This window comes from Bacillus sp. FJAT-27445 (genome assembly GCF_001510665.1).
Lineage (GTDB): Bacteria > Bacillota > Bacilli > Bacillales > Cytobacillaceae > Bacillus_D.
Genome location: NZ_LMTI01000002.1, coordinates 1 through 56,688 on the forward strand (window position 1 = coordinate 1; position 56,688 = coordinate 56,688).

The window sequence follows — 56,688 nt, forward strand, 5'->3', positions numbered from 1 at the left end:
CATTAGTTGTTGCGGTACCAAGCGCGGATGATACCGCATCTTTAGCTGCCTGGATATGCTGGTCTCCCCAGATCTTGAACTGAGGTCCAGCATTCGAATTTGCGAATGCCATCCCTGTAGTGGCTAACAAGCTAGCTGTGATTACTCCCGTTGCGATTTTTCCTTTTAATGATTTGATTTTCATTTCCTCACGTCTCCTCTTTTATATTGTATTTTATATATGTACATGTTCCCAATAGAGAACATAGTAATATACGAGATTAAGACTCAAGAATAATAATGAGATCTTTTAGTAACATGATTTTTTGTTCAATAAAGTTTTTTACTATTGGGTTACTTTCGGTAGATGCAGCGGATTCCAAGTTCATAATGGTTTCTTTGGTTCTATTAATTTCATCGTTTAATTGCTTGCTCGAGGCATTTTTCTTTTCTGATAGTATTTTAAGATCCGGTAAGTTCAAATTATGATTATCCAGTAAGGAACGGTCATTATATTCTTCAACAGACTTCATTACATCATCTGTCTTATGATTAATTTTGCTCATTATTTCATTAAAGTCATTACTGGTACTGGAACTGATGACCGTTGAAGCTTTATTTAACTCGATTTCATGTGTTTTTAACTGATTTATGATATTTCCTTCTATGTCAGCGTTCCGAGTATCACTGTAAGCTTTCAGGTCTTGTTGTAGTTTCCAAGTTCTTTTTTCAGAATCGCTTGATACTAAGTTTATTTGATCCCTCACCAACTCAATTAACGATTGATTTACATTTGTTCTAGTCTCAGTAATTTTATTTTCGAACCAACTTTTCAAACTGGGTCCCGCATTGGAGGTGGCGTATGTAGCACCGCCTGCTATAGTTAATGACAATAGAAGTACAATGGAGAATTTTTTAAGCAAGTTTTTCACCCTCAATCCAGCTCTAATGGTTTTGGTAATAGGCGAAATGGCAGCAGAGAAACTATTGCATATCCGTCAATTTCATCTATAGATATAGGCCCAACTGCTTGGTCGCGGCTATCAATGCTTTCGCCTGGTGTTCGATGATCCCCCATTACAAACACATGATTTGCCGGTATCGTGACTTCTTCCATATCGTCAGAGGTTCCTAATGTTGAAATCTCTGGCAATGCTTCCTCATTGATATAAATAATTCCATTTTCAATCTTTACCTTGTCATTGGGAGTTCCAATTACTCTTTTAACAATTTTGTATCCTTGTGCTGGCCGACTAATGATTACTATGTCACCCAACCCGGGATTCCGAAGATATTTGCTAACTTTTTCTTCAAAAATGATATTCCCCTCTTCCAACGTCGGAACCATGGATGAACCACTAACAGTAATAAAACCAATAGTGTTATGAATGATGAAGAATATAAAAATGAGAAAAACGATGAACTTACCCCATTCCAATATGGAACTTTTTTGTTTCATGACATTTGCATTTACTTCTTCATGAGATAATGTCTGTATTGTTTTTTCCAAATGACTCAACTCCATTTATTTATAAAGAAGATCAGTAATAAAGTTGGATATTGAAAAATTTTAGAATTAATTTACATTAGTTTCGATTTTAGCTTTTGGATCCTTCAATTGATTTTCCGCTTCTACTGTTTCCTCAGCCTCAATATCAGAAGGATTAACTTCATTTTTTGAACCATCTAACATTTCTTCAGTTTGCTTGTCGATTTGATTTTTTCTCAATTCCAAATCGATGTTATTTTGATTCTCCAGAGCTTTTGTAACTTCATCCGCCTTTTTCTTAATATTGTCGTTAATTAGTGTTTCCTTCTCTTTAGCGTATGTCTGAAGATCTTCAATTGAAGAAAGGGTCTGTTCTCTTACCTTTTGCAAGAGGATAGCTTTCTGGTTATTTGCTTCAGTAATGACTGAGTTTGTTAGGGATTCCTCAATATTTACCAGTTTGTTCAGATACCAACTTGTGAGATATTCTTTTAACCCAGAATCAGCAAAAGCGATTGATGTTGAGGTAACAATGGTGATTCCCAGACAAGGGATTAGAAGGGCTATTTTTAATGTGTTTGTTTTGAAAGCTTTCCGATTTTTATATACGGTGCTGTTTTTGTTTTTATAGAGTTCCATCCTGGATAACTGCATCCGCCCACTTCCTTCTCAACCATTTCGTTCTTTCTAAAGAACTTATAGGTTGACTATATACCAACTTAGCGAACAAATAAAACTCCAAAATTAACCAAATATTCCATATAACGAACGAAATCCTGATGTTTTCTTCGTTTTTCTCCAATTTCCTCATTATTTTGTATTTTATAAAGAAATAGTTGTTCTGTATAATGAATATTAAATCTGTTACAACAAGGTGATGAATATGGTTGGGGCAAGGATCAAGGAGCTTAGGATAAAAAAGGGGTACTCCATTAGTGAGTTGGCTAAGCGTTCCGTAGTTTCAAAATCTTATTTAAGCCAGATTGAAAGAGGGCTGCATAAGAACCCATCGCTACAGGTACTCAACAAATTAGCAAAAACTTTAGGCACAACAATTGAGGTACTGCTAAAAAATACTGTGGAATCTAGTGAGGGTAGATTACTCATTCTAGATAGCGAATGGAATGATTTGATAATAACAGCTATAAAAGAGGGAATGAAAAAGGAAGACTTCTCTGAGTTCCGGAAGTTTATGAAGTATGAATCCTGGAGGAAGGAACAGCAATGCATACAAGAACAATGGCATAAATAAAAATAAGTTTATCTTATATTGATTCTTTACTGTATATCGCCATCACTGAGTGCCACTTGTGGTAAAGTTGAAAGCCACTAGAATTTTTTGTATAGCAATTATTAAAAAGTGTTCTGTAAGTTGTCAGTAGTAGCAGGTTGTCACTTTATAATGAGCCTCTACTGGCATGGATTCCCATCTACAAATTCAGCAGCAACGAGGTTGGCTTGGCCCGCCTCACCAAGTAAAGTGAACGTCTCGTCCGTTTTTGTATTCCAAGTGGCTCTTCACATGGCAGAGCTGGCTCAAATTGTTGTCCGAAGTGGCTCTTAAATATGGCAAAGGTGGCTCTTTGGGCATGGCTGTAAACATTTACTCATTCAAGTATTCATTCAACTCACTGGGAAAAAAATTAAAGAGTCTCTCCCATAAATTTCTGATAGTTTTGAACATAGAGTAATAATCTTGTTAACGTCACTATTAAAAGGCGATTGGTATATTAGGTTGAAACCCATCCCCGTATTATTTACTTTTTACTTGTGCTTGATTTTTCAATAAAAAATCACAAAAATATTTATATCTACAATCAAAAAAGGCTAAAACACTTATCATGTTTTAGCCTTTTTCAATATATATTTTTGTAAGTAAAAGTAATTTCTTAACTTTGACTTACCAGGTTATATTAGAGCCGAACACTTTACATTTCACGTCCTCACCCGTCACACTGCTGCTAAAGATGGCTTACTGCACTCGGTACATACTTTTTTGTACATCCCCCAACTCTCCCTTATCCTTCAATAAAAAAATCGGCTACTTCAATACAAAGATTATTCATATTCATTTATTAATAAATACAGACCTTGATTTTTCCTACATCCAAATCAAGGTCTCTTTAAACATCTTTATTCAATTTTTTTCGTTTTTTGAAATAAATTTGCAATCCAATACCAGAACCAATAAGCCCCACGCCAACCATTAATAGGTTGTAAATTGAAGTGGCTGTATAAGGCAGGTGATCCCCTGGACCCATTGGTACAGTTTCTCCAGGAATATCAACCACTGGTGTACCGTTATCGGTTCCACCTGGAACATCAGTATCAGGCAATTCTACAATGGGCTTCTCTTCACTTTCAGAACTTCCATTATCTCCTGGGTCCTCTACCTCTTCCTGTTCATCGCTATCCCCTGGTTTTTCCTCATCACCGGGTTCGTTTCCTTGTCCTGGGTCTTTATCACCCGGAGGTTGGGTTGAAGTTGGATTTTCTTTTGGGGGGTCTTGTTTGGGTGGATCAGCTTCCGGTACCCAAATGGGTGGAATTGTTCCATCAATACTACCTTCCACAAAAAACTTAAATTGAAACTCACATCCAAGCCCCTGATACTCGTTCCCTAATTCATAAGGTATTTTAATACTAAAAACTAGATTTTCTGAGGTGTTGCTTTTTAAATACCTTGAATCTAATTTTTCAAAATCTTTTAATTTACCATTATAAAGTTCGCCAGATGTATCAGAAACGGTTAAAACCAATTCATTATAAATCTTTTTTGATCCAGTTAAAAAACGATTTGAAAAAAGATACTTAAAGTCTTTTGTTCCATTATTTTGGATATTTAATTCCTTTATATACGTATCCCCGGGTCGACCATTTTGAATATCAAAGAAAACTTTATGCGGGCTTGTTGAAATATCAATTTCCTTGATTTTTTCTTCAGCCTTTATATTTCCAATGGGGGAAACAAAGAAAAAAATTAACACTACCAAGGATAGAATTATTTTATTATACATAAAAGACCTCTATCTCCCCAAAGATTTCGGAAAAAGGGCAGGAAATATTCCCACCCTTTTTCAGCGATCTCAATTATTATCTTTGAAAACCATTGGGTCTAGTGACCGGATTAGTAATTGTTTTATTTCCATCTGTTTTAAAAACTCCAGCATTTTGCAGCTCACCGTTAAGGTTTTTTGTACCTTGTATTTGATTACCTGTAATTTTTCCGTTTGGTCCCCAAGATCCATGTACCTTATCACCCATAACTTGTCGAGCATCCAAATGGAAGTCAAATGTAGCCTTTAGACCTTGTAAATCGTTTTGTGCAACATTGGCTTCAGGAAAGTTGATCCTGATTACGTATCCATCATACTTCCCATTACCAGTACCATCCGAATCAATTCCATTTGGAGTTAAATTAATCTTCTGTTGGGTATTATCATAATAACCGTTTAAGATGTTACCACTTATATCACCATAAAGTGCATCCCATAATGTAATTGTGCCACTAGTAATATGGTATTGCGGTCCTTGGACATAACCACTTTCGTCATAATTTTGGATGAAAGCATTTAATGTTAATGATTTAAGAAACTTCTCAGTTAGTGCAGCGTCTGCAGCTGTATTATCAGCCTTTTTAACACTTGCATCTACAACTTTCATAAGGACTTTCTCAATTGCCAGGCTTCCAGTATTAGTTAATTTAAAAGCTCTCTGTACAGAATCGCCTGGTCGGAAGTTTGAAAGATCAAAGTTAAAATCATGGCCTGCAACTGTACCTACGTTAAATTTTAATGTACCCGCTGCGATAGAGTTATGTACAGTTGCTTCATCACTAAAGTAAGCGAATGTACCCCCACCGATTAATGATAGACCGAGAGCTGCTGAAGCCATGCCTAAACCTAATTTCTTTTTGATACTCATTTCTTCTCCTCCTCTTTCCCCTCAACTTTGTGAGGTATGTAAGTTTTATATTGAACCCCTATATTTTTATAAGGAGTTGCAACCAATTAAGCTGTTTCTTGCACATCTTTTCCTTTTTTCGGAACATCGATTTCTTTTAGAGCTCTAAAAATGGTAAATCCTGAATATAGCAATAGGAGTATGCCTGGTAAAATCAACAAAAACGCTGTTCCATTTTTTGATTTTGTATAATCTACTAAGTAACCTGCGTAAGGAATTGTAATTCCTGTATACTTGGCAACCACGTTCTGGCCTAACACCAAATCTGTATCAGCACTATTATTGTTATCTCCTTTAGTTTTGTACATTACCTGATTATCATTTTTGATGACTTCCATTATTCTGTGCGTTGCCAATTGATTTTCTTCAATCATAAAAGTGATTACATCACCTTTTTTCAAGCTGGTTTTATCTTCTACTGGATTAACCACTATGATTGAACCAGTTTTAAAAGTGGGTTCCATGGATCCTGAAAGCACTGTTTTCAGTTGATAGCCTAAGAAATTGGGTTCGCCACCCGAGGCTTTTGAAGAAATTACTACGAAAACCATAAACAATAGTGTTAAAGAAAGAACTACTGTAATCATTGTACTTACAATCTTTTTTAACTTTTTCATGATTACACCACCAAATTTAATTGAATTTTGTTATTAACCTATTTAGGATTTACGCTATCCGCTTCAATTTGAACTAGTTGTTACTTCAATAATTGTCCCACTAGATTCAATGCCCTTATTACCGACTGTTGTTATTTTGTAGCTATACTTTGTAGCCGCCACTAAGTTTTCATCATTAAATTTCCCGTTTTTTATGTTGATGCCAACCGGATTTTCACCGTCATTTCTGTACACATTTACATGGCTAAAATTTTTATTTGCTTGACTTGGATTTGACCATGTTAGACTTATTGAACTACTGGTATGTTTTTCTTTTAAGTCCCGTACTTCAGAACAAGGCGCATTTGTATGATCATCACAACCACCTTTATTTTGGCCAGGGTTATCTGGATCAGTGCCCTTTCCACCATTGTCTTTATCCGGGGGATCCGAACCATTTCCTGGACCCGCATTATCTTTGCAATATTTTTGCCAAAAGTCTGACCCGTTTTCTACATCTTTACAAAAATCTTCTGCAACACTAATTGTTCCACTAATTGACTTTACATCATTAAAGTAAGCACCTGTATCTGAAGTAAGATAAGATCCCGTTAGGATTATGAGATACCAGATGGCTACCAATTTAGCCGCAAAGTAGAGTTTTCTACCCTTTTTGTTGAATTTCCTCATGCGAGTAAATCGCACAGGCCCTCCTCCTTCGCTCGCTCTTTTTAATGGATGATTGATCATTTGTGGTTTATTAAGAACGAAGTTGGCGAATTTTTTTAACATTCTCATCAACTTCCTTATTGGTTGTTCTTTCCAAAGAACCTATAGGTTGAGTATATGTCAAAGTAGTAAACCTGAAAAACCCTAAATTCAGTCATATCTTCTTAATAAAGAACGAAAAAAGGTGGTTTTCTTTGATTTCCTCCTTTTTCCTTACATTTATGTACTTTATAAAGAATATTTAGTTCTGTATAATGTATCTAAAGATTTTTAAAAACGGCGGGGTAAAAAAGGAGAAATTTTATGCTGGGAGCGCGGATTAAGGAGCTTCGTTTACAAAGGGGGTACTCAATTTCGGAACTGGCTAAACTTGCGGATGTTTCGAAGTCATATTTGAGCCAGATTGAACGTGGGATACAGAAAAACCCATCACTGCAGTTTTTAAACAAAGTGGCCGCCACACTGGATACTTCGATTGAATTTTTGCTTGGAAGTCATGCTAAGGAGAACCAACCTAAAATTGTTCTTGATCATGAATGGGAACAATTGATCCAAGAGGCAATCAAGGATGGAATGAAAAAAGAGGATTTTACTGAATACCGGAAATATATAAAATATGAGACTTGGAGAAAGGAGAAACATTCTATAAATGACGGGATTCCTGAAAAATAACAGAAAAATAACCCTCGCTGCTTATTGACCAGCATTGTTCCGGTCAATCCGATTAATATCCTGGTGCGACCCTAGACTTGAAGTTTCTACTGAATTAGCCTTTGACCTGCTGACTACATCTAGCCAGTTTAAGGCATGAAGATGGGAAAAGTGGAATACATGGTCATGGACGAATTGTTCTTCGTTCATGGTATCCGGAACAGACGGGCATTCAGTGGGATTTTTATGTCCATTACGTCTTTGCAAGTAGTTACATTTTATTTTTTCTATTAAAATAAAAATAACCCCGGGCAAGTTACCCGGGGCAAAAACTTATTCAGAAGCAAACTCCGCTTCTTCCTTTGCCAATTTCTTAAGCCTTTTCTTATATACGAACTTGGAAAGATTAACAGAGATTTCATACAACAGGAGCAACGGAATGATTACAAGAAAATCCGATACAGGATCCGGTGGTGTAATCACAATTGCAATGATGATTAGGATGAAATATGCGTACTTCCGAATTTTTGTTAATACGTACGGGTTAAGAATTCCTAGTGATGTAAGGAACATGACAACGGCTGGAAGTTCAAAAAGGACCCCGAACGGAAGCGTCATGTTCATGACAAACCGGAAATACTTTTCAGCCGTAAAGTTGGTGACAAGCATATCCCCGCCAAGCTCCACGAGAAAGGAAAGGACATTCGGGAAAATGACGAAATAGCCGAATGCCAAGCCGGCAATGAACAGAAGAAATAATGCCGGTATATAGGAAAGGGAAATTTTCCTCTCAACGGGCTTTAATGCAGGTTTTACAAACAGCCAGATCTGAAAGGCCAGTATCGGTATTGTCCCAGCTATTGCGATTAAGGACGCGAGCGTGAAATAGATCCAGACAATATCACTTGGGCCAAGGACAATCAGCTTGACGTCTAGGTCGCGGACAAACCATTTATAAATATCCTCCACATAGGCAAAGCCTACGCCAAAAAATATTACGAATGAAATTGCGGAAATTATGATTCTTTTCCGAAGTTCATCAAGATGGTCAACTACATTTAATTCTTTATCCATATTATTCTCCCTGTCCTAAGTTGTAATCAACCAGGGGCTCTGCGCATGGCATCCAGCTGCCCTGCGAGGCACAAATGGCTATTAGAAAAGGGTCCCTTCCAATGCTCCATTTTCCCTTGAGCAAGGCCGTGAACCCTCGGTTGAATGATATTTAATGTCGGGGAATCCAGGTGCGAATGGTCGAAATCCTGTCCATTATTTTGTAGCTTTTTTCTTTTCTTCCTCAAGGTCTTCCATTACATCACTGGTCAGTTCACGGGTCGACTTTTTGAATTCACGAAGCGTTTGGCCAAATGCGCGTCCGATTTCAGGAAGCTTCTTAGGCCCGAATATGATCAAGGCAAGGACAAGAATAAGAATTAATCCAGGAACTCCAATATTATTCAACATGTAGTAACATCCCCTTCGGTATAGTGAATCTACTATGATTATAGTACTTTTAATAAGGCAGTGGGCTATTTTACGCTAAAATTCATCAGAATTTCACATTTCGAGAAAATGGCCTTTTTAGAGATGCCTTAATCCGCCTGTGTCTGTTCCAATTTAACAATAAGCGGAAAATTAGTCAATGGATTAACTCGATAACGATAGTTTGCGAAAAGTTGGAAATCTCATGTTCTTTTTTTAATTTAACAGGAAGCTTTTACATATACTAAATAAATGCTTGCGGCTAACAGCATTCATTTCATTAAACAAAGGGGGTGGCGGGGATGGAATTTTCGCTGGAAAACTACGAATGCGTCCTGCCGGTGGAAGTGACGATTGATGAAGATAATGGGCGTTATATGATTCGAAAAAGCGATACAAGCGGTGTCTTTTTCAACACCCCTTCAGAACTGATTAATTGGGTAAAGGCCCATTTTCAGGAGGAAGAATTTCTGAGCCCTGAGGCTTTCAGGAATATGATGGGAAAGCTTTCAGAATATGAGCAGACGGGCTTTCAGGGATAAAGAACAAAAAACATCAGCTGCGAGGCTGATGTTTTTTTGTTTGCAAGACCTATTTTACTGGTCCGTTTTTCTGGCATATATCCTAAATTCGTAATCGTAAGGATTTTTTTCGTTCCTGGGCCCTTTTTCAGAAGAAAGGAGTTCCCATTCTTCCAAATCGAACTCAGGGAAAAACGTGTCTCCCTCAAATTCTACATGGATTAGGGTGATATACAGCTTGTCCGCGTATGGGAACATTTCCTTGAAGATTTCCGCTCCGCCGATAACAAAGTACTCTTCTTCATTTTCCCTGCAGTATTCAACGAATTCCTCAATCGAATGCAGAACCGTACATCCATCATTTGAATACTCCTTGTTACGGGTAATAATGATATTTTCCCTTCCCGGAAGCGGACGCCCAATCGATACAAAGGTTTTTCTGCCCATCGCAATCGGATGGCCCATTGTTGAAGACTTGAAAAATTTCAGATCCTCTGGGATATGCCAAGGCAGTTTGTTCTCTTTGCCTATTACCCGATTTCTGTCCATTGCCCAAATAAACGAAATCATACGCTGACCGCTCCCTTGATGTGCGGATGTGGATCATATCCTTCTAGGGTGAAATCATCGAACTTGAATGAGAAGATATCCTTCACTTCAGGGTTGATGGCCATGGTCGGCAGTTTCCTTGGATCGCGGCCCATCTGTTCCTTAACCTGATCGATATGGTTTTTATAAATATGTACATCCCCGAACGTATGGACGAATTCGCCTGGCTTCAAATCGCAAACCTGGGCAACCATCAGCGTCAAAAGAGCGTAGGAGGCAATGTTGAACGGCACGCCAAGAAACAGGTCCGCTGAACGTTGGTACAGCTGGCACGACAATTTTCCGTCCGCGACATAAAACTGGAACATGCAGTGGCAAGGAGCAAGCGCCATGTTATCAATCTCGGCAACATTCCAGGCATTCACAATCATTCTTCTGGAATCGGGATTTGTTTTAATCTGTTCGATCAGTTCGCTAATCTGGTCGACAACCTTTCCGTCTGCACCTTCCCAAGAGCGCCATTGTTTCCCGTATACCGGTCCCAGGTTTCCATTTTCATCAGCCCATTCGTTCCAAATCCTAACCCCGTTATCCTGCAGATACTGGATATTTGTATCCCCGTTTAAAAACCAAAGAAGCTCATGAATGATTGATCGCAAATGAAGCTTTTTGGTTGTAATAAGCGGAAACCCTTCCTTTAAATCAAATCGCATCTGGTATCCAAATGTGCTAATTGTGCCAGTCCCTGTCCTGTCATCCTTTTCAGTTCCATTCTCAAGGACATGCCTGCACAGCTCTAAATATTGTTTCATATTACCCCTCCATCTTTACGCCATTGTATCAGAAAAGGCCCGGAATCATCAATCCAAGCCTTTCAGGATGGCGTATGTTGAAGGAGCGTTTTTCTCCAAATACGCATTGGTTTCAGCGCTGTAATAGTATACAGCAAAGGCTTCGGCAAAATATTCTTCCGGATAGTGGAGGAAATAATCCTGTCCGGGGAACAGGATTGAGCGCTCTTTTTCCCAGACGGCTTTAAATGAATCCTTTTGTGAAAAGCCACCATATATAAGCCTGTCAACAGAATGTGCAAGTTCATGAAGTTCCAAATTCACCGATCCATGCCCATTCCCCTTGCCACTTGAACCAATTTTAACAAGAACGATCTTCGAACCCCCGATTCCCGGGACATCATCCCAGGTGGTTCCATTGCTGTATCCTCTTGGGGTTACGCCCTTCAAGTGGCTCGCACTCGGATTGTCTGTCAGCTTTCCATCAAACAGCCTGACCACTATTCCAGCTTTGTGTATTTTTACGAGAAGCGGTTCCGGCAGTCTGGCCAGCGTGTTAATGATTCCGGCTGCCTGTTTTGCGTTAAAGGAGTCTCTTGGCAAAAGAATCGTTTCCCCCATCAGCCGGTTCGTCTCTCCATTTTTTATGGCTATCATAAGGCGGGCACTGTCCTGGTAATCCTTTAATTCAATTCCGTCAGGCGCCGCTTTCGTGGTTGAAATAAATGAAAGAAAAAAGAATACGGAAATTATCGCGTAAAGCCATTTTTTCACAAGCATCTTCCCCGTTTGGTTTCTAGTAGTCTAACAGGATTATAGCATGGCAGAGGGTTTTCTTAACTATGGGTTTTATTGGTAAATACTAGTTTTCTCGCAATTATGAATGATAAATCAAACAAATTTACAACATGAGTACGAAAAAAGCCCGACATTTCGCCAGGCTTTTGAACATATGGTAATAGACAGACTATGCCATCCACTTAGGAGGAGTATTTTTATCCCAGTATATGCTGCCAAGGTTATGGTGCTCCTGGAAATTGTCGTTGAACGTATGGTAGTGGAAATTGAACCAGTAGCCTGATTGCGGCGGATTGTCCCGTCGTACGTGGAAACGGATGACATCCTTGCCGGTTTGGCTGTGCTTAATGTTAAAAATCTTTTCAGACCGTCCGGCACCAGGCTGTTCTGAGATAGCGAGGTTCGCCAGGTCTTCGTCTGGAAATTGAATCGCGGTTTCAGCGATTGCCTTTTCAATGTTTGGCAAGACGATTTCCTTGAATTCATTTTCGATGACTGGCCTTATTTTCGTCCCGAATTTTTCATAGGAACGTTCTTCGGCAAGCCTGACCATGTCTTCAATGAATTTGTCCCTTCCAGGAATGGCATTAAATTGGTGGCCTTCTGGCAATAGTGGTGCCGTTTTTGCCGGTTCCCGTTCGGAGGATGCTTCGCTATCGGCTTTTACACGGTCGAGGAATCCCGGCTGGGCTGGCGTGATAAGTCCGAACGTCAGCAAAGAAACCATGACGACGAACGACTTCCTTAGCCACTTATTCATCTTCCCAACCCCTTTCGTAAAAACATAATTTATGTATTGATTCTATTATACTCTTTTTTGGGCAAGACTTGGCAATAGGGTTTTAAAGTTTTTTTTAGGGATAATAGAAGTATAGTTAAAAAAACAGATAGGGATGTGGTTGTATGGAATGGGTAGCTGGAGCTGGCTGCCTGGTTATGCTCGCATATTTCATTTATCTCGCGATCGCGGATTAAGGCTGGATGCCGGCAGATGCCGGCATTCAGCTTTTTTCAATATAGCCATAATGGAACTTCGCGGTTTTTCGTCTGGCCGTCTTGAAGCCAAAAGCCTCGAATCGCGGGCTTAAATAATGATCCTTCAAAACCACCCTTTTCCTGGCCACCCTTAGCGCCTCATTGAATTCCTCGCCGCCGATCCCTCCATGGAGCGCAAAGTGGCGAAGCGCATTGATTCCAACAGACTCATCAATGCTTATTTCAAACATCGGATCAAAATAGACGCAATCAACCGAATCGTCTGACTGGGACTTTAAATAGGGAAGCGCATCATTGTGGACTACTTGTACCCTTCTCATCGCGGCATCCAGCAGGTCCACTTCCGATTGCCAGGATTTAAGGCCTTTTTTAACAATGTAACCGAGAAATTTATTCCCTTCAACCCCGGTGACACTCCCTCCCTCTCCGACGAAATAGCTCGCAACGATGGAATCCGAGGCAAGCCCAAGCGTACAATCAAGGAAAGAGTCTCCTTCTTTCAGACCTGCCGCTTCTATCAATGGGTCACTTCCCCCTTCAATGAGCCGCTTTACCCGGAACATCGCTGAGGAGGGATGAAAAAAGAACGGATCGCTTTCTCCATACCCAAACAGCTTGATGCTGTCGTTCCCCGCGACGATACAGCCGCTGCCGACTTCCTTTTGCACTTGCAGTATTGACTTCTTTTTACGCGGAATAAAAGGAATATCCAAGTCCTCCGCAACGGACTTTGCTTTTTGAAGCATGCGTTCATTCACCCTGCCGGCAGTCGTTACAAACATATTCTGATTCCCTTCCTAAGAAAAACTTCACTCTGCAGTTTTATACACGCATTTTCGGAAAAATTCAAAACCTCTTTAAGCGAAAAAAAGACGCCCTAAGGCATCCTTTTAGCAGTTGGCTTCATAAGCGGACAAGAGGTTTTCCATTACGCCTTCCATTGTGTTTCCCTCAATGTCATGCCTTGGAATGAAGTGGACAACCTGTCCGTCCTTTAACAGGGCTACGGATGGCGAGGATGGCTCAATCCCTCCGAAATATTCACGCATCTTTGCTGTAGCTTCCTTATCCTGTCCGGCAAATACCGTTACTAGATGATCCGGCTTCTTTTCGCTATTCAATACTGACTGGGTTACTGCTGGACGAGCAAGGCCAGCCGCACAACCACAAACTGAATTGACAACCACAAGAGCGGTACCTTTTCCATCTTTCATGAACGCATCTACTTCTTCAGGGGTCTTAAGCTCCTCAAAACCAGCATTGGTCAATTCTTTGCGCATTGGCTTGACCATTTCCCTCATATATTCTTCATATGCCATAGACATACTAAATCCCTCCATTTCTATTCTTTAGCATACTATAATTTTCTACTGTTCCAAAATCTAACTTCCAATCCAACATTATAAATTTGCTTTCCTTGCCTCGGTCATTTGTTTCCAAACCGATCCTTTTGCTTCCTCTCCACCTTCAATTCTTGCAATCGCCATCTTCGCCTGCATGGCAACTTCGAATTCGGGGTCATTTGCTGCTTCTTTCAGGGCATCTAATGCAGACTCTTCTCCTTCTTCAAAAAGAAACATCGCCGCGCGCCAGCGAACGAGTTTGCTCGAGTCCTTAAGCGCTTCTGCCATAGCTGCCCCCGCTTCCGCAAAACCAAGGTCGGACAAGCAGTCTCCTGCAGTCCGTCTTACTGTAACAGTTTTGTCCTTTAATGCTTTATAAAGGTACGGAAGAACGGCCTTGTCTTCGATCATGCCGAGATATACTGTTGCAAGCCTCCGGATTGACGGCTTCTCATCATACAATGCTTTTTCAAGAAGCGGCAAATCCTCCAGTTCCGGATCAGGCATTTGCTCGAGCCTTTGGTAGCGGATCCTCCAGTCAGGATTATCCAAGTCTTCAGCTGTAATCTTAGTACGCTTTCTAGGTTGCCTGGCCTGCACTGCAGCTCCGCCGGTTTGGGCCGTTTTTACAAGTTCGGCAAGCCGAGACTCAGGATAGGCGGCAGTAAGTTCTTCAACAACCTCGTTGCCGATTTGGTCAAAGTCACCGTAGCGAATGCCAAAATCCTGCCATTTTCGAATCAGAATGTAATTTTCGCCTTCCAGCTGGGCCTTTTCCCTGGCAGTAAGGAATGCAGCCGGCATCCCGAAGCGCCTTTCCTCAGATCCATCCATCAATTTCACCTGTAGTGGAATGTCCTTGAACATTTGTACTTGAACCTGGATTTCGCCAAAATTGGAGGAAAGGGGGCTTCCGGCATTTTCGCTCTCGGCATCCTCGCCGAAAGCTTCCCGTACTTTTGCGAGCAGATCCTTCCAATCGTATTTCGCGTTCCTTTCCACAGCGATGAAGTCGGCAACGTGGTAAACACCTTTAACCCCTTCTATTTCTAAAACCTTTTTTATAACAGGAGGAGCTCCATCCAGGTTTTCTTTTTTATAATTATGGCTCTTCCCCATGGGCAGTTCCTGGTCAAGGTTAATCTTCATTGTATTCGAGCTCGGGGTCGGCTCAATTGATTTTATTTTCACTTTGTTCACCTCACATTCACTGTAACATAATGGATTTCCTATTTCATTTATTGAAATCTCATAGTGGGAAGAAAAACTGGCGGCACCCTTCTATAAGGGAGATCAGGTCTTGATGAAGACACTTTCAGACAGGAAAACTTCTCCAAACTGTCTTCATTACCTCGATGAAGACACTTTCAGCCATGATTTCCTATCAAAACTGTCTTCATAACATTGACTATAAATGTCCACCATGCAATCTAAGTTAAAACATTCTTGATAACCGAAATATTAACCTTCCGCGATTTCGGAAAGGTACGACCAGCGCTCAATTAGCCTTTCAAGCTCCTCATTAAGCTCTGTTTCTTCTTTCATCAGGTTATGGGCAAGCTCAAAATTGCTGCCTGTTGAACCAATTTCAGCGGCAATTTTCTCGAGACGGCTCTCTGCCGATGCAATTTTATCATCTATTGTTTCCCATTCCTTTTGTTCCTGATAGGACATCTTTTTCTTCTTTTCCTTTACTTTGGCAGGCTGTTCCACTGCAGGTTTTGCTGCAGAATCTACTTTTAACGCCTCTTCTTGCTCAAGATACTCTGAATAATTTCCGTAAAACGACCCGATTTTACCCCCGCCTTCTAAAATTAGCAGCTGCTCGGTAGTCTTATCCAGGAAATACCGGTCATGCGATACAGTGATAACAACGCCTGGAAAATCATCGAGATAGTCCTCGAGCACGGTCAGGGTCTGTGTGTCCAGGTCGTTCGTTGGTTCGTCAAGCAGGAGAACATTAGGAGCATCCATAAGGATTTTCAGCAGATACAACCGGCGCTTTTCCCCTCCCGAGAGCTTCCGGATTGGCGTACCGTGCGAAGATGGAGGAAATAGGAACCGTTCAAGCATCTGGGAAGCGGAAATCGTTTTCCCATCCGTCGTTTCAATGACCTGTGCCGTTTCCTTGATGTATTCAATCATCCTCAGGCTGTCATCCATATCTTCATTTTCCTGGGTATAGTAACCGATTTTCACCGTTTGGCCCATGTCGTATTCCCCGCTGTCCAGGGGGATTCTTTTAGCCAAAATATTCAAGAGAGTCGATTTTCCAGTCCCGTTCCGTCCGATGATACCGAGTCTGTCACCCGGTTTAACAAGCAGGTTGAACTGGTTAAGAATAACCGTACCGCCAAAAGACTTGCTAGCATCCTTCAGTTCGAACACCTGCTTACCCAGCCGGCTCCCACTTAAGGAGATATCGACTTTTTCGGTGCTTCTGGAACCTGAAACTTGCTCCTCCAATTTTTCAAAACGGCCGATACGGGCCTTTTGCTTAGTGGTCCTGGCCTTCGCGCCTCTGCGAATCCATTCGAGTTCGCGCCTGAATAGGTTTTTCTTCTTTTCATGCGTGGCAGCATCGTTTTCCTCTCGAATCGCTTTCGCTTCAAGGAAACTAGCATAGTTTCCTTTATAGGTATACAGGTTGCCCCCGTCCAGTTCAATGATTCGATTGGTGACGCGGTCAAGGAAATAGCGGTCGTGGGTTACGAGCAGAACTGAACCGCTGTAGCTTTTCAGGTAATCCTCAAGCCATTTGACGGAGTTGAAATCCAAATGGTTGGTAGGCTCGTCTAGGATGAGCAAATCCGGCGCCTCAATCAGGACTCCCGCTAGAGCGACCCGCTTTTTTTGCCCGCCCGACAGCTCGCCGATTTTTTTCGAAAACCATTCGACCCCAAGCTTTGTCAAAATCGTTTTTGCGTTTGTGCTGGCATCCCAGCCATTTACTGTATCCATTTCCTTCTGCAACGTAAACAGTTCTTCCTGAATTTGCGAATTTTCCGGAGATGCTTCAAGCCTTGCTAAGCATTCTTCGTATTTTCTCAACGTCCTCACGACCGGTGCATCCCCATGGAATACCTGGTCAAGCACCGTTAGTTCCGGATCCAAATCAGGCTGCTGGTCCAGATAGGCAATCGTGTAATCCTTGGCTGCGGTAATTTCTCCAGAGTCCGAGTCATCCAAACCGGCAATAATCTTCAATAAAGAAGATTTCCCAGTACCATTTATCCCAATTAGTCCAATTTTCTCCTTTTCCACTATGGTAAGAGAAATGCCTTTAAATAAATTCTTCTCACCATACGTTTTAGAGAGGTTTTCAATAGTAAGCATTTTCATAAAAAGCAATCCCACTCTCTGTAAAATTGTTCGAGGAAGGATTCCATAAATAGTTGGCGTTCCTCTGCCATATTCCTGGCTGAATCGGTGTTCAATAGGTCTTTTAATTTCAAGAGTTTCTCATAAAAATGGTTTATGCTTGAAGATTTTCCGTTCCTATATTCTTCAAGCGTCATTGTCTCGCGAATTCCAAGTTCCGGTGCATAAATCGGCTGGCCTTTCTTACCTCCAAAGGCAAAAACACGTGCAATCCCGATAGCGCCAATCGCATCAAGCCGGTCTGCGTCCTGCACTATTTTTGCTTCAATGGAAGGCAGCTCCCGGCTTTGCCCGCCTTTAAATGAAATCGAATAGACAATTTCGTTGATTTTTTGTTTGTCCGTTCCATCAAGTCCGAGCGACTCAAGAAAACAGTCTAGCTTTTTCCGGCCCGCTTCCGCGGATTCATTTAATTTCTCATCCGGGATGTCGTGAAGCAGTGCGGCCATTTCAATTATGTCCAGGTTGCCGGCGCATTCCCTTTTCGCGATTTGGAGGGCATTATTCCTAACCCGGTCGACATGGTGCCAATCGTGCCCGGTGGCATCATGGCCCATTTCTTTTTTTACATAATGCTCTATTTCGGCAATTACTCGTTCCAAAAAACCGCACTCCCTTTCATCCTGCTATTTTACCATGAAAAGAACTGCAGGGTGAATCTTTCCCGCTTATAGGAGGACCGCTGTTAGGACCGTTTCACCTTGTAAAGTTCTCTTAATCCGTCTTTAGAACCCTTATAAAGACAGATACGATTCGAAAAGGTACCTCATTCAGTCTTTAGAGCCCCTGTAAAGACCGTTTCACTTCGAAAAGGTACCTCAATCGGTCTTTAGAACCCCTGTAAAGACCGATTCATTTTGAAAAGGTACCTCAATCGGTCTTTAGAACCCCTGTAAAGACCGTTTCACTTCGAAAAGGTACCTCAATCGGTCTTTAGAACCCCTGTAAAGACCGTTTCACTTCGAAAAGATACCTCAATCGGTCTTTAGAACCCCTGTAATGACCGATTCGCCTTGTAAAGTTCTCTTAATCCGTCTTTAGAACCCTTGTAAAGACGGATTCACTTCGAAAAATCCCCCCTACTCGTCGATATCCTCCATATTTCCTCAACAGCTTCACGGAACCTGCATTTAAATCTATAAACAGAAAAAAGTGCCAAATCGGCACTTCAGTCAATGTTATGGTACCAGCTGATTCCAAGTGTATTTTCACCTGCATGAACTCCAATTGTGGCGCCTAGCGGGCAGCGGCGGAATGTTAGGTTTGGAAACTTTGGCTCCAATTCCTTTTGCCATTCAAGGGCTGCTTCTTCGTGAAGGCCGTACAAAATGTAAACTTCTTTGAAATTATGAGTTTCGTACGCTGCTTTCATATACCCTTCGATCTTTTCCTTCGCTTTTTTCGTATTCCTTACCTTTTCTTTTGTCTCTAATCCGCCATTTTCGATGGAGACGATTGGCGTGATGCTGAGCATGCTGCCGAGGAAGAATTGAAGCCCGCCCATTCGACCGCTCCTGTGCAGTTGTTCAAGGCTTCCAATTAGTACGTACGTTTCATTCTCATCGCGATGCTTTTCAAGCTCCTGCTTGATTTCCTCTACGGTTTTCCCCTCTTGGTCCAGCGCGATGCCTTTCTTGAGAAGAGCTGATAAAGGAAACGCGAGTACCTTCGAATCGATAGTTGTTACAGGTACATCAACAAGCTGGGCTGCCTGTTCACTGGAAGAAACCGTGCCGCTCAGCTTAGAAGAAAGCAGAACAGCGATAATTTGATCATAATCCTCCGCCAATTTGTCATAAAGCTCCTTGAAGGCTCCGACTGATGGCTGGGATGTTTTCGGCGGTGTTTTCAGCTCGCGCAGTTTTGCATACAGTTCTTCTGCAGTCAGGTCGATGCCATCCGCATACTCCTGGCCGTCGAGAATGACGGACAGCGGTATTGTGTAAAGATCCGGATTATTTTTTAATTCATCGTCCAAATAAGCTGTACTATCTGTAACCCAGGCTATTTTTTTCATAAAAAATTCCCCCTTTTTCCTTATAGGCAAGCAACATTTTTTATCTATGTAGTTTAACTCCTAATAAAACTATTATAATATTTATTTTCTGAAAAATCATAGTTTTCAGAGTAAATACTCAATGTCTTTTACCAAATCCACGGGTTTATCATTTGGCGCAAATCGTTTGACCGGTTTCCCATCCCGGCCAATTAAGAATTTTGTGAAATTCCACTTAATGCTTTTGCTCCCCATTATACCAGGCGCTTCCTTTGCGAGATAGGAAAAGAGCTGGTGGGCGTCTTCTCCATTCACCTCGACCTTGGCAAACATCGGGAAAGTCACCCCGTAATTCAGTCTGCAAAAGGACTCAATTTCCTCCTCGCTGCCCGGTTCCTGATTCATAAATTGATTACAAGGGAAACCAAGAATGACAAAACCAAGATCTTTGTATGTCTCATATAGCTCCTGGAGCTCGCCAAACTGTGGTGTGAAGCCGCATTTACTTGCGGTATTGACAATCAGGACTGTCTTGCCTTCATAGCTGCTTAATGGAATTTCTTCGCCCGCAATCGAGAGGGCATTGAATTGATATATGGACATTTACATTCCCCCAATCTAAATCATTGGCTCTCCAACAACAAAGTGTACAAGCCTTGAACCGTTTCTGCCATGTATTCAGGAATATCCTTGAGCTCCTCTAACTGCACTTCCGTTACAAGCCTATTGAAGTCAACTAAGATCTCATTTCTAACTTCTCCTTGATTAGCAAGTGGATCCCAGCTGACCGTCTGGCTGATTCTGCGCTCTGCACCCCAAATTGATCTTACAAAGGTATCAATCAATCGGTATAGGGAAGGAGAATTCTTATGTGTTGCCTTAAAAAACAGGTAAAGTTCACATCCTGCAAGGCCGCCGCCTGTTCCTGGCAATAGCTCCGAGGCAAGGTTATCAAGGCCGGCGCCCAGCCGGAGTTCAGCCTCAACCCCAGGACATTCCCTTGCTTGAAAGGACAAAGAGAACTCTCTTGAGAGCTTGGCCAGGTCAATGGTGTCCTTCCTGTCCACAATAAGGATGTCCCCTGCAAAATCAAGGTCATAGATAGCTCCTTCAATAATTACCTTCATGTTATCAAACGCTGTTGGATCAAACAATTGCCTCACCCTCTTTTCCGAAAAATTCCTACTGTTATATCTATTTTCAACTCGTAAAAATATTAAAAAGGAGGCCCTTAAACAGGAGCCTCCCCGTAATGATGTATTGTCATTCTACTTTAGAACAGACCTACTGCATTTCCTTTATCATCAACATCCATGTTCATGGCTGCCGGTTTTTTCGGTAATCCAGGCATTGTCATGACTTCCCCAGTCAAGGCAACGATGAAGCCAGCGCCAATGCTAGGCTTGAACTCCCGGACTGTAACTGTAAACCCGGAAGGTTTGCCGAGAAGAGTAGGATTATCAGATAGTGAGTATTGCGTTTTAGCCATGCAGACAGGCAGGTTGGACCAGCCCAGCTTTTCAAAATCCTCAAGCTGCTTTTTCGCTTTCGAAGAGAATTCGACATCTTCTCCGCCATAAACCTTTTGGACAATTGTCCTGACCTTTTCATCGATTGGGTCAGCTAGGTCGTAAAGCGGCTGGAAGTTGTTTTCGGTTTCTTCGATGGCCTTAAGCACCTTCTCCGCAAGGTCGATACCGCCTTCTCCGCCTTTTTCCCAAACCTCTGTCAGCGCGGCAGGTACATTTTCTTTTTCACACCATGCCAGTAATGCTTTCGCTTCTTCTTCGGTATCGGTAACAAAACGGTTGATGGCCACTACAGGAGGAAGCCCGAACTCTTTAATGGTGTCGATATGCTTTTTTAGATTGGCGAAACCAAGGGTAAGAGCGGCAATATTTTCTTTGCCAAGCTCCGTCTTAGGAACTCCGCCGTGCATCTTCAGCGCACGTATTGTCGCAACGATGACAACTGCTTCAGGGCGGATTCCTGCACTGCGTGACTTAATATGAAGGAATTTCTCCGCGCCAAGGTCCGCTCCGAACCCGGCCTCTGTAATGACATAATCAGCAAGCTTTGTCGCAGTTGTAGTCGCAATGACAGAGTTGCAGCCATGTGCGATATTCGCAAATGGGCCGCCATGGATCATCGCCGGTGTATGCTCGATTGTTTGGACGATGTTCGGCCTAATCGCATCCTTCAGCAGCAAGGCAAGCGCGCCTTCAACACCTAAGTCCCCTGCTGTAACAGGCTCTTTTTTATCATTGTAAGCGACAACCATACGAGAAAGCCTTCTTTTCAGGTCAGCCATATCTGTTGCCAGGCAGAGCACCGCCATGATTTCCGAAGCGACAGTAATATCAAAGCCATCTTCACGCGGCACACCCTGGATTGGGCCGCCGAGTCCAATGATGACCTTCCTTAACGACCGGTCATTCAAATCAACGGCACGTTTCCAGACAATCCTCCGTTGGTCAATCCGCAGCTCATTCCCCTGCTGCAGGTGGTTGTCTATCAAAGCCGCCAATGCATTATTTGCTGTCGTAATGGCATGAAGGTCGCCTGTAAAATGAAGATTGATGTCTTCCATAGGCAGCACCTGTGCATAACCGCCGCCAGCCGCACCGCCCTTAATGCCCATTGTAGGGCCAAGAGAAGGTTCGCGCATCGCAATCATTGCTTTTTTTCCGATTCGGTTGAAGGCATCGCCAAGGCCTACAGTTACCGTGGATTTTCCTTCACCCGCAGGCGTCGGATTGATAGCGGTTACAAGAATGATTTTACCGCTTTGCTTATTTTTCAGTTTGTTCAATGCGTCAGTGGAAAGCTTTGCTTTGTACTTACCGTACAATTCAAGGTCGTCCTCCGTTAGCCCGACTTTCGCGGCAATTTCTGTAATGGGCTGCATTTTTGATTCTTGAGCAATTTCAATATCGGATTTGTGCTTCGTTTTTTCCAAAAAAAATCCCCCGCATTCCCTGATTGAATTGTAGCAACTGCCATTCTATTGTAACAAATACTAAACAAGAAGTGAGTGATATTTATCCTATTTCAAATATTCTTTCCCAATTAAGGCAAAAAAGGACACGATTTCACGAATAAAATGCGCAAGCGCCTTGGTCAGCCCCGACCAGATTAAGACGGGGCCCGCAGGAAGGGCCTGCCCTCCGGAGGGAACCGGCTTAAGACCTCGAGGGGCTAGGCGCTGGAGCTGGATTACGATAACTTATTTCGAGTTCTCCACAATGTTCTATTTTATAGTTTTCAAAGGAACAAGAACCCCCTCCTTCAGATAATGATGATAGTAATGTCGAAACAAGCATGTATTTAGATATACCAATCTTTCAATTTTTTTATAGTTTTTATCCAACGCACCTTTTGTTTAAGGAACCTTCGTTCGATATAATAGGAATATAGGGTTATTTTTATGATAAAAGAGTTATTCCATTAGGAGTTGTTCGGCCAAGTTCCGTCACTGCGGATTCCTTTGGAAGTTTGTAATAAAGAATCCCAGTGCTTTATCTTTGGGAATGTTCAATATTTAGATAGAGGAGAACAATTTATGAAAATAGTAATTGCAGAAAAACCAGATCAGGCGGCTAAGCTGGCAGCTCCCTTTTCCTTTAGTAAAAAACCAGGTTATTTTGAAGTCAAACCCAATTCCTATTTTCCAAATGGGGCGTTAATTACTTGGGCTATAGGGCATCTTTGTGAATTAAAACCGCCGGAAGAATATAATCCAACTTGGAAAAAGTGGTCTTTAGATACATTGCCAATCATTCCGGAAAGATTTGAATATAAAGTTACAAAAACAAAATATAAACAGTTTACTATCATCAAGAATCTTTTAAAACGGGCAGATGTCACGGAGATTATCATCGGCGGGGACGCAGGGCGGGAAGGCGAATTAATCATACGGACGATAATTAGGGTTTGCGGAGTTACCAAACCTATGAAACGCCTTTGGATATCTTCCTTAACGGAGGGTGCAGTAAAGAAAGGGTTTTCAAATTTACTTTCTGAAGAGGAAACACGCGACATTTATTATGAAGCATTAAGCCGGTCTTGCGCGGATTGGTTAATAGGAATTAATTCATCGAGAATTTACACCATTTTACTAAAAGAAAAAGGATTAAACGCTGTGTTTTCTATTGGCCGGGTACAAACCCCCACCCTAGCATTAATAGTCAAAAGAGAGCATGAGATTGCTAATTTTAAGCCAGAACCCTTTTGGGAAGTGGAAGCAACCTTTGACTACGACGGAAAAACAATAAAAGGAAAATGGCATAAGAACAATGTGACTAGGGTTTTGGAGGAGAAGCAGGCAATTGCAATTGCTGCTTTTTGTAAAAATAAAGATGCAAAAATAACGAACGTAAAAAAAGAAAGAAAAGAGTATCAGCCGCCTTTACTGTTTAACCTCTCAGCTCTTCAGGCAACCGCAAATAAAACGTTGAAGTTTTCACCACAGAAAACACTGGACGTATTGCAAAAGCTCTATCTGAAAGGGACCGTTTCTTACCCGCGTTCAGACTCTCAATTTTTAACGAACGAAGAAGCAAAAGGACTTCCCAGCATATTAAATCAATTGAGCGGAATTAAGGAATATGAGGATCTCTTGCCCCCTCCCTCCGCTTCACTGATTAATAACAGAAGGTATGTAAATGAAAAAAAAGTAACGGACCACCATGCCATCATTCCTACTGAACAGGTACCTGATATTTCAAAGTTACCCCCGGATGAAGCAAGGATATACGACATAATTGTACGGCAAGTAATTGCCGCTCATTATTCCAATGCGGTCTTTAATTACACAACTATCCATTCGTTGGTTGCCGGCCGGGCAGAGTTTATTACGAAAGGGAGAGAACAAATCGAGGAAGGCTGGAGGAAAGTTATTTATTATTCCAAAGAAAATTCAGATTCGGACGAAGCGCAAATCCTCCCTAGCTTACAAGAGGGAGAATCGGGGCGGGTAACGAAGACCGATATTAAAAAAGGAGAAACCCAGCCACCTAAAAGATACACAGAAGGAAATTTAATCACATTGATGAAAACCGCCGGAAGGCATTTGGATGATAATGAATTGGAAAAAGTGTTAGCTAAAACTGAAGGGTTGGGAACAGAGGCAACGAGAGCTGGTATCATTAACCTGTTAAAGGATCGAAATTATATTGAAGTCAGCAAAAACCAAGTATTTGCAACTCCAAAAGGGATGCTGCTGATAGAAGCATTAGGGGAAAGCATTTTGGCCTCTCCTGGTATGACAGGGAAATGGGAACAGAGGCTATCGGAAATTGGTGAAGGGAAAGCTTCTCCAAAAATCTTTTTAGAGCAAGTGAAAAAATTATCACAAAAATTAATGGCAGATGCGATAGAACAAAAGGTTCATTGGTCTTTTGAGGATATCCAAGTTGAAAATATTCCCCAAAATAATAAGTATAACAAGAAAGTGAAAACAGTAGTCGGCAAATGCAGATTGTGCAGTGGAAAAATACTGGATTTCGGTAAATTTTATGGTTGTACAAACTATAAAGTTTCGAATTGCAAGTTTTCCATTTCAAAAAAGATACTTGGTAAAACCATTTCGCAAGCAAACATGGAAAAGCTTTTAAAAAACGGGGAAACGAACGTAATAAAGAATTTTAAAAAAGGTGAAAAGGCATTTGATGCTGCCATCCTTTGGAATGAAAATCAAAACAAAATAGAATTTCGGTTTAACAAATGAGACCATGGCTTACGGATTTTTCGTATGATGTGTTTTTACCGAAACAAAACTGCCCCATAAAATCCAACATTTTCGGGGGCAGTTTTTTGAGAATAAGGGTTATTATTTAATAATTAGACTGTTAGACAGCCGATAAGCTTTTTGCTACATCTACTTGCCCAGATCGCGCTGAGCCGCCATATAACTCCCGATTACATTTTGATAACCTGAAAGATGGCTTTCAATTAGGTCCACAAATCCCCTTCTTGCTTTTCCCCACTAAAATTAATTTCGGATTGAGGAGATTCATGAATATATTTTAGATTATTTCTCCTGTTGTGATTGGGTGTAAGCTCCCCTTAAAAGCAAATGTAATTCTACCCGTCTCCTCAGATACAACAAGTACAAGAGCGTCACACTTTTCTGATAGCCCTAGGGCAGCCCGATGACGTGTCCCTAGTTTTTTATCTCCCATATATCTGTCTGAAAGTGGGAGGACATTAGCAGCGGAAACGATATGATTTTGACTAACCAACACAGCGCCGTCATGTAAAGGATTTCCGGGAAAAAAGATTGATTCTAATAAAGAATGGCTTAATTCTGCACCTATTGAAATACCAGGATGAATTAACGGTTCAAGAGAATCTTCACGCTCAATGACAATTAATCCGCCATGTTTCCGAAGCGACATATTTTGCACACAAATTGATAATTCCGGGTATTTATCAGTAAACGGGGATAAATAGCAGTTTAAATAAAAGGAAGCAGCGGTCATTTCGACTTGTACAAATTGATTTTTTATTTTTTCAAAATTTCCAAGGAGGCAATAATTTTCATTATCCATTGTTTCTAAGCTACTCTGTAGGGCAGATATAACTTGGCTGATATCCTTTTTTAACGATAGTTTCATCGGTGAAAAGTCACAATTATCCTGGTTCACAGAGACACCTTCTTTTTTGTAATCACTTTTTTATGGATGGTTAAATTTAGGACTGAATTAAATAAGAAGGCAAGTTATTTCATTCTTAGCTTGTTCCTACCTTAAGTTTTACTTGCTGAGCCTGTATTATTCACTTGTAGAAAAGGAGCTGAGATATTCCTTAAAAATTAAAAGGCTATATCGGTTAAGGACACTGAATGCAAACCCATACGCAGAATGAAGTAAGCATTTAAACAAATTGGATAATACTTACCCCAACCAAATCTACGATTTTGTTGAAGTTATTCACCTTTGCTGAAGAAATTAAGGTGAGCTTATGATTCTCCGATTGGAAACCAGCAAGTTTTGGGTATGATTGACTGTACAGTTAAAACAAGCGAAGGCAGATGATCTGCCGCCAATACGACCGCCCCTAGTCGTTCATGGAAAAGAATCCCGCTTCCAGTCATGGCAATTTTCATAATATCCGCTTGGTTTCCGAGCAGCTGCCTGCAGATTTCTTCCCGATCGCCCGTGCTGCACCCAGCCTTTCTTGAAAATCTCAGAATCATTTCCTTTTCACCTTTTGCCAGCCTGTACATGCTCATCACCCTTTTTCTTTTCGGATAGTAAAAGGTATGGCGACCGGAGTTTTTTTATGTTCACCCGTAGGCCGGGAAATTGGAAACGCTGCCATTATAAGCGCTTTCATTCCTTGACTGCCCTCCGTATATCGTGTATATTTAATGCATCATGGTCCAGACTAATTCAGGAAGCACCTGAAGCATCTGCTTCATGATAATATTCAACTTGGGCATCGAATTGGTGCCTGCAAGGTTTTAGGAGGAAAAGGTACTATGCAAAACGGCAAAGTTAAATGGTTCAATAACGAAAAGGGCTACGGATTCATCGAGGTAGAAGGTGGAGAAGACGTATTCGTCCATTTCTCAGCTATCGAAGGCGACGGATTCAAATCCCTTGAAGAAGGCCAGGAAGTTTCTTTTGAAATCGTTGAAGGAAACCGTGGGCCGCAAGCTGCTAACGTTGTAAAACTTTAAGCGTAAACTTTAATATGGCTAATTTTCAGGCTGGCAAAATTGCCAGCCTTTTATTTTTCGTTCAGCCTGATTTCAGTGAGCCGACCGCCAAGTTCCTTTATTTCCCCGCCCACAGTGCAATTGCTTATGCAGAATTTATGGGATTTTCGCTTACCGGAGTCAAGTACATTTTGCCTGTACAAAAAGCAGCCATCACAATAATGCTGGATTAAAAAATTTAGCTCCTCTAGAAGCTGCTTCCTTTCGATTGCTTCTCTTTTCATGGGCAGCCTCCTTCCTACAGCAACTGTGTCTTTGCATGTATTTTTTTTCCGTCAAGCGCCTGGGTGGCAAGCTTGTCAGCTTCTTTGTTATCCGCGCGTGATATTACCTTAAATGATGGCTTGATTCCGTTGCTTTCAAGCTTCTTTTCAATCCTGTCAAGCCAGCGGTTCAATACTTCCTCATAACATGGCCATTCCCCTTCAAGCTGTTTTAGGACCCCCTGTGAATCTCCACGGAACTCACACGGCATGTTTTTTATTCCAAATTCTTCGAGAAGGCTGACCGCGAAATACAGAGCAGCATATTCCGCTTCGTTATTCGTTTCCATTTCACCAATTCGTTCATTTGCCCGCACACGGAATTTTTTCTTTCCCTGCCTGAAAAACAGAACTGTACCGAGCCCTGCTTCATTCTTTTCCTTCATAAAGCCTCCATCAAAAAATACCACTACATCATTGGGTTCTTCTTCCGTTACCTCCAAAAGCTTTCTCATTTCTTTGATTGTCCAGTCTGTCCCTATCTCATCCTCAAAGGAAATTTCATTGGCCTTCCCCATCTTTTCAAGCTCCTGGGCGGTTGATAATGCCTGGTCCCCCTCAAGCCAATCCGAGTAAAACCTGACCTTGCCGCCTCCCTTTATCGAAAAAAACCACTCAAGTTTGTATTTCATTAGCCAAACCCTCCGTGTTCACTTTTGTATCCTTTAGCTTTGCCATTTAAATAAAATTAAGCATACCCAGAAAAAACTATTCCTTTCATGATACACAATTGAAGCCGTGTTAAACATCTTTCTTTTGAAAAATTCAATCTGTTTTCACAGTCGATTTGTGTTAAAATCACTTTAGCACAGCAATGGAGGAATGGACTTTGATAGAAGTTTACATCGATGGGGCAAGTGCAGGGAACCCCGGCCCGAGTGGAGCAGGCATTTTTATAAAAGGCCACGGTTCAGCTGAAAAGTACTCTTTGCCCCTTGGCAGCATGTCAAATCATGAGGCGGAATACCACGCTTTCATCAAGGCATTGGAAATCTGCCTTAAAAAAGGATACCGTACCGTTTCTTTCAGGACGGATTCAGAGCTTGTAAACAACGCGGTTGAAAAAGAATTTGCGAAAAACAAAAACTTCGTCCCGCTCCTTGATCAGGCTCTTGGACTGGCAAGGCAGTTCGATTTGTTTTTTATGAAATGGATTCCGTCGAGCGAAAACAAGGTAGCAGATGAATTGGCAAGGGTGGGAATCAGGAAAAATGAATAAAAACAGCCGAATTCTCGCAGATTCAGCCTTGCTTTTTGTGGCATTAATCTGGGGAATCACTTTTGTTATGGTCCAAAGCGCAATCAGTTTCCTTGAACCCTTTTCATTTAATGGCATTCGTTTTTTGACAGCCGCATTACTGCTTGGCTCTTGGCTCTTTATTTTTAAACGAAAGCAGCTCGTCCTAATATCTCCGCGCCTGATACTGTCCGGGGCCTTCCTTGGGGTCTTTCTTTTTATAGGGTATGCAACACAAACTGCAGGATTGCTTTACACTACATCATCAAAAGCCGGATTCATTACCGGGCTGAGCGTTGTCCTCGTCCCGCTGTTTTCTTTTCTGCTGATGAAGCAGCGGCCAGGCAGAAACGCCGTTACAGGGGTTATCATCGCGACAGTTGGGTTGTTCCTCCTGACAATGACAGGGGTTTCCCCGTTAAACAAAGGGGACGGGCTTGTTTTTATATGTGCGATTGGGTTTGCATTCCATATTCTTTTTACTGGAAAATATAGCAGCCGGTACCCTACGCTCTTGCTTACTACCATCCAAATAGCAACAGTTGGCATCCTTTCATCTGTTTGGGCCTTCTTCTTCGAGGATTGGCGAAAAGCGTTTCAGAAAGATGTTATATTCTCGGAGGAGGTAGTACTTGCGCTTCTCGTAACATCACTCTTTGCTACCGCGATTGCTTTTTTTATTCAGACAGCGTTCCAGAAACACACCTCACCAACCAGGGTTGCGCTCATTTTCGCTATGGAGCCTGTCTTTGCAGCCGGAGCCGGTTACTTTTGGGCCGGAGAAATCCTTACATTATCCGCACTCGCTGGCTGCCTTTTTATTTTTGCCGGCATGGTTATTGCGGAACTTCCCGGGAAGGGAAAGCAAATTCCAGCAAATGATCCAACAGTCTCTTTAAACGTTGAAAAGCCGGGCGCGTAGCCCGGCTTTTTTGTTTCTTAAAGTGAGAGCAGTTGATTTTCTTTTACAAAATCAAGAGCTGCCTGCCTGGATTCAATTTGATTGGAAACAAGCGTTTCCAAAAGGGACACATAAAAGCTGCCATCAAACCTCAATTGGGCTTTTAATGTAAGTTCTATTGCGGCAATTGCCACCTCGTCGGGGGCATTTGTATAATGTTTGCCAAAATAAATAAAGCCAATAGCATCTTCCTGCAGTTGAAAGCCTTTTGCTTTCAGCAGCTGTAGGTAATGATCAACCGTTTGCACCTGCATGATCCACCTTCCTGATTTTACAAGCAACAGCAATATATTCTAGTGTACTCTGATACTCCCACGGCTAAACCCATGGGGTTCTGAATCCATTGCCTTCTTCCTTGCCGGCAGCCACAGTACGTATCTTGATACGCTCGGCATTTAGGGCCAGGACACTGGGACAATTTCTTTCAGTACTTTCGCGGCCAAAGCAGCCCCTGCCGCCATTTGCGGCCGCATCTTTTGGCTTTCACAAGCCCGGTGGCATCACACCGCCTATGATTGGATTTTCATTATAGGATGATCCCGGAGTTAAGGATTCTCCTTTTCTCCTTTGTGACCTTCTTGTCGTGAAGGCTCTAAAATCTAGGAAAGTTTTCTATGCATGCATTCAGTTTTGCTTTTGTGACGGAAGAATCCACGTTAATAAACAAAAAGGCGGATTACAGGTCCCTCTGGATCTTTGTCTCATCATCAATCATATGCCATCGTTCTGAATGTCCCCAAAATGCTTACGGATGCTCTTTACCCAAGTGTGGAAGGCATATTCGTTCATCTGGTATCGTTCCCTTAAGCCCTTGAGCTATGCCAGGACGCATTTCAGCTCGTTTTGAAGGAAGGGATTTCCTTCATCAAGGGCCGGTTCGAGCTTCTTTGTCTTCCCGAACAGTTTATTCCTGATGGCAAGCCATTCGCAGGAAGCGATTTTTTAAGCGACAGCCGCGTTTTAATGGCTGTCAAGCTCAAGGGCGAGGACAAAGCTGGGTGAACGGAAGAAGGCAATATCAAAAACACCAAAACAAACGTATGTTCTTATATATATTAATTATACTCTAACTGAAGCTCGGACACAAGAAATAACCATTATTAGGATAGATAAATCTCATGATGCCAACCCCTGACTTCGGGATACTTGAGGTGCCGAAAAACTGTTGGTTCCCGGCACCGCGTATCTTGCCTCGCTCCCATCCCTTCACTGAAGCAATGGGCTTACCCATTCGTAATCCTAGTGTACTGTAAAATCAGACTTTTTTCTATCGTTTTTTGTTAATCGGTGTCCGATGTAGCCGGCCAAAAGACCCAATAGCGCACCACCCAGCACTTCTTCAGGCTTGTGCCCCAGCATTTCCTTTAACTTTGTTGGCGTTTTTTCTTTAAATTCCACTGTCGAATCTTCATGGTGGATTTTGTCGATTAATTCATCAAGCGAATTAACCTTCAAGGTAAGTTCCCCGGTTTGTCTACGAATTCCCTGTGCGTCATACATGACTATCAGGCCATAGACGAGCGACAACGCAAAATCAACTGTCGGAACACCCCTTTTTAATGCAATGAATGTGGTTAAGGATGAAACTCCGGCTGAGTGGGAGCTGGGCATGCCTCCCGTTTGAAAAAACAAGTCTGGACGCCACTCCTTCTCCCTCACATAATGAATCGGTATTTTTAGGCCTTGTGCAAGCCCGATACTCAATAATGAAACAATAACTCCCTTGTTCATTTTCCTTCACCTCACCTCAATAGTTAACACGCGTGTTTTTATTATTCCCTGCGGAGATACTAAGAAAACAGGAGGTGACGAAAGTGAGCAAAAATGACGGGAACAGAGGGACAAAAGCCCCAGGCGTCAATCCTCAGGGCTTTGGGCAGGATGGCACACGAACCCCCGACCCTAAAAGCAAGCTGGAAGAAAAAGCCAAAAAGAGCAATACACGGCGATGACATAAAACATGCCCGATCCTTTTGGGATACGGGCATGGAATGTTTTCTCGAAAAATATTTTAAAATAAAACTGGCTCGGTCCGGTATGGTATCATCCTTGATATTCCCCTTAAACCGGTATCATCCAGCATCGCTTCCACCTTCTCGCGATCTGGAGAAAATAAAGAAGTTTCAATGTCGCAATTCACTGGTACATCGCAGTTGATTTCCGCAAGCTTTCTTGATAAGTGAAGCATTTCCAGATCCTGCTCAATTTTGGTTTTATGGGACTTCGAAAGCTTTTCTAGATTTTCCAGGATGCCTTCAATATGGCCGTGCTCCTTCAAAAGCTTCATCGCCGTCTTTTCACCGATTCCCCTGACCCCTGGGTAATTATCGCTCGGATCCCCCATAAGCGCCTTCAAATCAATCATTTGCTTAGGAATCAGCCCACATTCTTCATAAAAGGAAGCAGGAGTATGAACAAGGTAGTTGCCATACCCTTTCTTCAGCAGAATTACTGATACCTGTTCATCAAGCAGTTGAAGGATATCGCGGTCGCCTGTCAGGATTGAAACAGGCATGGAACCACCCAATTGCCTGGCAATCGTCCCGATGCAATCATCCGCTTCATAACCGGCAAGGCCAATGTTCGGAATATCGAATGCGCTGACAACCTCTTTTGCCAAATCGAACTGCGGCAAAAGTTCAACGGGCGCCTCTCCCCTGTTTGCTTTATAGCTATCAAATAATTCAGTCCGGAACGTTTTGCTTCCCATATCCCAGCAAACAGCAAGATGGGAGGGGGAAAATTCTGAAACGGCTGTAAACATGTGCTTCAAAAAACCGTGGACGGCATTGGTTGGGGTGCCTTTTGCATTAATCATGAATTGTCCAGTAACAGACGTAGCATAAAAAGCCCTGAACAGCAGAGCCATCCCGTCTATGAGCATGATTGATTCCTTTTTTTCCATAACGTCCTCCATGAAAAAAGGCGCACAAATGCGCCTTAAACTTTTATTGTCGTTTATCTTTATACCGTATTTTTGAATAAAAAAACCCTGCGCTATGCATTAATTATATCATAGAACCTTTCATAATAGTGGATTTAATTTGCAATCTGTTCCAGCGTCTTGAGTGAATCCTCAAGCAAGCTTACATCTATACCGCCATCCAAAACTTCAATTATGGAAGCAAAATGATTTTCCGCCTGGACATTAAGGTTGCTGGACATTAACTCAAAAAGCCGTTCAGTATAGGAGCCGCCATATTCCTTAAGCCTGGCAGCCTGCTCTCCCAGATAGCTGTCCGCCTCGGGGCTAAGAACCTCTAGTAACTGTTCCTGCATTCCCTTTTTACCATTATTTTCGAAGAAATCCCTTGGATTTTTAAAGAGCCCTAGCGTCCGGGTAAACTTATTCCTGTCTGTATCGGTTAGAGCGGCAGGAAATTCGATCCCTGCCGGCTTTGGGAAACTGCAATCGGTAAACTCAAGCCCATCGCACATGGCGGCTAGTTCATTAATAAGGCCCTCCCGGAAATCCAAAACCTTAAGGGCAGCAAACTTTTCAATTCGAAGCGCGGTTGCTCTCATTTCCTGTGCAAGGTCATTACCCATGCTGTACAGTAGATCCTCAAGTGCTGAATCAAGAGATTTCCTCATGTTCTTGCTGCCGCTATTCAGGACCGAAGGATTAAAGGATTCACGGAAAAAGTCGCCAAACCTAAGGAAAACTCTTTGTTTACAATAGTGGACCAACTCATCAGCCTCCTGATGAAGCCTTTGCTCCAATGCGGAAGATGATTGCGCCACAATCAGCTCATTTACCTTTGTCTTTTGCTCCTTTAGGACCCGGATTTTATCCTCAGCATTAGTCAGGTCCTCTTTCGCTGACCGAACAAGGACCGAAACTCTTTGCAACGTATAGTCCAATTCTTTTTTCGCAGAAGCAATTGCCATATGGGCAAGTCCCTCGGAAATGAATTTAAAGAAATCCCCTTCAAATTCAGGAAACCCTGAATGTGTTTCGCCCTCACCTGTTACTTTTTCCTCAAGGCCCTTCAATGCCGAAACTGCATGCAATGACGGATTCCGGATTCCGAATTTTCCAAGTTGCTCTTTGACATAGCTAAGGACAACCTCTTTTTCTTCATCGTTCTTTGCCAAATCAATTGCATTGACGATGAAGAACATTTTATCAAGCTCAAAAATTTCCTTAACCCGGCCGAGCTGGATAAGAAACTCCCGGTCGGCTCTTGAAAAGGCATGATTGTAATATGTGACAAACAGAATCGCATCCGCGTTTTTTATATAGTCAAAAGCGACTCCCGTATGGCGGGCATTGATTGAATCCGCCCCAGGGGTATCGACAAGTGTAATTCCCTTTCTGGTAAGCGGGCAATCGTAATGCAAATCGATCCACTCGGCAAAACAGGATTTATCTTCTTTGGCGACGTAATCAGCAAATTCGTCAATTCCCGTGTTTATTTTCAAGCCAAGGCTATCCTTCGCTGCCGAATAGCCTGATCTAAAGGCATGCAAAAATGACAGATTTGCTTTTTCGGCCGTCTCTCCCTGGAATGGCCTTTCTTCAAGCTCCCTTGTCTTTTCCAGTGCTTCATCAAGGCTTTCTGCTCCACTTGAAAAGAATTTCAATGCCTTATTTACATCTGCAAGCAGGCTGTCCGGATCCTTCATCTTGACGACCACGGAACCATGTGGATAGTCCCCTTCCACTGGCTTGATCCTGCATATTGAAGCAGTGGTCGGATTTGGGGAAACCGGCAAAACCCGTTCACCAATAAGCGCATTGGAAAACGATGACTTGCCAGCGCTGAAAGCACCAAAGAGGGCAACTGTATAAGAGCTGTTTTCAAGCTTATCCGCCTTGCCGCGGAGATCTTCCGCCAGATTCGCAAAACCTGGAAGCCTTTCTACAACTCCAGCCGCCTTCTTTAATCTGGCCGCCACTCCTGCCCCGGTTTCAGACTGGATTTCTTGCCTTGGCGGATTTTCCGCCTTAGGAACAGGAACCGCTATTTCAGCCGCAGTTGTACTTGCTATCTGCTCGGACCGAATAACTCTTACCTTTTCATCCTCGCGTGCAAATAACCCATCCGGTACGCTCTCATTTGCCTGGACGTCCCCTTCCAGGAGGCCAATTACTTCCCCTTTCGCATGGGCAAGCTCTGCTTCTAGCGTAGCTAGCTTCTGTTTTGCACTCCATGCCGCTGTCATGATCTCCAACTCATTCTTACGCGAAACAGCCATCTTTTCCGTCAGGTAGGATACTGCCATTACGTATTCCCTTTTGAATTCAGCAATTTTCTCTCTTGCCGCTTTTTTAATTTCCGCCGCAAGCTCATCCGTGTAAGTCAGCAAGTATTCACCCGACAGGAGCGCGCCTTTTTTTAGCGGTTTTTCGATGAGGAGTGGCGTGACCTCGACCTTGAAGTTCCTTGCTTTTGAATCCAGGCCTTCATTTCTTATACCTTTTTCCTTTAATTCGTCCAACAGAAATTGACGGATATGCCAATCCACTTGCTGCTTTGTTTTCTCGCTCATTGCATCAAGGAATGCATCTTTCCTTGCCTTCTTTTCCGCATTCGTTTTCCCCTCTGTAAACAAAAAGCCAACTTTAAATCCGGGTTGTTCCGATTCTAGATAGTTTTTCGCTAGTTCCCTTGTTTCAAAGGGCATCAAATAAGCGCTTGTGAGTATCTGCCCGGCCTTCCTATCAAGCTCTTTCGAAGCTGCATCTGTTTCATTTTGGAATCCAGCAAGCTGATCCTCAATTTCTTTTATTTGATCCGAAAGTGCATCGCTATTCCAATATGGATTTTTTGCAAGGATGCCTAGGAGCTGTTCCCTTTCCTCTTCCTGGTTTACTGCCCGGGTCCTCAAGTATTCATTGGTAACTTTCCGAAGCGAGGCAATCGTTGAGTTTTCCAAAAAACCTCTGCTATCCTCAAGCCGTGAATGAATCAATTTTTCCAGTTCAGCATACTGGTTTTCCGGATGGGCCGATTTTTTCAGAGAAGTGAAAAAAATTCCCTCTGGAATGACCCCCCATGATTGGAAGGAAGATTTGACGCTCTCCTTAAAACTTTCAAAACTAAGTTCTTCTTCTCTATGCTTGTCAATTTGATTGACGATGAGAAAAACTTCCTTGCCTTCGTCCTGGAGTTCTTTTGTAAAAAGAAAATTCACTCCCGATTGGACGTGGTTATAATCCATTACATAAAAGACCAAATCAGCCAGATGGATGGCCGATTCAGTCGCAATCCGGTGCGCGTCATCCGCAGAGTCGATTCCCGGAGTGTCAAGAATAACGATGTTTTCCGGCAAAGACGATCCTTTACGGCTAATTTCGATTTCCTGAATTTCATCGCCGTCGAGGCAATGGCTCTTTACTGCCTGATAATCATACGGCGGCAAATACAGCCATGGAATGTCTTGCTTGAAAAAAACCTTGGCATATTCCTCCCCAGCCTTGACCCTGACTAAATTGGCGCTGGTCGGAATCGGGCTTGAAGGGAGGATGTCTTCACCCACAAGCGTATTTATTAATGAAGATTTACCAGCGGAAAAGTGTCCGCAAAAAGCGATTGTCAGCTCTTTTGCCCCGTATTTCCAGCCTAGCTGTTTCACCTTATGTGCAGCTTCAATATCCCCGTGGCTTTCAAAATGAGTATATAGACTTGAGATTATTCCTTTAATTTTATTCCCCGATTGTCGTTGCATTTCTGCCTGGACCATGAAAAAAAATTCCCCTTCTATTAAAAAATCATATCCCGTTTATTTTATACGAAAATTCGCTCAGTTCCCATAAAGAAGTTTTTTACATTGAAAAAGCAGAAAAAAACCAGGGATGGCCCTGGTTTGGAATGCTATTGGTTTTGATTATCTAGTTGGCCTGGCAACATGGCTTAACACATGCTTCATAACCGCTGTATATACAAGGATAGTTCCACCGACAAATACAAGAGCCATATGTAACACCTTCCCCGAGTGAGAATGATTTTCATTTTCTATAGAAAGTGTAACATGTATGATAATCATTTTCAATAAGCATTGGCTAATTGTCAATTTTTCTTAACATTTTCGGAAAGAATCGGTTTTTTCCTTCGTGGGCTTTTTCATATTCCGTCAGCGTTTTTAGTGCATCCTCTTCGGCGGATATTCTTACAGAGAGCATGATTGCATTTAAAACGGCGAATACGGCGGCAGTGATATACGCATCAAACAGAAGGGGAATCACCAGCAGTTCTAGTGTGACAATTACATAATTAGGATGGCGTATGAATCGGTAAGGCCCTTTTTTTACAACACGAGCTCCCGGGAGGACAATGATTTTAGTGTTCCAATACTTACCAAGTGACGCCAGCGCCCATACCCTTCCCATCTGGGTAAGAATGAAAATAGTTAGCAGGATCGGCCAGTAGGGAGAAGGGGTTTTTTTAAAAATCCAAAATTCGATAATTAAGGACAAAAAGAACGCTGCATGCATTAGAACCATCCACGGATAATGCTCCTGGCCGAATTCAAAGGCGCCTTCCCTTTTCATTCTCTTTTCATTCTTTCGGGCAATGGCTAGTTCAATGACGCGCTGTACAATCACAAAGGCCAAAAATACTAAGAACAGCTTCATTCCTTCCACCTCATCAGCAGCAATTCCGAACTGAAACCTGGTCCAAGCGCACCGGCAAGACCATATGCTCCAACGTCGGGATTCAGTTCCATATGGCGCTTTAATACGTATAAAATTGTTGAGGAAGACATGTTGCCAAATTCACTGAGAACCTGCTTCGAAATATCCATCATCCCGCTATCGATTCCAAGAGAAGTTGAATAGGCATCAAGTACTTTCTTCCCGCCTGGATGGGCAATGAAATAGTCTAGCTGATCGATGCCGATCCCCTCGCCCTCCAGGAAGGAGCTAACGTTTGGCTGGAGCCAATTTTCAATAATGGCTGGAATGTCTCGGGAGAAAATGACGTACAGTCCTTCGTTTTTTATATCCCAGCCCATGACATCCAAAGAATCGGGCATTAAGGTTGACTGGGTTGCGAGCACTTCCGGCACCCTGACCGCATTCAGATTCTTTACCAAATCACCGCAAACAAGCGCGCAGCTGACCCCGTCCGCGAACAAGGAGGTCCCAACCAAATTGCTTTTGGATCGATCATTTTTTTGGAAGGTCAGGCTGCAAAGCTCCACGCTTAGCACCAGCACCTTCGCTTCCGGGAAAGCAAGGCAGTATTCGTATGCCCTTGAAAGGCCAGCCGCACCCCCAGCGCATCCGAGTCCCCAAATCGGAATTCTTTTTGCATGTGGGGAAAAAGGGAGCTTATTCATTATCCGCGCGTCAATGCTTGGCGTTGCAAGACCCGTTGTAGAAATAAAGAACAGCGCATCGATTTCCTGGCTCTCAACCTGCCTTTTCAGAAATGAAGGATTGGCCAGACAGTTTATTATAGCCTCTGTGCCGAGTTCAACTGCCGCTTCTATATAGGCGTCATTGCGCTCCTTGAACGTTCGGTTTTCTCTGAACCAATGTATATCTTTAACAAAACGACGGCTTTCAATTTGGCCGTTCTGAAAAATTTTTAATAACCTTTCAATATCCTGGAAAGACTCCGAAAACAGTTCCCTTGCAAATTCGACTGCCCGTTCCTGTTCAATCTCGTATGGTGGGAGCGCTTCCGCTATCGAAATGACTGCTGGCATGTTCTCATTCTCCTTCAACTCTAATAGGGATATTTTTGCCTGTTTCCGGTAAATTATTCCGGAACGGCTATTAGCCTATTCCCTAAAATTAATGAAAGTATACGGATTGGAAGGAATGCTTTTTTGGAAAGCGGGAAGCCAGGGGAATTGTTGTTCTCTCAGGAATTGTCCATTGCTACTTATGGAATAATTTTTTCGAAGGATGGTGTAGGGTTTCAGTTTCCCATGCTGGGGCAGGTGATAGACGTGTCCTTTTTCGTGCCTGTAAAAAGGAGATTTATAGACGTGAGAAGGTTGTATACTTGGTCGGGTTTTGAAAGCTTAGCGCCTCAAGCATCAAAATGATAAGCGGAACTGCTCTTTCCAATGCAATCAAACTCGTATCCTCCTTTCTCTTTGTTAAAACTCTATTATTATTTGTAAAATCCGTGCCGAATTGGAATGATTTCAGTGAATTTTTTGGGTATTTTTTGGCGGGGGAAAATATATCGAAAATTTCGGGCTACTTATCGAAAGTTTTTTAATTTTATCGCCCACTTTTTTGGATATATCGAAAATTTCAACCAGGATATCGAAAACTGTCACATTTCCGACACAATAAGGCTGCCCATCCCCACGTAAACCACAACACCAACATAACAATAGGTGAACGAACCCCTGCTTTTTAAAACCATAGTCCAAATCGTATCACCAGCTACTTGACCCGCAATTCGTCTTTGCCCCCAAAAAAAAGCTCCCTCCGTAAAAGGAGGAAGCAATCAGTTTTGAAGGGTTGTTGTGCACTTTCATTATATCCAAAATCCTTGGCCAATTCACTTAGAAATGTTTTCCAAGCAGTGCCCTAGAATCCTTGAATGGTCATTCCTCCATCGACAAAAAGTGTTTGCCCGTGTACATAGCTCCCTGCGTCGGACGCGAGAAAGACCGCAGGCCCAGTCAGTTCCGGAAGCTCGCCAATCCGTTTTAAAGGCGTTACATCCAAAATATCCTTTACATAGCCAGGATCGGCGAGAAGCTTTTCGGTAAGCGGGGTTTTAAAATACCAAGGACCAATTGCATTCACATTGATATTGTATTGGCCCCACTCTAAGGCAAGAACCTTTGTCATTTGGATCAGCGCAGCTTTGCTCGCCGCATACACAACTCCCGTCCTAAGCGCTACATGCCCGGCCACGGATGCGACAGAAATTATTCTGCCCCCCGTATCCTGTTCCTTCATCACCTTTCCTGTTTCCTGAGCCATCATAAAAGCGGATTTCAGGTTAGTGTCCATAATCCTTTCCCACTCTTCGTCCGTTACATCAAGCGCCTTCGAACGGATGTTCATCCCGGCATTGTTTATGAGAATATCAATTTTACCCCACTCTTCTTTAACATGGCCAACCGCGCGGAGAGCATCCTCCCGCTTTGTAACATCCGTTGGAATGATTAGGCTTTGCCTTCCATGACTATGTATGAGTGCCGCGGTCTCCTCCAAGTCGGTAACTGTCCTTGATAAAACTGCGACATCCGCGCCAGCTTCCGCAAGGGCAGATGCCAGCGCCCTGCCGATTCCCCTCCCTGCCCCAGTTACAATTGCCTTTTTCCCATCCAGCCGAAATGAAGGTAAATACATCCCCAAATCCTCCCTTTCCAAATCTCGTGCTTTCTATTAAATACAAGCCTTAACCCCCTCATTATAATGAATGGAAATTGAAAAAGCACCGTTTTTGCGGTGCCGTCACTTATTGCTTATTCTGTTTTTGGACTTCGATCCAAATTTTATTGGAGGCGAGCGTACCGCAAACCTTGCAGGCTGTTTTTTCATTATAAAGAAGGCGGCATTTTTCACAGTAGTATTTTTCCATAAACCTCCTCTTTCCTTTCCTTTTTACTTCAGTTTATTTTCAGTTCCAATTTTTGTTCCCGGATTCATTAGTAAGCTCGGTGGTATCTTTTCATTTGCCTTATTTACTCGGAGAATAATACGTTCATATTTTTGTCACATTTAACCGATGCACCAAGTGATTTAAATCACTGTTATGGTAGGATTCTCCTATTATCATAGTGATAAAGCAGGTATGAACACTTTGTGAACATTAAAAAACCATATTTTACTTTCATTATAGTTTTGTATTATGAAATAGTACTTATTCAATTTTTTCAATATTTAGAAGGGAGTGCTGGGGGATGGCAAAAACAGAATTAGCGAAAACAGGTAAGAAAGTAAAGAGCAAAGTCCATGATTCAGAACCTGTTCTTAAAGGAACTCTCGTATCGGTTTTCCTGCTTGGGGCATTTATAATTCTTACTTGGGCGGGAGTCTATTTCCTATTCGTCGACCGTTTTTAAATAGAGAAAGGGGGAGCATCACATGCATATCCATAAGTTCGAAAAAATTTGGCTTACTTTTGGGATAGCCACATTGGTCATGTTTTTATCAGTAGTCGGGGTCAGCGCTTTCTATATGGGCAACCAGCCGCCTAGCTGCAACCTCACCATTGACCCGGAAAAAGTGGACACCCAGGAACCATTCGACAAACCCGGCCTGACGAAGGTGGAGGGAAAGGAATGGGATTACCAGCTTGTTTACGTGGCATCTGCGTTTTCCTATAATCCAATGAAAGTGGAAGTGCCTTTAGGCGCAAAAGTTAAAGTGATCGCAACCACCAAGGACGTCATCCATGGCTTTGAGGTTGCGGGTACGAATATAAATATGATGCTTGAACCCGGTTATGTTAGTGAATTCACAACGACTTTCGACAAACCTGGCGAATACCTTGTCGTCTGTAATGAATACTGCGGTACAGGGCATCATTTAATGCATTCAACAATCGAGGTGACTGAATAATGTTGGCATCCACCACTCAAACGAAAGTCGATCCGCGTGATGCCAAGCTTTCCATGGCGCACCTTTATGTTGCATTCACCGCATTGGCATTAGGCGGGCTGATGGGCCTGTTGCAGGTTATGGTACGTTCCGGAAAGTTTGAGCTCCCATTCGGTATCGATTATTATCAAGTACTTACGGTCCATGGGGTTTTGCTCGGCCTCGTCCTTACGACATTTTTCATTATGGGCTTCCAGACAGCAGCTGTCAGCCGGACCGCCGGCACAATGTCCTCCGGCGCGCGAACAGCGGGCTGGATTGGCTTCTGGCTGATGACTGTCGGAACCGCGATGGCAGCTGTTATGATCCTGTTAAAAGAGGCAACGGTCCTGTTTACATTTTATGCACCTTTAATGGCACACCCGATTTTCTACATCGGCCTTACGCTTGTCATTGTCGGCAGCTGGGTTTCCGGAGGCGCTCTTCTTGGGACATATGGGAAGTGGCGGAGGCAAAATCCGGGCCAAAACAGCCCGCTGCTTACTTTCATGGTCGTCGTTAACACAGTTATGTGGATAGTCGCAACAATAGGCGTTGCAGCAACCGTTCTGCTCCAGCTTCTCCCATGGTCGCTTGGAATTGTTGATCGTGTCGACGTACTCGTAAGCCGTACTTTATTCTGGTATTTCGGCCACCCGCTTGTGTATTTCTGGCTATTGCCTGCCTATATGTGCTGGTATGCCATCATTCCAAAAATCATTGGCGGAAAAATCTTTTCCGACTCATTGGCAAGGCTTTCGTTTATTTTGTTCCTGTTATTCTCCATCCCTGTCGGCTTTCACCATCAGCTAACAGAACCGGGAATCGATCCAGCATGGAAGTTCCTTCAGGTTATCCTGACTTTCGTGGTTATCATCCCATCCTTGATGACTGCCTTCTCGATGTTCGCGACATTTGAAAAAACCGGCCGCTCAAAAGGTGCAACGGGAATGTTTGGCTGGGTGAAAAAGCTTCCATGGGGAGATGCGCGATTCACTGTCCCATTTATCGGGATGGCCGCTTTTATTCCTGCGGGCGCGGGCGGTATCATCAATGCATCGCACCAATTGAATCAGGTTGTCCATAATACAATTTGGGTAACCGGGCACTTCCATCTCACCCTTGCAACAACTGTTGTTTTGACGTTTTTCGGCATCTCTTATTGGCTTGTTCCGCACTTGACCGGCAGGACGCTGACGAAGGCAATGAACAAATTGGCTATTATCCAGGCTTGGGTGTGGACGATTGGCATGACCTTCATGTCCGGAGCGATGCACGCGGCAGGCTTATTGGGAGCGCCACGCCGTTCCGCATTTTCCGAGTATGGCGGTTCCGCGCAGGCTGCGGAATGGATTCCATATCAGGTTGCACAGGCAATCGGCGGCTCCATCCTGTTTATCGGGATCATCCTCGTTTTGGTGATCTTCATTAACCTAGCATTCTTTGCCCCTAAAGGCGAAGAAGAATTCCCGGTCGGAGAATCGGAAGAAGGTGCGGAAAAAGCACCTGCAGTATTCGAGAATTGGAAATTATGGCTGGGCATCACAGCCGCCCTAATCCTATTCGCTTATACCATTCCTTTAATTGATATCATCCAGAATGCGCCTATTGGCTCAAAAGGCTGGCAAACATGGAGTAAATGGTAATTTAGGTTAATAAACTAGAACAAAAAAAGCTCCAGTCACATTACATTGACTGGAGCTTTTTTTTATTGGTTATAAGCTGATTTATATCGATATTTGAAACAGATACTGAAATTAGGATTAGGGCCGATCCGATTAGCTGCAGGATGCCGATTCCTTCCCCATAAAGGAAAACTCCCACCATGGTAGCCACAATCGGCTCCACAGTCGCAATGATCGCAGCCGTACTGCTGTCCGTTTTCTCAAGCCCTTTTGTGTATAAAAAGTATGCCACAACTGTCGGAATAATTCCTAGGCCCACGCCGTATAGAAGCGTTTCCCCCCGAAGAAGGACCTCTCCTTTTTCCCAAAGCCTTGTCAACGGGACGAGGAATAAAGCTGCTACAAAGAAAGTATAGAATGTGATTGTGAATGGTTTATATTTTCTAAGTGCCGCCTTTCCAAAAATACTGTATAACGCATATCCGAAGCCCGCTCCAAGCCCAATCAACAAGCCAATAGGAGCAACCGCCCCGGCACCGCCCCGGAATCCTGCCACAAGCACACAGCCTAAAAATGTTCCTCCGACAGCTACTAATTTTGTTATCGTAAATTTCTCCTTGAATATAAAAAAGGATAAAACCGAAACAAAAATCGGTGCAGTGTACAAAAGAATGACCGCTAGAGAAACATCCATCATGTTCAAGGCGGTAAAGTAGCTCCAATTAAAGAACACAATACTAAAAATGCCTGTTCCGATAAAAAGCCAGCTATCCCTAAGCTGGATGGCCATTTCATTTCTATACCTCAAACCACCAATTGCAGCGAGCAGGATTGCCGCAATGGCAACCCTGATTCCGACTATCTCCATCGCGCTAAAGCCGATCTCCGATAACCCCCTAACAAAAATCGCAATGCATCCCCAAAGGGAAGCACTAAAAGCGATCATCATTAGAGGAAAGTATTTCTTCATCTAAGGCACCACCAATCAAGCACTCCATATTTGGTTTATTCAGCGCTAAGCCCGTATACCCGGCAATATTTTTCATACAAGTAATTAATCAAGTAATCAGGATTCAACCCTTCCCCCGTTGCGTCTTGAAGAATTTCAAGCGGTTTTTTCATTTTTCCAAATGTATGGACATGCTCTGTAAACCATTCCTTAATCGGAAGAAACTCCCCGTTTTCAAGCATGCTTTGGAAATGAGGCATTTCCTTTTTGAGCGTATCCATAAACTGCGCTGCATACATATAACCTAGTGCATAGGAAGGGAAATAGCCAAAAGAGCCTCCAGCCCAATGGACATCCTGCAGGACTCCCTCCGCATCGTTGCCAGGACGTATGCCAAGGTATTCCTCGTATTTACGGTTCCAAACCTCCGGCAGGTCCTTAACCTCTATTTCATTATTAAATATCCCCTTTTCAATCTCATAACGGATGATGATATGAAGAGGATACGTCAATTCGTCCGCTTCAATTCTGATAAAGGAAGGTTTCGATTCATTGATTGCTCTGTAAAAATCTTCAATTTCAACTCCATCAAATTGCCCGCTGGCGTATTTTTTTATAGACTCAAAATTTTTCTTCCAAAACCCAAGGCTGCGGCCAATAAAGTTTTCGTAGAAAAGGGATTGAGATTCATGGATGCCCATGGAAGTGCCAGAGCTTAGCGGCGTTCCAATCAACTCTTTGGAAATATTTTGTTCATAAAGCGCATGGCCACCCTCATGTATGGTGCCAAAGACAGCCGTGCGGAAGTCGTGTTCATCGTAATTCGTGGTAACCCTTACGTCCCCCGGATTCAGGCCGGTCGCGAATGGATGAACGGTTTCGTCGAGCCTTCCCGCATTGAAATTATAGCCAATCTGGCTAAGGACCTCCAGGCTGAAATCCTTTTGTGCCTCCTTCGGAAAGTAATGGGACAGAAAACTTGTTTCCGGCTTATCACCTGATTTGGAAATCCTGCTGACCAATGGGATAATCTTATCGCGCAGCTTCCCAAATACTTCGTCGAGGGTTTCAACCGTTACCCCCGGTTCATACATATCGAGGAGGGCATTATATGGATTGCCGCTATATCCCCAATATTCAATAAACTGCTTTGTAATAGCAACTAATTTTTCAAGATATGGCCTAAACAGTTCAAAATCAGAAGTGGCTTTCGCATCCTCCCAAACCGATTCCGCCCGGGCCTGGAGGATGACATATTCCTTGAATAAATCCTCCGGTATTTTTCGGTTCCGATTGAAATTCTTTTTACATTCTTCAAGAACCCTTGCCGTGACTGCTCCCAAATCCGTTCCGGAAAGCTTTTCTATGTATGCTGCCATTTCATCGGAAACTGACATTTTAAAAACTTCACCTGATAAAACGCCGATAACTTCCGAGCGCTGGCCATGCCCTTCCTTTGGAGCGCCAGTCCTCAGGTCCCAATAAATCAAGCCGAGTGCTTCGTTATAGGCTTCCATTTTCTTCACATAGTCCAAAAATTCTTTTTCAAGCTCAAGTATTTCTATGTCCATGCCTTTTCCCCCTTTAATTAATTAATCAATTTTATCATACTTTTGAAAAAATTAGATTTCTGGAAAAATAAAAAATCGCAACAGGAACTTCCTGTCGCGATGGTCTTTGGTCTCGCTTATTTTTTTTGGATTGCCACTTTCCACGTTTCCGGACCCTCTTCAAGGTACTCCCATTCGAATGCCTCTGGTCGCTCCATCATGAACTGGTACAGAAGCGGCCGAGGGTCATGGTCATTAATAATTTGCATTGTTTCACCATTTTCAAGACTATCGAACGCATTAAAGATAGTAGGGTGTTTTTCACGTGGAGGATAATCGGGTACATTTACAATCGTTGCATAGCTTTTCATTATTTTCACTCCTCAAATGTTTTTTAATTCCCCTTGATTATACTTTCTCCCATTTTCTAAAAGAGTGCTGCGAATCACACCTAGTGCGTGATACGCTTCAGAATTTTAAATTTTACTCCAAGGTATGATTGGCATCACTTATTAGTGGCTTCATTGCTGATAAACTGAAGTTAACAATTATGGTATAGGGTAAAAGGTGATGCCCATGAAGCGAACTGACATTATTAAACGGCTTTCCGCAGTGCCAATTTTTAAAGAATTGAACTTCTGTGAACTGGAAGAGGTAGTGAAAATCGCCCAGGCCCGGTTCTACAAAAGCAAAACGTATGTATTTATGCAGGATGATCCGCTAGACCGCGTTTTTTTCATCCATACCGGAAAGGTCAAGATATACAAAACAGATTCGTCTGGAAAAGAACAAATTATTTCGGTGCTCGAACCCGGTGAAATGTTCCCACATGCTGGTTTTTTCAGACAAGGAAATTTCCCGGCACATGCCGAAATTTTGGAGAATGCCGAACTGATTGTTGTTCCAATCAAAGAATTTGAAAAACTGCTCATCTCTTATCCTGAGCTCAGCATTAAGCTATTCAAGGTGCTTGGCGAGAAAATCGTTGACCTCCAGGCGCGGCTTGAGGCACAAATTCTCCACAATACGTATGGACAGATTGTCCTTCTCTTATTGAGGCTGACCAAGTCAAATGGAATTGGCAGGGATGGCGTCTACCAGCTTACGACCCATTTTACAAATAGGGAATTGGCCAACATGATTGGTACGACAAGGGAAACTGTTTCACGGACAGTGAATCATTTAAGAAAAAAGCAGCTAATACGGCATGATGAAGAAGGATTTTATTTAATTGACAGGGAAGCGCTGCAACAGGAACTTTTTTAAAAGGGAGAGGAAAAATATGGAACAGAAAATTGTAGAGCTAGATGTGCGTGATGACTTAAAAAACAAGCTTGAGCCGTTTCAAAGAATAATGGATGCGGTACTTGGATTGAAGGAGAACGATGTTTTCATTCTCCATGCGCCTTTCAAACCCGTTCCCCTATTTGCTGTTATGAAGGCGAAGGGGTTTTCACATGTGGAAGAAGAAATTGAGAAAAAGCACTGGAAAGTCATTTTTACAAAAGAGGGTGGAAAACGATGATTCTGGATAACCGCGGCCTTGAACCCCCGCAGCCGATGATGCGAACATTGGCGGCTTTGGAAGGGATCGGGGAAGATGAAGTGTTAACGATTATCAATGACCGCCGGCCGATGTTCCTGTACGAACAGCTTGAGGAACTAGGCTTTAAGCAACGGACAGAGGAACAAAATGACGGAAGCTTTAAGATAGAAATTTTCCGGTAGAGGATGAGTGGCATGCTTCAACAGCATTCAGGAAATGAAACTACGATTAAGCTGCCGTTTGCTTTTATTTTGGCTGGCTTGGCTGCACTGATTCTTTCACAAGTGCTATTGCTGATGCATGGGGATTTGGTCTCCGAAGGGGTGTTCCGAATTCCCCCTATTTGGTCCTCAGCCCATCTGCTTCTTTTAGGCTGGGCGCTCATGACTGCCATGGGGGCAATGTATCAGCTAGTGCCAGTTGCATTCCTGACGCCGATATGGAGCGAAAAATTCGGTTATGTGCAATTTGCGGCAACTTTCTTAGGAATCGGGATTTTTTCTGTGATGCTTTATTTAAATCCCCCAAAAGCCTTCCTCCCAGGAGTGCTGGCGTTAGCGGGAATCCTGATGTTCCTATTTCAAATGTTTATGACATTAAAAAAACAAGCGAAACCCAATATTCTTACATTGTTCGTCGGCACCGCTTTAATTTGCCTGCTGGCAACGATTGTCTTGGGGATAATGATGGCATGGTTTATTAAAACGGGGGACGGAGCCAATTTTTACAAGCCGGTATTTAATAGCCATCTCCTTCTCGGAACGGCCGGCTGGTTCACTTTATTGATATTCGGATTTTCCTATAAAATGGTTCCGATGTTTTCTCTTTCGCATGGCTACGAGATGAAAACGGCAAAAATAGTTTATGCAATATATTCCCTTGGGTTAGCCGTCCTGCTGGTTTCATTTTGGCTAGGGAATGGCTTAGCAACAAGTGTAGGTCTTGTGATGCTCGCTTTAGGCTTTACGCTCTTTGGTTGGCATATAAAGCATATTATCAGCAAAAGAATTAAGAAAAAGCTTGATAAGCCTTTTGTATTTGCTTTATGTGGGATTGCATTTGGTGCAGCCATCCATCTGGCCGTACTTGCAGCCTGGATATCTGGCGATTTTTCCAGCTGGATTGGCCCCCTGCTTTATCTATATATTTTTCTGTGGATTGCCTTAAGCATCCTCGGCTATCTGTATAAAATCGTCCCGTTTTTGTGGTGGACCCATAAATACAGCGGTGAAATCGGCAAAAAAGCCGTCCCTTCCCTGAAGGATATGGTAAGCGACAAATCGGCCGTTCCTTTTTTCCTTATGCTGGCCGCCGGCTCGTTAATCGTTTTTTGTTCTATGCTAACAAAAACAGCAAGCCTCTTTTACATTGGCCAGGCGGCGGTTTCGGTCTCACTATTGGCAATGAGTGCGACAATCATTCTTGTATTAAAAAAATGAGGAGTGTTTATTGATGTCAATTGTAGATAAAATCCGTGAGGAACTTAAACAGGTACTTGACCCTGAGCTGAACATTAATGTTGTGGATTTGGGACTGATTTACGGTATTGATCTGGCAAATGAAAGAGATGCTGTTATTACCATGACGCTTACTACCCCAGGCTGCCCGCTCCACGACAGTATTACAGCAGGCGTAAAACATAGGATAGAAGCGATGGAGGAAATCGGCACTGCCACCGTTAACTTGATTTGGGAGCCGGCCTGGACTCCTGAAAACATGTCAGCCGAAGCATTAAAACAGCTGGGAAGATAAGTTTTCAAAAGGATAAAAGAACAAAAGCCGGGAAATCCCGGCTTTTTGCTTATTTTACTGCCATTTTCGCTGATAATGCCTGCTTCCAATTCCTGTCCGCTTCTTTCAGTAATAGGATCGTTTTGGGTCTTGGACTGGAATCCTGATTCAGCATTTGCTGCGTTGCTTCAATTGCCTTGGCAATTTTAGCAAAATTAAGCGGTTGGTACATTTGTCTCTTCCCCCCGAATGTATAGTAGGATGTCTGTATTCTATTCGGGGAGAAGAAGGATTATTCATGGCCTAACATTTATTTCTTTCAAAGGTCCCGAGGCGGTCTCGGGCCCCAATACTGGTAGTAATCGGTTCTGATAAAACCATTAAATAGCTTCCGCTTCTTTGTAGCCGGCTTGCCGTAAAATTTTTCAAAGTCCTCATGTGATGTAAGGATGTATTTGCTCCAGGTATCAAGCTTGCTAAATGCCTCTCCCATTTCGCGGTACATTCTTTCTACCGCTGGCCGATCGCCAAGCCGCTCCCCATAAGGAGGATTGGCAACAATAACCCCGAATTCCTTGTCGGCTGTGAGGTCACGAACCTGCATTTGCTTAAAGGAAATCAATTCGCCAAGGCCTGCTTCAAACGCATTCCCCTGTGCAATTTTAATCATACGATGATCAATGTCCGAACCTGATATGTCAATTGGCATATCATACTTCGCCAGATCCTCCGCTTCTGTCCTCGCTTCATCCCAAACGCTTTCCGGTATCCAGCCCCATTGTTCTGAAACAAACTCCCGATTGAAACCAGGAGCGATATTTTGCCCAATCAAGGCTGCCTCGATTGGAATCGTTCCCGATCCGCAAAACGGGTCAACGAATGGTTTATCAGCTGTCCAGTTCGTCAATAAGACCAATGATGCCGCGAGGGTTTCCTTTAACGGAGCCTCCCCTTGCCCGGCGCGATAGCCCCTCTTATGAAGGCCCGCCCCACTTGCATCAATGGTAAGCGTGGCAACATCTTTCAATAAGGATACCTCTAACTTGAATAGTGGTCCTGTTTCTTCAAAACGCGAAGTTCTCCTGTATGCTTTTTTCAACCTTTCAACAATCGCCTTTTTTACAATCGCTTGGCAATCGGAAACACTGAACAGCTTTGATTTAACCGATTTTCCGCTTACAGGGAATTCCGCATCCTCCGGCAGGAATTGCTCCCATGGCAAAGCTTTCGTTTTTTCAAACAACTCATCGAACGTAAACGCCTTAAATTCTCCAACCTTTATTTTGATTCTGTCAGCCGTCCTTAGCCACAGGTTTGCCCTTGCAATCGCAGCCTCATCGCCAGTGAAGGTAACACGGCTATTTTCGGTGCTGCCTTCATATCCCAGATCCTTTACTTCTTTCGCGACGAGGGCTTCAAGACCCATCGCCGCAGTCGCGATAATTTGATACTTGCCCATTTTCTCACCTAACCTTGGTATGTATGCTTAGTATGTTAACAGGATTGCATAATTAGACGCAAAAGTCCACTTCCACTAAAAAAGGACTCAGGAAACGCCCCTTAAAATAATAAGGCAACTTCGGACTCCGATGCCATGATTTTTCCGTTCCGTGTCCGAACATGGAGCTACTTAAGACTCTGTAGCCGTGAAATACCTTTACTGTGTCCGAACACCAAGTCCGTGACCTAAAGGGCTTCCGGAATTTTTTAATAGGTTAACAATCAATTTAATTCCATGAAAAAAGCTCCCCATCCGGAGAGCTTGAATCTCTAATGCAATTTCCACTAACGCGTTCTGTAAGCCATGTTCTGTACCATTGTACTGCAAGCGACGCGAGTCTCGTACTCCGGCGGTAATCATCTATCTACAGGCAAACGCCTGTCCTTCTCCCTCGTTGAATTCCTTGGAGAAAGCGCCCCTACCAAAATTTGGGTTTCTCGCTCGTGGGGTTTACCTCGTTCCACCCTTCGCATTTCTTTGAAGGCTACGTCACTGTGGCACTTTTATAGGTATTCATGCCATATCCAAAAGACTTAGGCATTTTCCCGGCCGTCAGCCAAAACTGGCTGCCCTGGCTTATTTTTTCGCCAGGCACGAACACTACAGGCATCTCAGCCTGTGCGAGCATGGACTTTCCTCTACAGCCGAAACTGCAGCGATTACCCGAACGCGATTAATGGACAATGTCTATTATATGTATTCCCATGGTGAAAAGCAATGGTTTTAAGAGGAAGCGCTGGCAGCTTTACTCAATCATACAGCTTATTGCCAAAAACATGCTTTTCCAGGTTGGAAAGCCGTTTCAAAATGTCGAAGTTGGTTGTTCCCGCAGGTTGGGCAGGCTGCTGTGAAGCTCTTCTGGACGTTTCATCCAGCTGCTTTTTAAGCCGCAGGTTCTCCTGCTGAAGCTCTTCGATTTCCTGATGAAAGGTTTCATAATCTTTAATAATCAAATCAAGGAATTTATCGACATCCTCCTGCTTATATCCGCGCATGGCTGATTTAAATTCCTGTTCCAAAATATCTTTTGCCGTAAGTTTAATTTTATCCGATAACATTTCATTCACCTCAGGCTTCGCCAATCATTACATATTATTTTTTCAAAAATATGTCCTTTTGTCAATTCTTCTCGCCATTTCCCTAAAACCGCCATTCATCAGGGTCACGTCTTGGGCACCTTATGAGCTGCCGGGTACTAATCGTAACGGGCCATCTGTTCCTCTTCTACAATCTGCTGGAGGTCATAAAAGGTAATTAGCCTTACCCTGTACTGATCCTTTTTTTGTGCCAGTTCGTAGATGAACTTCGGGCTTCCTTCCTTTTCCGGATCATACAAAAGAAGCAAGGAATCACTTTTTTGGATAAAAAATTGGTTTTTCAGCCTAAACTGCATGGGACTTTCATACTTCTTCTTTGTAACCGAATCTACATAATCCGCTCCGGCAAGTATAGTCTCATACCACTCCTTGTTGGCATCTTTCCACTTTTCCTCCTGTTCAAGGAAAGGTGTTATAACAGCAAGCTTAAGTTCGGGAAAATCGGGCTGAAGTTCAAAGACCGCTTCGGCTGCCCAAAGCTCGGCGCCAAGCTGTCCGCTGATTAGAACCCATTCCAGGCCTCCTTCAGCCAGCGATTGGAATTCCTTCCTGAATGCCGTCTTGATATAGGCGGTGGATGGGTGATCCTTCTGGAAAATACCAAGCTCGAACGGTTTATAGCCGGATACCGCAACTATTTTTTGCGAGGCAATCCCCTCCTTTAACCCATTCTTTTAAGATATCTTACCATTAAATTGAACGATAAAAAGGGCGAATGCCGCCCTTTTTGAAAATTCTATTGCCCTGAGTAGCCATCCCAAATCCTTAATCCGTTACCGTTCCGGCCTGAAAACATGTGTTGGAGGCAACTGTACAGAACTGTGATGGAGAGGGAAATAGTGTTCATGGATGATCCGCTGATGATTCAAGGTTATCCCATGGACTGGATGTATATGGGGAATGACAATAGTCGAATATTCATGGTTTACACGCAATGGAGGTAGCGGCATAAACCCATAAATGCCCCTTGGTCTGCCATACATGGCAATCACTCCTTTTTCAAGGTGTTAATAGCCTATGGCAACGTGAGTCAAAAGGCACTAAGGAAAAGACCCAAATTACATTAAAAATGCCACAAAACTTTCCTTCATGTTTGTAAAAATGAATGCTGTCAGGCAGACAACAATAAAAAATAGACATAAAATTGCTTTATACATCAAACCAGCCCCGTTATATGTTGATAATTGTTGAAAAATATCCTCAGCTTTTAATTTTACATCCACCCGGTAGCTTAAACAACTAGAAAACCAACATATTGAAAGATAAATAATGAAAAATTTGTGACCATGTTTATTCCCTATTTACCGAATTGAAAAAGAGGCCAAAACATCAGCCTCCTTCAGGACATTATTAACCCTTTTTCTTTCCATTTACTTTTCGCTTAAGCCTTTCTTCCCTATGTAGAATATCCTCAAACCGAATCATACCAGACGACAGTTTAATTTCATCAATATCCGCCAGTCCAAGCGCTTTTTGACAGTAGAAAAGAGCTCTATCATAGACCTTCTCCCGGTGTTCCAAAATTTTTGCCGCTTCAATGCAGCCTTCTGCCACCAGGGTTTCCCTTTGGTTGTCCGATTCTGCAACCGAACAAAAAAGTTCCAGCGCCTTTTCCCAATTTTGTTGCTTTTTAAGGGAATAAGCCAGGGCAAGCTTTGAGCGGGCCGCTTCCTCGCCATCACTTTCGATCAAACCTTTAAAAGCATGTTCAGCTTCCGTGTGGTTTCCGACCGAAGAAAACCATTTGCCAACTTCAAAAGCCTCCCGTTCAGTCCGTTCTTTATCCGTCCCGCAAATCTGGAAGGTCAAATGCGAATAGAGAGTCACAAGCGAGAGGATGTCAAGTTCATTATGTTTCATGATGCCGAGCATGCCCTCGGGCCTGCCGCTCTCAACAAAATCAAAATAAATCATCGGCGCAAGAAACCCAGGTATATCATCTACCCTTTCCACCCCAAGGACTTCCTTTTCAACCACAGATAGCTTCAGCCTTTCGAGTTTGTGCTTCCAAAGCCTTCTGGCGGCATGATACAAATCGAAGTGTCCAAATTCCGGCAGCTTAGGAACGTTCTCCCTGACAAGGGTATGCCTTGTTTTCACCTGTGGCCAATCGAAGGATTTCCCATTGTAAGTGACGAGCGTCTGGTAATCAATGTTTTCTAGGAAGCTATGGTACAAAGGGACCTCTGCTCCTGGATGCGGAAGGATATGCTGTCTTAAAAGAAGGGAATCATCTTTTATGCTCGCATAGCCAAGCAAAAAGATGGTATTTCCTGTTCCTCCTCCAAGTCCTGTCGTTTCCGTATCGAAAAAGAACAAATCATCCGGCTTGTTGCCAGCAGATGATAGCGGATGATCGATTCCACTCTTTTCCCAAAGAGCTGCCGCCTCGATAAAATCCGAAAAACAGTATTTTCCATGTCTGTGGGAAAGGGGGTATCGGACTTCCCGAATAAGGCAAAACTGGCCATCAAAATGATAGGCTTTTACTCCAGCATCCTCCCATTCCTCCATGAAAGGTAACTTCGGATCAACAGGCAACGGGGCTGTAACTTGTTCAGCAGGCGGACGCCCAGCCGATAAATGCGGTTTCAGGCGGTTTAATTTATTTTTTAGTGACATCGCCCTAACTCAATCCCTCCCTGGCCGATTCAAGATAAAGGCTGACAATTTTCAATGCATCCTTTTTTGTCGTATCCGTGGAAGTATCCATACCGATACAGGATGGGCAGCCGCTTTCACATCGGCAATTTGTTATCATCGTACGCGCTTCTTCCAGGACGGTCTCCATCCCCGCATATAGTTTGTCGCTTAGGCCGATTCCTCCCGGGTAGCTATCATAAAAGAAAATCGTCGGCTTTTCGTTATGATCGGCCTTCACTTGCGGGACGACATGGATATCCTGGGGATCTGCCATGACAAATAACGGAGCGATATTGGAAAGCGCATGTGCCGCGCCAATCAGGCCCTGTTCAACACGGTCATTCCCCATCCCGTCAAGCGGATCATCAAGTGAAATCCAGGCGGAGCTTGTGTGCAATTCCGCTTCCGGCAGAAAAATCGGTCCGGAACCTATATTGTCATGTGTTTCAAATTTAATTTTTTTAAAAATAGTGGCCATTGCGCGAACGCTGACATCGCCGTAGCCTATTTCGGCACTCGTCCGTTCAGACAGCCTGTCCACCTCCAAAACTTTGAGCTGGACAGCTAGGTTCGTATCTGTAAAATAATCAACGTCCACTTCCCTGACAAAAGCCTTTTTCTCGTCCCAGTCCAGCTTTTCAACCTGGTATTGGATTCCTTGGTGAAGATAAATCGCCTCATCATGCAGAAGCGTCATCGCCGAAAAGGTATCCATCTCCCCAATTACCTTAACATTGGCCACATCGGACTGATCAATGATGATTACATTTTCCTGCGACGCGGACCGAAGGCTGATATTATGGGCCGGGAATGAATCATTCATCCAATACCATTTATCACCGTTCCTATAAAGGACGCGCTCTTCTGTTAAATATTCAAGCAGTTCCTCCGTATCAAGGCTGCCAAAGGCCTCTCCTTTTTTAAAAGGAAGCTCGTAAGCCGCACACTTCATATGGTCAATCAGGATAATCAAATTATCGGGATTGATCCTGGCCGTTTCAGGGCTTTTGTTGAAAAAATAATCAGGGTGCTGGATGACGTACTGGTCAAGTGGGCTTGAGCTGGCAACCATGATGACAAGTGACTCGCCATGACGCCTCCCCGCCCTGCCAGCCTGCTGCCAAGCGCTTGATATAGTTCCAGGGTATCCTGTCATGATGCATACTTGGAGCTGGCCGATATCAACCCCGAGTTCAAGGGCGTTCGTGCTCACGACTCCATATATTTCTCCTGAACGCAGCCCTTTTTCGATGCGACGCCTCTCGGTCGGCAGGTAGCCGCCCCTGTAGCCCATGATCGATTTTGGGCCAAGCTGGTTTTTTACGAGTTCCTGCAGATAAGTCAGGATAATTTCAACCCTCACCCTGCTCCTTGCGAATATAATTGTCTGGATTTTATTTTTCAAAAGCTCGCCGGCGATCCTTCTAACCTCAAGAGTAGCGCTTCTCCTCACGTTTAACGGTTTATTGACAACAGGTGGATTATAAAACACAAAATGCTTCCTCCCTGTTGGCGCGCCATTGTTATCGATGAGTTCCATTTTTGTTTCTGTAAGGTTTTCTGCCAGTTCGACCGGATTGGCAATCGTGGCGGACGTACAAATAAAAACAGGGTCGCTGCCATAATAATGGCAAATTCTTCTGAGCCTGCGAACAACGTTGGCAACATGGCTTCCGAATACCCCCCTGTATGTATGCAGCTCATCAATTACAACAAACTTTAAGTTTTCAAACAAGGATACCCATTTTGTATGATGGGGAAGAATGGCACTGTGGAGCATGTCTGGGTTTGTGATGACAACATGTCCAGCCTTTCTGACCCTCTTCCTTATATTAGCAGGGGTATCGCCGTCGTACGTATAGCTATTTATATCAAGCCCGGCCTCCTGGATGAGCTCGTTTATTTCGCTTTTTTGGTCCTGCGCCAGCGCTTTTGTCGGGAACATGTATAACGCCCTGGCATTGCTGTCATTAATGATTGTCTGAAGGACCGGCAAATTATAGCAGAGCGTTTTGCCTGATGCGGTAGGAGTGACAGCTACAATACTCTTTCCTGACATTGCCTTTTCAAACGCAGACCGTTGATGAGTATAAAGCTCGCCTATGCCCCTGTTCATTAATGCACTTTTTAAAAGAGGGTTGAGGCCTTCCGGTAGTGGTTCCGTCTTGGCCGGTTTCTCCTCGATCGTGTGCCAATGGACGATGTTTTCCTTATAGCGGCCGTCCAATTTCAGTTTTTCAAGCATTTCCTGAAGGTTCTTCCTAAGTTTCAAATTGATCACCCCATATCCCTATTCTAGCGAATGGACGTTCGTTTAAAAAGGAAAATCTTTTCCTTCCAGCAAAAGCCTTTAAAAATATTCAACGCACCACTCGAGATGTTCATTTCCTTTCAATCTGGTAAACTAATAGTAAATGCATTTCTGTTTTGGAGTGAGGACGTTGAAGGCTGAAGAGATAAAAAACGTTTTATCATGGTTTACGATTTTCAAGGAACTGGATGGATATGAACTGGATAAGATTGCCGAAATTTCCCTTGCGCGCGAGTATAAAAAGGGTACCCATGTATTCATGCAGGGCGACCCATTGAAAAATGTTTATTTCGTTTCCAATGGAAAGATCAAGATTTATAAAAGTGATGCGAATGGCAAAGAGCAAATCGTCTCGATTCAGAAAAAAGGGGATATGTTTCCACACATCGGCTTTTTTCGTAAAGGCGACTATCCTGCTTATTCAGAAGTGCTCCAGCCTTCTACCCTTGTCATTGTTCCAATTGCAAAATTTGAAAGGGTATTGATTGATAATCCAGAGCTTTGTATAAAGCTTTTCCGTGTCCTGGGGGAGCGGATTGTTGACCTGCAAAACAGGCTTGAGGAACAAATCCTGAATAACACGAACGAGCAAATTATTAAATTGCTGGTGCGGCTTGGCAAAGCGCACGGAACAGAGCAGCCGGATGGCCTTATCCTCCTAAAAGCTGAATTTACCAACAGGGACCTTGCGAATATGATCGGCACCACAAGGGAAACTGTCAGCCGTACGCTGACAAAAATGAAGAAGGATCAGTTGATAAAGGTGGACAGCCAAGGA

General features: G+C 43.1%; 63 protein-coding genes and 1 other RNA gene (1 of these 64 only partly in view). 18 read left to right on the plus strand and 46 right to left on the minus strand.

The genetic code is table 11. The features are described 5' to 3' along the window. The 4 genes from AR337_RS04590 to AR337_RS04605 form a co-directional block, all read right to left on the minus strand. Window positions 1–184, minus strand: a 184-nt coding sequence (locus AR337_RS04590) for a hypothetical protein (protein ID WP_156424314.1), incomplete at its 3' end; no start/stop codon positions are given. 76 nt (window positions 185–260) lie between these two features. Then, window positions 261–911: a hypothetical protein gene (locus AR337_RS04595; protein ID WP_156424315.1), complete on the minus strand. Its 651-nt coding sequence runs from the start codon at window positions 909–911 to the stop codon at window positions 261–263. 2 nt (window positions 912–913) lie between these two features. After that, window positions 914–1,489, minus strand: coding sequence for a signal peptidase I (lepB, locus tag AR337_RS04600; RefSeq protein ID WP_059170864.1), 576 nt, complete (start codon window positions 1,487–1,489; stop codon window positions 914–916). A gap of 66 nt (window positions 1,490–1,555) precedes the next feature. Then, window positions 1,556–2,122, minus strand: coding sequence for a hypothetical protein (locus tag AR337_RS04605; protein WP_059170865.1), 567 nt, complete (start codon window positions 2,120–2,122; stop codon window positions 1,556–1,558). Between the two features lie 229 nt (window positions 2,123–2,351). Between AR337_RS04605 and AR337_RS04610 the strand changes: the two genes are divergently transcribed. Further along, window positions 2,352–2,720, plus strand: coding sequence for a helix-turn-helix domain-containing protein (locus AR337_RS04610; protein WP_059170866.1), 369 nt, complete (start codon window positions 2,352–2,354; stop codon window positions 2,718–2,720). Between the two features lie 871 nt (window positions 2,721–3,591). Here AR337_RS04610 and AR337_RS04615 read toward each other — a convergent pair. The 4 genes from AR337_RS04615 to AR337_RS04630 form a co-directional block, all read right to left on the minus strand. After that, the gene (locus AR337_RS04615; protein WP_059170867.1) at window positions 3,592–4,485 is read right to left on the minus strand and encodes a hypothetical protein; all 894 of its coding nucleotides are present in this window, start codon (window positions 4,483–4,485) and stop codon (window positions 3,592–3,594) included. Window positions 4,486–4,561: 76 nt separating this feature from the next. Then, window positions 4,562–5,392: a TasA family protein gene (locus tag AR337_RS04620; RefSeq protein WP_059170868.1), complete on the minus strand. Its 831-nt coding sequence runs from the start codon at window positions 5,390–5,392 to the stop codon at window positions 4,562–4,564. An 86-nt stretch (window positions 5,393–5,478) separates the two neighbouring features. Further along, window positions 5,479–6,048 (minus strand): signal peptidase I SipW, encoded by a 570-nt coding sequence (sipW, locus tag AR337_RS04625; protein WP_059170869.1) that lies wholly within the window; start codon window positions 6,046–6,048, stop codon window positions 5,479–5,481. Between the two features lie 63 nt (window positions 6,049–6,111). Beyond that, window positions 6,112–6,819: a fibronectin type III domain-containing protein gene (locus AR337_RS04630; RefSeq protein ID WP_059170870.1), complete on the minus strand. Its 708-nt coding sequence runs from the start codon at window positions 6,817–6,819 to the stop codon at window positions 6,112–6,114. Between the two features lie 240 nt (window positions 6,820–7,059). Here AR337_RS04630 and AR337_RS04635 point away from each other — a divergent pair, with 240 nt between their 5' ends. Continuing rightward, window positions 7,060–7,428 (plus strand): helix-turn-helix domain-containing protein, encoded by a 369-nt coding sequence (locus AR337_RS04635; protein ID WP_059170871.1) that lies wholly within the window; start codon window positions 7,060–7,062, stop codon window positions 7,426–7,428. 21 nt (window positions 7,429–7,449) lie between these two features. On the opposite strand, the gene AR337_RS24020 is transcribed toward AR337_RS04635, so the two are convergent. From AR337_RS24020 to AR337_RS04645, 3 genes are all read right to left on the minus strand, one after another. After that, the gene (locus AR337_RS24020; protein ID WP_367576248.1) at window positions 7,450–7,722 is read right to left on the minus strand and encodes a nickel-dependent hydrogenase large subunit; all 273 of its coding nucleotides are present in this window, start codon (window positions 7,720–7,722) and stop codon (window positions 7,450–7,452) included. Between the two features lie 18 nt (window positions 7,723–7,740). Then, complete coding sequence (tatC, locus tag AR337_RS04640; RefSeq protein WP_059170872.1) at window positions 7,741–8,481, minus strand: twin-arginine translocase subunit TatC; 741 nt, start codon at window positions 8,479–8,481, stop codon at window positions 7,741–7,743. 195 nt (window positions 8,482–8,676) lie between these two features. Then, on the minus strand, window positions 8,677–8,871 hold the full coding sequence (locus tag AR337_RS04645; RefSeq protein WP_059170873.1) for a twin-arginine translocase TatA/TatE family subunit: 195 nt from the start codon (window positions 8,869–8,871) through the stop codon (window positions 8,677–8,679). Window positions 8,872–9,191: 320 nt separating this feature from the next. Here AR337_RS04645 and AR337_RS04650 point away from each other — a divergent pair, with 320 nt between their 5' ends. Then, window positions 9,192–9,431, plus strand: a complete 240-nt coding sequence (locus AR337_RS04650) for a hypothetical protein (RefSeq protein WP_059170874.1) — start codon at window positions 9,192–9,194, stop codon at window positions 9,429–9,431. A 54-nt stretch (window positions 9,432–9,485) separates the two neighbouring features. Here the strand turns inward: AR337_RS04650 and AR337_RS04655 are convergent, their stop codons facing one another. The 13 genes from AR337_RS04655 to AR337_RS04715 all read right to left on the minus strand — a co-directional run bounded on the left by AR337_RS04655 (window position 9,486) and on the right by AR337_RS04715 (window position 22,223). Next, window positions 9,486–9,980: a dihydrofolate reductase gene (locus tag AR337_RS04655; protein ID WP_059170875.1), complete on the minus strand. Its 495-nt coding sequence runs from the start codon at window positions 9,978–9,980 to the stop codon at window positions 9,486–9,488. Then, on the minus strand, window positions 9,977–10,771 hold the full coding sequence (locus AR337_RS04660) for a thymidylate synthase (RefSeq protein WP_059170876.1): 795 nt from the start codon (window positions 10,769–10,771) through the stop codon (window positions 9,977–9,979). Before AR337_RS04660 ends, AR337_RS04655 begins: the two co-directional genes overlap by 4 nt. A gap of 48 nt (window positions 10,772–10,819) precedes the next feature. Further along, window positions 10,820–11,524 carry a toxin gene (locus AR337_RS04665; RefSeq protein ID WP_253701522.1) on the minus strand — a complete coding sequence of 235 codons (705 nt, stop codon included), beginning with the start codon at window positions 11,522–11,524 and terminating at the stop codon, window positions 10,820–10,822. A gap of 193 nt (window positions 11,525–11,717) precedes the next feature. After that, a complete protein-coding gene (locus AR337_RS04670; RefSeq protein WP_059170878.1) occupies window positions 11,718–12,308 on the minus strand; it encodes a YpjP family protein in 591 nt (196 codons plus the stop codon). A gap of 241 nt (window positions 12,309–12,549) precedes the next feature. Then, window positions 12,550–13,326 carry a class I SAM-dependent methyltransferase gene (locus AR337_RS04675; protein WP_059170879.1) on the minus strand — a complete coding sequence of 259 codons (777 nt, stop codon included), beginning with the start codon at window positions 13,324–13,326 and terminating at the stop codon, window positions 12,550–12,552. A gap of 108 nt (window positions 13,327–13,434) precedes the next feature. After that, complete coding sequence (locus AR337_RS04680) at window positions 13,435–13,869, minus strand: BrxA/BrxB family bacilliredoxin (RefSeq protein ID WP_059170880.1); 435 nt, start codon at window positions 13,867–13,869, stop codon at window positions 13,435–13,437. A 75-nt stretch (window positions 13,870–13,944) separates the two neighbouring features. Continuing rightward, window positions 13,945–15,078, minus strand: coding sequence for a conserved virulence factor C family protein (locus tag AR337_RS04685; RefSeq protein WP_059170881.1), 1,134 nt, complete (start codon window positions 15,076–15,078; stop codon window positions 13,945–13,947). Between the two features lie 270 nt (window positions 15,079–15,348). Continuing rightward, on the minus strand, window positions 15,349–17,229 hold the full coding sequence (locus AR337_RS04690; RefSeq protein WP_059170882.1) for an ABC-F family ATP-binding cassette domain-containing protein: 1,881 nt from the start codon (window positions 17,227–17,229) through the stop codon (window positions 15,349–15,351). After that, complete coding sequence (locus AR337_RS04695; RefSeq protein ID WP_059171544.1) at window positions 17,226–17,825, minus strand: HD domain-containing protein; 600 nt, start codon at window positions 17,823–17,825, stop codon at window positions 17,226–17,228. Before AR337_RS04695 ends, AR337_RS04690 begins: the two co-directional genes overlap by 4 nt. A gap of 611 nt (window positions 17,826–18,436) precedes the next feature. Next, window positions 18,437–19,285, minus strand: coding sequence for a DegV family protein (locus AR337_RS04700; protein WP_059170883.1), 849 nt, complete (start codon window positions 19,283–19,285; stop codon window positions 18,437–18,439). A 105-nt stretch (window positions 19,286–19,390) separates the two neighbouring features. Then, window positions 19,391–19,867 carry a glutathione peroxidase gene (locus tag AR337_RS04705; protein ID WP_059170884.1) on the minus strand — a complete coding sequence of 159 codons (477 nt, stop codon included), beginning with the start codon at window positions 19,865–19,867 and terminating at the stop codon, window positions 19,391–19,393. A gap of 20 nt (window positions 19,868–19,887) precedes the next feature. After that, window positions 19,888–20,418 carry a hypothetical protein gene (locus AR337_RS04710; protein ID WP_059170885.1) on the minus strand — a complete coding sequence of 177 codons (531 nt, stop codon included), beginning with the start codon at window positions 20,416–20,418 and terminating at the stop codon, window positions 19,888–19,890. 119 nt (window positions 20,419–20,537) lie between these two features. Next, window positions 20,538–22,223 carry a formate--tetrahydrofolate ligase gene (locus AR337_RS04715; RefSeq protein WP_082686850.1) on the minus strand — a complete coding sequence of 562 codons (1,686 nt, stop codon included), beginning with the start codon at window positions 22,221–22,223 and terminating at the stop codon, window positions 20,538–20,540. A gap of 603 nt (window positions 22,224–22,826) precedes the next feature. Here AR337_RS04715 and AR337_RS04720 point away from each other — a divergent pair. Beyond that, the gene (locus AR337_RS04720) at window positions 22,827–24,992 is read left to right on the plus strand and encodes a DNA topoisomerase III (protein WP_059170886.1); all 2,166 of its coding nucleotides are present in this window, start codon (window positions 22,827–22,829) and stop codon (window positions 24,990–24,992) included. 298 nt (window positions 24,993–25,290) lie between these two features. Here AR337_RS04720 and cdaS read toward each other — a convergent pair whose 3' ends face one another. Both cdaS and AR337_RS04730 read right to left on the minus strand, forming a co-directional pair. Continuing rightward, window positions 25,291–25,911, minus strand: a complete 621-nt coding sequence (cdaS, locus tag AR337_RS04725) for a sporulation-specific diadenylate cyclase CdaS (RefSeq protein ID WP_059170887.1) — start codon at window positions 25,909–25,911, stop codon at window positions 25,291–25,293. 314 nt (window positions 25,912–26,225) lie between these two features. After that, window positions 26,226–26,462, minus strand: coding sequence for a hypothetical protein (locus AR337_RS04730; RefSeq protein ID WP_216637363.1), 237 nt, complete (start codon window positions 26,460–26,462; stop codon window positions 26,226–26,228). A 285-nt stretch (window positions 26,463–26,747) separates the two neighbouring features. On the opposite strand from AR337_RS04730, the gene cspD reads away from it, so the two are divergent. Beyond that, complete coding sequence (gene cspD, locus AR337_RS04735) at window positions 26,748–26,948, plus strand: cold-shock protein CspD (protein ID WP_059170889.1); 201 nt, start codon at window positions 26,748–26,750, stop codon at window positions 26,946–26,948. Between the two features lie 50 nt (window positions 26,949–26,998). Here the strand turns inward: cspD and AR337_RS04740 are convergent, their stop codons facing one another. Both AR337_RS04740 and AR337_RS04745 read right to left on the minus strand, forming a co-directional pair. Then, window positions 26,999–27,211, minus strand: a complete 213-nt coding sequence (locus tag AR337_RS04740; RefSeq protein ID WP_253701524.1) for a zinc-finger domain-containing protein — start codon at window positions 27,209–27,211, stop codon at window positions 26,999–27,001. A gap of 14 nt (window positions 27,212–27,225) precedes the next feature. Further along, window positions 27,226–27,882, minus strand: a complete 657-nt coding sequence (locus AR337_RS04745; RefSeq protein ID WP_059170890.1) for a reverse transcriptase-like protein — start codon at window positions 27,880–27,882, stop codon at window positions 27,226–27,228. A gap of 197 nt (window positions 27,883–28,079) precedes the next feature. Here AR337_RS04745 and AR337_RS04750 point away from each other — a divergent pair, with 197 nt between their 5' ends. Continuing rightward, window positions 28,080–28,469 carry a reverse transcriptase-like protein gene (locus AR337_RS04750; protein WP_059170891.1) on the plus strand — a complete coding sequence of 130 codons (390 nt, stop codon included), beginning with the start codon at window positions 28,080–28,082 and terminating at the stop codon, window positions 28,467–28,469. Continuing rightward, window positions 28,462–29,409, plus strand: coding sequence for a DMT family transporter (locus tag AR337_RS04755; RefSeq protein ID WP_059170892.1), 948 nt, complete (start codon window positions 28,462–28,464; stop codon window positions 29,407–29,409). Before AR337_RS04750 ends, AR337_RS04755 begins: the two co-directional genes overlap by 8 nt. A gap of 17 nt (window positions 29,410–29,426) precedes the next feature. On the opposite strand, the gene AR337_RS04760 is transcribed toward AR337_RS04755, so the two are convergent. Then, on the minus strand, window positions 29,427–29,696 hold the full coding sequence (locus AR337_RS04760; RefSeq protein WP_059171547.1) for a DUF6123 family protein: 270 nt from the start codon (window positions 29,694–29,696) through the stop codon (window positions 29,427–29,429). Between the two features lie 595 nt (window positions 29,697–30,291). Here AR337_RS04760 and AR337_RS23050 point away from each other — a divergent pair. After that, entirely contained in the window at window positions 30,292–30,450 is a 159-nt protein-coding gene (locus tag AR337_RS23050) for a hypothetical protein (RefSeq protein ID WP_156424316.1), read from the plus strand. A 237-nt stretch (window positions 30,451–30,687) separates the two neighbouring features. Here AR337_RS23050 and AR337_RS04765 read toward each other — a convergent pair whose 3' ends face one another. Continuing rightward, on the minus strand, window positions 30,688–31,179 hold the full coding sequence (locus tag AR337_RS04765; protein WP_059170893.1) for a divergent PAP2 family protein: 492 nt from the start codon (window positions 31,177–31,179) through the stop codon (window positions 30,688–30,690). Window positions 31,180–31,262: 83 nt separating this feature from the next. Here AR337_RS04765 and sspL point away from each other — a divergent pair, with 83 nt between their 5' ends. After that, window positions 31,263–31,400 carry a small, acid-soluble spore protein L gene (gene sspL, locus AR337_RS04770; protein ID WP_059170894.1) on the plus strand — a complete coding sequence of 46 codons (138 nt, stop codon included), beginning with the start codon at window positions 31,263–31,265 and terminating at the stop codon, window positions 31,398–31,400. 59 nt (window positions 31,401–31,459) lie between these two features. Here sspL and AR337_RS04775 read toward each other — a convergent pair whose 3' ends face one another. The 5 genes from AR337_RS04775 to AR337_RS04800 form a co-directional block, all read right to left on the minus strand. Further along, on the minus strand, window positions 31,460–32,353 hold the full coding sequence (locus AR337_RS04775) for a 5'-3' exonuclease (RefSeq protein ID WP_216637364.1): 894 nt from the start codon (window positions 32,351–32,353) through the stop codon (window positions 31,460–31,462). Between the two features lie 134 nt (window positions 32,354–32,487). Next, window positions 32,488–36,138: a dynamin family protein gene (locus AR337_RS04780; RefSeq protein WP_059170896.1), complete on the minus strand. Its 3,651-nt coding sequence runs from the start codon at window positions 36,136–36,138 to the stop codon at window positions 32,488–32,490. 319 nt (window positions 36,139–36,457) lie between these two features. Next, window positions 36,458–37,030 carry an isoprenylcysteine carboxyl methyltransferase family protein gene (locus AR337_RS04785; protein ID WP_059170897.1) on the minus strand — a complete coding sequence of 191 codons (573 nt, stop codon included), beginning with the start codon at window positions 37,028–37,030 and terminating at the stop codon, window positions 36,458–36,460. Next, complete coding sequence (locus AR337_RS04790; RefSeq protein WP_059170898.1) at window positions 37,027–38,109, minus strand: type III polyketide synthase; 1,083 nt, start codon at window positions 38,107–38,109, stop codon at window positions 37,027–37,029. The genes AR337_RS04785 and AR337_RS04790 overlap by 4 nt, the downstream gene beginning before the upstream one ends. Window positions 38,110–38,950: 841 nt before the next feature. Continuing rightward, window positions 38,951–39,724: an SDR family NAD(P)-dependent oxidoreductase gene (locus AR337_RS04800; protein WP_059170900.1), complete on the minus strand. Its 774-nt coding sequence runs from the start codon at window positions 39,722–39,724 to the stop codon at window positions 38,951–38,953. A 554-nt stretch (window positions 39,725–40,278) separates the two neighbouring features. Here AR337_RS04800 and AR337_RS04805 point away from each other — a divergent pair. Genes AR337_RS04805 through AR337_RS04815 form a run of 3 tightly spaced genes read left to right on the plus strand, consistent with a single transcriptional unit; the run spans window position 40,279 to window position 42,603 of the window. Next, the gene (locus AR337_RS04805; RefSeq protein WP_059170901.1) at window positions 40,279–40,440 is read left to right on the plus strand and encodes a cytochrome c oxidase subunit 2A; all 162 of its coding nucleotides are present in this window, start codon (window positions 40,279–40,281) and stop codon (window positions 40,438–40,440) included. Between the two features lie 22 nt (window positions 40,441–40,462). After that, complete coding sequence (locus tag AR337_RS04810; protein WP_059170902.1) at window positions 40,463–40,939, plus strand: cytochrome c oxidase subunit II; 477 nt, start codon at window positions 40,463–40,465, stop codon at window positions 40,937–40,939. Next, complete coding sequence (locus AR337_RS04815) at window positions 40,939–42,603, plus strand: b(o/a)3-type cytochrome-c oxidase subunit 1 (protein ID WP_059170903.1); 1,665 nt, start codon at window positions 40,939–40,941, stop codon at window positions 42,601–42,603. Before AR337_RS04810 ends, AR337_RS04815 begins: the two co-directional genes overlap by 1 nt. A 40-nt stretch (window positions 42,604–42,643) precedes the next feature. Here the strand turns inward: AR337_RS04815 and AR337_RS04820 are convergent, their stop codons facing one another. The 3 genes from AR337_RS04820 to AR337_RS04830 form a co-directional block, all read right to left on the minus strand. Beyond that, window positions 42,644–43,552, minus strand: coding sequence for a DMT family transporter (locus tag AR337_RS04820; protein ID WP_059170904.1), 909 nt, complete (start codon window positions 43,550–43,552; stop codon window positions 42,644–42,646). Window positions 43,553–43,587: 35 nt separating this feature from the next. Then, window positions 43,588–45,102 (minus strand): carboxypeptidase M32, encoded by a 1,515-nt coding sequence (locus AR337_RS04825; protein ID WP_059170905.1) that lies wholly within the window; start codon window positions 45,100–45,102, stop codon window positions 43,588–43,590. Window positions 45,103–45,218: 116 nt separating this feature from the next. Continuing rightward, complete coding sequence (locus AR337_RS04830) at window positions 45,219–45,452, minus strand: DUF2249 domain-containing protein (RefSeq protein WP_059170906.1); 234 nt, start codon at window positions 45,450–45,452, stop codon at window positions 45,219–45,221. Window positions 45,453–45,657: 205 nt separating this feature from the next. Between AR337_RS04830 and AR337_RS04835 the strand changes: the two genes are divergently transcribed. Genes AR337_RS04835 through AR337_RS04855 form a run of 5 tightly spaced genes read left to right on the plus strand, consistent with a single transcriptional unit; the run spans window position 45,658 to window position 48,379 of the window. After that, a complete protein-coding gene (locus tag AR337_RS04835; RefSeq protein WP_059170907.1) occupies window positions 45,658–46,347 on the plus strand; it encodes a Crp/Fnr family transcriptional regulator in 690 nt (229 codons plus the stop codon). Between the two features lie 16 nt (window positions 46,348–46,363). Next, window positions 46,364–46,606, plus strand: a complete 243-nt coding sequence (locus tag AR337_RS04840; protein ID WP_059170908.1) for a DUF2249 domain-containing protein — start codon at window positions 46,364–46,366, stop codon at window positions 46,604–46,606. Further along, window positions 46,603–46,809, plus strand: coding sequence for a DUF2249 domain-containing protein (locus AR337_RS04845; RefSeq protein ID WP_059170909.1), 207 nt, complete (start codon window positions 46,603–46,605; stop codon window positions 46,807–46,809). The genes AR337_RS04840 and AR337_RS04845 overlap by 4 nt, the downstream gene beginning before the upstream one ends. 12 nt (window positions 46,810–46,821) lie before the next feature. After that, entirely contained in the window at window positions 46,822–48,066 is a 1,245-nt protein-coding gene (locus tag AR337_RS04850) for a hypothetical protein (RefSeq protein ID WP_059170910.1), read from the plus strand. Between the two features lie 13 nt (window positions 48,067–48,079). Further along, the gene (locus AR337_RS04855) at window positions 48,080–48,379 is read left to right on the plus strand and encodes a metal-sulfur cluster assembly factor (protein WP_059170911.1); all 300 of its coding nucleotides are present in this window, start codon (window positions 48,080–48,082) and stop codon (window positions 48,377–48,379) included. A gap of 49 nt (window positions 48,380–48,428) precedes the next feature. On the opposite strand, the gene AR337_RS23055 is transcribed toward AR337_RS04855, so the two are convergent. From AR337_RS23055 to AR337_RS04885, 8 genes are all read right to left on the minus strand, one after another. Then, the gene (locus tag AR337_RS23055) at window positions 48,429–48,590 is read right to left on the minus strand and encodes a hypothetical protein (protein WP_156424317.1); all 162 of its coding nucleotides are present in this window, start codon (window positions 48,588–48,590) and stop codon (window positions 48,429–48,431) included. An 87-nt stretch (window positions 48,591–48,677) separates the two neighbouring features. Next, on the minus strand, window positions 48,678–49,817 hold the full coding sequence (locus AR337_RS04860) for a class I SAM-dependent RNA methyltransferase (protein WP_059170912.1): 1,140 nt from the start codon (window positions 49,815–49,817) through the stop codon (window positions 48,678–48,680). Window positions 49,818–50,151: 334 nt separating this feature from the next. Further along, an RNA gene (gene rnpB, locus AR337_RS04865) (RNase P RNA component class B) lies at window positions 50,152–50,530 on the minus strand. Window positions 50,531–50,608: 78 nt separating this feature from the next. After that, window positions 50,609–50,917, minus strand: coding sequence for a cell division regulator GpsB (gene gpsB / locus AR337_RS04870; RefSeq protein ID WP_059170913.1), 309 nt, complete (start codon window positions 50,915–50,917; stop codon window positions 50,609–50,611). A gap of 137 nt (window positions 50,918–51,054) precedes the next feature. Continuing rightward, window positions 51,055–51,609 (minus strand): DUF1273 domain-containing protein, encoded by a 555-nt coding sequence (locus AR337_RS04875; RefSeq protein WP_059170914.1) that lies wholly within the window; start codon window positions 51,607–51,609, stop codon window positions 51,055–51,057. A gap of 120 nt (window positions 51,610–51,729) precedes the next feature. Next, on the minus strand, window positions 51,730–51,939 hold the full coding sequence (locus AR337_RS22600) for a CotD family spore coat protein (RefSeq protein WP_082686851.1): 210 nt from the start codon (window positions 51,937–51,939) through the stop codon (window positions 51,730–51,732). Window positions 51,940–52,306: 367 nt separating this feature from the next. Then, window positions 52,307–53,578 (minus strand): ribonuclease H-like domain-containing protein, encoded by a 1,272-nt coding sequence (locus tag AR337_RS04880; RefSeq protein ID WP_059170915.1) that lies wholly within the window; start codon window positions 53,576–53,578, stop codon window positions 52,307–52,309. A gap of 4 nt (window positions 53,579–53,582) precedes the next feature. Beyond that, a complete protein-coding gene (locus AR337_RS04885) occupies window positions 53,583–55,871 on the minus strand; it encodes a DEAD/DEAH box helicase (protein ID WP_059170916.1) in 2,289 nt (762 codons plus the stop codon). A gap of 169 nt (window positions 55,872–56,040) precedes the next feature. Here AR337_RS04885 and AR337_RS04890 point away from each other — a divergent pair, with 169 nt between their 5' ends. Then, window positions 56,041–56,688, plus strand: the 5' portion of a protein-coding gene (locus AR337_RS04890; RefSeq protein WP_059170917.1) for a Crp/Fnr family transcriptional regulator. It continues 45 nt past the right edge of the window; the window shows 648 of its 693 coding nt (coding positions 1–648); the start codon lies at window positions 56,041–56,043; its stop codon lies off the right edge, out of view.

Coding starts and splice junctions, on each gene's coding strand:
- AR337_RS04605 (WP_059170865.1), bottom strand. CDS start 2,122: ATGCAGTTATCCAGGATGGAACTCTATAAAAACAAAAACAGCACCGTA.
- AR337_RS04610 (WP_059170866.1), top strand. CDS start 2,352: ATGGTTGGGGCAAGGATCAAGGAGCTTAGGATAAAAAAGGGGTACTCC.
- AR337_RS04615 (WP_059170867.1), bottom strand. CDS start 4,485: ATGTATAATAAAATAATTCTATCCTTGGTAGTGTTAATTTTTTTCTTT.
- AR337_RS04620 (WP_059170868.1), bottom strand. CDS start 5,392: ATGAGTATCAAAAAGAAATTAGGTTTAGGCATGGCTTCAGCAGCTCTC.
- sipW (WP_059170869.1), bottom strand. CDS start 6,048: ATGAAAAAGTTAAAAAAGATTGTAAGTACAATGATTACAGTAGTTCTT.
- AR337_RS04630 (WP_059170870.1), bottom strand. CDS start 6,819: ATGTTAAAAAAATTCGCCAACTTCGTTCTTAATAAACCACAAATGATC.
- AR337_RS04635 (WP_059170871.1), top strand. CDS start 7,060: ATGCTGGGAGCGCGGATTAAGGAGCTTCGTTTACAAAGGGGGTACTCA.
- tatC (WP_059170872.1), bottom strand. CDS start 8,481: ATGGATAAAGAATTAAATGTAGTTGACCATCTTGATGAACTTCGGAAA.
- AR337_RS04645 (WP_059170873.1), bottom strand. CDS start 8,871: ATGTTGAATAATATTGGAGTTCCTGGATTAATTCTTATTCTTGTCCTT.
- AR337_RS04650 (WP_059170874.1), top strand. CDS start 9,192: ATGGAATTTTCGCTGGAAAACTACGAATGCGTCCTGCCGGTGGAAGTG.
- AR337_RS04655 (WP_059170875.1), bottom strand. CDS start 9,980: ATGATTTCGTTTATTTGGGCAATGGACAGAAATCGGGTAATAGGCAAA.
- AR337_RS04660 (WP_059170876.1), bottom strand. CDS start 10,771: ATGAAACAATATTTAGAGCTGTGCAGGCATGTCCTTGAGAATGGAACT.
- AR337_RS04670 (WP_059170878.1), bottom strand. CDS start 12,308: ATGAATAAGTGGCTAAGGAAGTCGTTCGTCGTCATGGTTTCTTTGCTG.
- AR337_RS04675 (WP_059170879.1), bottom strand. CDS start 13,326: ATGTTTGTAACGACTGCCGGCAGGGTGAATGAACGCATGCTTCAAAAA.
- AR337_RS04680 (WP_059170880.1), bottom strand. CDS start 13,869: ATGTCTATGGCATATGAAGAATATATGAGGGAAATGGTCAAGCCAATG.
- AR337_RS04690 (WP_059170882.1), bottom strand. CDS start 17,229: ATGAAAATGCTTACTATTGAAAACCTCTCTAAAACGTATGGTGAGAAG.
- AR337_RS04695 (WP_059171544.1), bottom strand. CDS start 17,825: ATGGGCCATGATGCCACCGGGCACGATTGGCACCATGTCGACCGGGTT.
- AR337_RS04700 (WP_059170883.1), bottom strand. CDS start 19,285: ATGAAAAAAATAGCCTGGGTTACAGATAGTACAGCTTATTTGGACGAT.
- AR337_RS04705 (WP_059170884.1), bottom strand. CDS start 19,867: ATGTCCATATATCAATTCAATGCCCTCTCGATTGCGGGCGAAGAAATT.
- AR337_RS04720 (WP_059170886.1), top strand. CDS start 22,827: ATGAAAATAGTAATTGCAGAAAAACCAGATCAGGCGGCTAAGCTGGCA.
- AR337_RS04730 (WP_216637363.1), bottom strand. CDS start 26,462: ATGATTCTGAGATTTTCAAGAAAGGCTGGGTGCAGCACGGGCGATCGG.
- cspD (WP_059170889.1), top strand. CDS start 26,748: ATGCAAAACGGCAAAGTTAAATGGTTCAATAACGAAAAGGGCTACGGA.
- AR337_RS04740 (WP_253701524.1), bottom strand. CDS start 27,211: ATGAAAAGAGAAGCAATCGAAAGGAAGCAGCTTCTAGAGGAGCTAAAT.
- AR337_RS04745 (WP_059170890.1), bottom strand. CDS start 27,882: ATGAAATACAAACTTGAGTGGTTTTTTTCGATAAAGGGAGGCGGCAAG.
- AR337_RS04755 (WP_059170892.1), top strand. CDS start 28,462: ATGAATAAAAACAGCCGAATTCTCGCAGATTCAGCCTTGCTTTTTGTG.
- AR337_RS04765 (WP_059170893.1), bottom strand. CDS start 31,179: ATGAACAAGGGAGTTATTGTTTCATTATTGAGTATCGGGCTTGCACAA.
- AR337_RS04775 (WP_216637364.1), bottom strand. CDS start 32,353: ATGGAAAAAAAGGAATCAATCATGCTCATAGACGGGATGGCTCTGCTG.
- AR337_RS04780 (WP_059170896.1), bottom strand. CDS start 36,138: ATGGTCCAGGCAGAAATGCAACGACAATCGGGGAATAAAATTAAAGGA.
- AR337_RS04785 (WP_059170897.1), bottom strand. CDS start 37,030: ATGAAGCTGTTCTTAGTATTTTTGGCCTTTGTGATTGTACAGCGCGTC.
- AR337_RS04790 (WP_059170898.1), bottom strand. CDS start 38,109: ATGCCAGCAGTCATTTCGATAGCGGAAGCGCTCCCACCATACGAGATT.
- AR337_RS04800 (WP_059170900.1), bottom strand. CDS start 39,724: ATGTATTTACCTTCATTTCGGCTGGATGGGAAAAAGGCAATTGTAACT.
- AR337_RS04805 (WP_059170901.1), top strand. CDS start 40,279: ATGGCAAAAACAGAATTAGCGAAAACAGGTAAGAAAGTAAAGAGCAAA.
- AR337_RS04810 (WP_059170902.1), top strand. CDS start 40,463: ATGCATATCCATAAGTTCGAAAAAATTTGGCTTACTTTTGGGATAGCC.
- AR337_RS04815 (WP_059170903.1), top strand. CDS start 40,939: ATGTTGGCATCCACCACTCAAACGAAAGTCGATCCGCGTGATGCCAAG.
- AR337_RS04820 (WP_059170904.1), bottom strand. CDS start 43,552: ATGAAGAAATACTTTCCTCTAATGATGATCGCTTTTAGTGCTTCCCTT.
- AR337_RS04825 (WP_059170905.1), bottom strand. CDS start 45,102: ATGGACATAGAAATACTTGAGCTTGAAAAAGAATTTTTGGACTATGTG.
- AR337_RS04830 (WP_059170906.1), bottom strand. CDS start 45,452: ATGAAAAGCTATGCAACGATTGTAAATGTACCCGATTATCCTCCACGT.
- AR337_RS04835 (WP_059170907.1), top strand. CDS start 45,658: ATGAAGCGAACTGACATTATTAAACGGCTTTCCGCAGTGCCAATTTTT.
- AR337_RS04840 (WP_059170908.1), top strand. CDS start 46,364: ATGGAACAGAAAATTGTAGAGCTAGATGTGCGTGATGACTTAAAAAAC.
- AR337_RS04845 (WP_059170909.1), top strand. CDS start 46,603: ATGATTCTGGATAACCGCGGCCTTGAACCCCCGCAGCCGATGATGCGA.
- AR337_RS04850 (WP_059170910.1), top strand. CDS start 46,822: ATGCTTCAACAGCATTCAGGAAATGAAACTACGATTAAGCTGCCGTTT.
- AR337_RS04855 (WP_059170911.1), top strand. CDS start 48,080: ATGTCAATTGTAGATAAAATCCGTGAGGAACTTAAACAGGTACTTGAC.
- AR337_RS23055 (WP_156424317.1), bottom strand. CDS start 48,590: ATGTACCAACCGCTTAATTTTGCTAAAATTGCCAAGGCAATTGAAGCA.
- AR337_RS04860 (WP_059170912.1), bottom strand. CDS start 49,817: ATGGGCAAGTATCAAATTATCGCGACTGCGGCGATGGGTCTTGAAGCC.
- gpsB (WP_059170913.1), bottom strand. CDS start 50,917: ATGTTATCGGATAAAATTAAACTTACGGCAAAAGATATTTTGGAACAG.
- AR337_RS22600 (WP_082686851.1), bottom strand. CDS start 51,939: ATGTATGGCAGACCAAGGGGCATTTATGGGTTTATGCCGCTACCTCCA.
- AR337_RS04880 (WP_059170915.1), bottom strand. CDS start 53,578: ATGTCACTAAAAAATAAATTAAACCGCCTGAAACCGCATTTATCGGCT.